Source organism: Paenibacillus sp. MAEPY2 (assembly GCF_000499205.1).
Classification (GTDB): Bacteria; Bacillota; Bacilli; order Paenibacillales; family Paenibacillaceae; genus Paenibacillus; species Paenibacillus vandeheii.
This window is the reverse complement of record NZ_AWUK01000011.1, coordinates 1-57,671: the sequence shown is the minus strand read 5'-3', so window position 1 is coordinate 57,671 and position 57,671 is coordinate 1. Positions and strand designations below refer to the sequence as shown.

Sequence of the window (57,671 nt, the reverse complement as noted above, 5' to 3'; positions counted from 1 at the left end):
AAAACAAACGGAAGTAAAGAAACCTTTTCCGTTTGTTTTCTTTTTAAGATCCAAGAATAATTAAACTGTATTAATCATTTTAAATGAGTGATATCAGGGTTCCTCCAATGGCACCTGTTACAACAGTAATCCAAGGTGGCAACTTCCAATAAACCAACATACTAAACAGGATAGCTGCAAAAGCAAAGTCAATGGGTGCCAAGATAGAACTAGTCCAAATCGGCTGATAAAAAGCAGAAATTAAAATACCAACTACTGCTGCATTTACTCCCATTAACGCACCTTTGACCTTTGGATTGCGACGTAGGCTATCCCAAAAAGGAAGTGTTCCTATAATCAATAAAAATGCAGGTAAAAATATAGCAACTGTTGCTAATAAGCCCCCAACCCACCCATTCATCACCGTACCTAGGTAGGCTGCAAAGGTAAACAAGGGTCCCGGAACCGCTTGGGCTGCCCCATATCCGGCAAGAAACTCTTCTTCACTCAACCAGCCGGTGGGTACAAATTCTTTTTCAAGCAAAGGTAAAACGACGTGCCCTCCTCCAAACACAAGGGAACCAGAACGATAGAAACTGTCAAACATTGCAATCCAGTGAACAGAAGTCACTTCTCTTAGTATTGGAAGAAGAATTAATAAACCAAAAAATAATACTAAACAACCTATTGCAAATCCACGGGTTACTGGAAAACTAACTTTCCCATCAGATTCGTCTTTCTGGTGTCTATATATTAGGAAACCAATAATTGCTGATATAAGGATAACTCCTACCTGACTATAGGCTGTTTGCCACAATAATGTAATCACTAATGCTAACAAGGCAATTGCTTTTCGTTTTAAATCAGGTGTTAGTTTTTGAGCCATTCCCAAGACGGCATGTGCAACAACGGCGACAGCAACAAGTTTCAAGCCATGTATCCAGCCTGCATCACTTATATCTAGTCCTTGGAGAATCAATGCAAAAATAGTGAGGACAAGTACAGAAGGTAATGTAAAACCAAGAAACGAAACAATACCTCCTAATACTCCAGCACGCATGACACCTATACCAATCCCTACTTGACTACTCGCAGGGCCCGGTAAGAATTGACATAAAGCGACCAAGTCAGCATAACTTTTTTCGTCCATCCACTTCCTTCTACGAATATACTCGTCATGAAAATATCCCAGATGGGCAATTGGCCCACCAAAAGATGTAAAACCTAATCTAGTCGATACCCTTAAAATTTCGAGTAATGACTTCATTAAACTTTTTTCTTTCATTATTGCTTCATCCAATTACTTTTCTCCTTCCATTCTATAGGATTGTTATTTAATCTTTAATTTTTCGTCATTCAATTTTGATTATCTAAAACAGATGGTAACACATAAAACGATGCCTAAAACCGCATTTACAGAAACTTTACAATATTACATGCGATCCAGATAAGTATTTAATGGAGGACATTACTTATGTAAAGAAACTCATCCATCCAACCTAAAATGGTGACAAGCATTAGCTGATTTTTGATTTGGGTGTTTCACGCACTTAACTGGCTAAAGCCATAACAAAAAAGCCGCTATTTTAGCGACTTGTAATGGAACTATCTTCGTGTCCCTCGACACCTCACCTTATTAGGTCCGAAGAAATATGTTTGAAAAGTTTAACTACGAACTCTAATTAAAACTTTAGTTTTTTTACCATTCTGTACAACGACATTGTCGGTTTATTCACTTCCGATGTAATTTCATACCCGAGTCTGGCATACAATTTTCCCGCCTGATGATTTTCTTTTTTAACTGTCAGAGAACTTACGTTATAGCCTTGTTTAATGGCCTGCTCTTCCGCATAACGAATGAGTTTGGAGCCGACGCCCATTCCTCTGCTTTCGGGCATTGCTGCAAGTGTTGCAATATGAAACTCCCCTTCAAATCCTTCTTTCAGAGTTATATTGGAAAATAACGCTCTTGGGTGCAATAGGTTGTAAGTAATTAAGCCTAGTTTTCTGTATGACAAGAGTTGTTTCGCCGTAGCTGAGACCAATCTCTCCATAACGGTAACAGGCAAACACGTAATCATTCCAAGCGTTTTATCTCCCATTTTTGCTTCATACGCATATTCATGACTGAATCGATTGTTCTTAGACTGCCAGAGTTTATGGAAGGTAGCACCTACGATGCTTTGATTTGTTGAACCAGCAATCGTATTTGCTATATCCCCAAGCGCCATTAGATTTAGTTTAGATCCCACAAGAGAATGTGGGGTTCCATTTACAATAGAAATATTAGTCATATAATCACTACTCCTGTCACTAAATATATAATCCTGTTATATCAGTAAATATAATTGTCGTTTATTATTTGATAGATTTTTCTATCAATTAATTATACAGTACTTCATTTTTCAGTGCATCGTCAAGCAGGAATGTCGTACCTTGCTGTTTCATTTATAAGGATCGCTTTTACTGCCAGAAGTAGAGTATAGTTGAATTGTTGAAAATATATTTCAGGAGGCTACAGCCATGTCCCAGGAGATCTGGATTAACCTGCCAGTCAAAGATGTTGAGAGGTCCACTGTCTTTTACAATGAGATTGGATTCCATGCGGTGAGCGTTGGTAACGAGAGAGCCAAGCTTGTCGTAGGCCAAACAGCGATTCTACTGTTCCCGGATGCGGCGTTTGAGAAGTTTACAGGTTCAAAAATCGCAGATACTTCCCAAAGCGCAGAAGTAATATTTTCCATTGGGGCTGAAAGCAGAGAAGAAGTAGACACTTTTATTCAAAAAGTAGAGTCTGCCGGAGGAAACATCTTTGGCAAGCCGAGTGAAATGGACGGCTGGATGTACGGCGCAGGATTTGCCGACCTGGACGGGCATCGCTGGAACCTGCTGTACATGGATGAGAGCAAAATGCCGAAACACTAATATGAAAACGCCGATGACCGGCTTATTTTTACATCCCCTGTATTCTCATATCTGTCATTCCAATCAAGATCGTTGCTTGGAAGGAAAAATTTCGTGGGTTAAAGAACTTAAGCAGTTTATTAAATCACATTCTTATAAAGGTAGGTACATCACCATAAAAAAGCCGGCTGTATGGCTACAGCCGGCTTTCTGCTAATCAGGTGCGGTTATTTTGTAAGTGTGCTCGATACTATTGTGATGGTAAGGGTATGCTTTGCGCCGTTTCGATCTGCTGTAGATCGACGCGGAACTGTTCCTGCACGTTGAAGGGATGATACAATCCCTTGGCAATCGCATATTTGCTGATCTTTTCATGCGTATCGATTGCCTGTTCCAATTGGCGTTCCAGAACACCCTTGATTTCCGGTGTGACGCATTCCGTTACGGCCATCGCCAAATTCCGGACGCCGCTCTTGGCCGTGGCCAGAAAGTCCATGGCGATCACATCATCTGTCATTTTGTTCATGCCAGTCATGTATTCCAGTACAGGATTCATTGCAGTGTCTCCATTCCTTTGGTCATTATCGAGGCCAGTTCGGCCAGCTGATCAGACGACATGGCGGCATCCTGCTGGAGAATAAGCTTCAGCTCGGGGTCCGTGACCAGCGCCTGCATCGTCTTGGACTTCGTCATGCAGACCGTCTTGAAGGCAGCAATCTCATGCACCTCCAAGGCTTCATGCATTGCATACGTTGGGTTCATCTAGAACTTCACTCCCTTGTTTAATCAAGCTCTTTACGGCTTTAAAATAACTTTAATGCAGTTATCTGTCTTCGTATCAAACATTTCATAGCCGCGTTTGGCCTCACTCAGCGGAATCACGTGCGTAATGATATCGGCCACGTTGACCTTCCCTGTTGTCACCAATTCATACATGTAGGGCATATAATGAATAACCGGTGCTTGTCCGGAGCGAATGGCTACATTGCGCTGCATGATATCGCCCAGCGGAAATCCGTTGTAACGGCCGCCGTATACGCCGGTAATTTGAATGGTTCCGCCCTTGCGAACCGCTTGGGAAGCAATAATTAGAGCGCTCATGGTTCCGCCTTGCAGCTTCAGACCGCTCGCCAGGTATTCGAGATCGCTCATCTTTCCGTCCATGCCCACCGCATCGATGACCACGTCAGCTCCACCCTTTGTAATTTCCTTCAGGTAGCTACCGACATTTTCATGATGCTCAAAATTGACGGTTTCGACGTTATTATTCTTTTTGGCATGCTGCAGCCGGTAATCTACATAATCGACAGCGATAACCCTCTTCGCCCCTTTAAACCAGCAAAACTTCTGAGCAAGCAGTCCAACCGGACCGCAGCCTAGCACGATCACCGTATCGCCCTGTTTCACGCCCGCATTATCAACGCTCCAAAAAGCGGTTGTCATCGCATCGGCGATCAAAGCAAGACTTTCATCCGGCTGCTCATTGCTTTCAGGAATTTTAAAATGCGTAAAATTGGCAAACGGAACCCGCAAGTATTCGGCCTGCCCGCCAGGAAACCCACCGGTCGTTCCCGAGTAACCGAAATATGCTCCCATATCTCCGTTATCATTAGAATTGTCGCACTGGCTCTCCAGTTGATTTTTACAGTAAAAGCATTCACCACAAGCAATATTGAACGGGATAATGACACGGTCCCCTTTTTTCAGCTTAGTGACTCCGGGTCCGACTTCCTCTACGATCCCCATCGGCTCATGCCCGATGACGTAATCCTCCTGCAGATTGGGAATCATGCCGTGAATCAGGTGTAAATCGGAGCCGCAAATGGCGGTGCTGGTCAGCTTGACGATCATGTCGTCCGGCTTTTGGATTTTCGGATCAGGGACGTCTTTGACGACAACGTTTTTGACTCCTTGGTACGTCACTGCTTTCATCATGCCTGGCTTTCCCCCTTATGCTCATCCGGCGTCCTGTCAAACATCCCTTTGCGCGACGTATCTCCCGGAAACAGGTTCATTCCGGCAATCATGGCCGTATTTTTGGCGGAAAGCTGGTCCAGCTGATATTGTTCGTTCAGCTCATATGGATGAAACCATTTTTTTCGAATCATGAGCTCAGTAATTTCCTGGTGAAGGGCAATGCCCTGTTTTAACTGCTTTTTGAGCAGTTCTCTTGCATCGGACGATACGGTTTCGGTCAGGGCAACGGCGGTGTTCCGTACCCCTTCCTTGGCTCGAAGCAGAAAATCCATGGCGAATGTCATGTCGGCCATTTCAGGCATGTTAAGCGAATTGATCGGATCTAAATAATCGCTGTTCATCAGGTCATCACCTTTAATTTAGAATGGGAGTAGGCTTGCTTTCGGGAACCGGAGCCTGGAATGGCGCTCTTTGATAGAGCGCTGTCAGCTCACTGATATCCACCGTGGATTGTTCTACGTCTTTTTGCATGAGCATCTTCAATTCCTGGTCGAAAACGACCCCCTGCATCAGCTTGGACTTTGCCGCACAGAGCGTCTTGAAATTCAGCACTTCATGGAGATCTAGCGATTCATGCGGGGCGAGTGAAATATCTTTCACGTTTGACTTGCACCTCCTTTATTGAACACGGATGTAAAATTAGGTTATCCCTCTGCATAAAGGTTGATTCGGGCTTCTCCCCCTATACCGTATATCAAAATATTCCAATTATGGACATCCAAAAAAAAAAGAAAACAATCACTAGCAGTTAATTACATCGTACTGCCCCTTTCTAATACAAAATAAAAAAACGAGGCAACCGATCCTTTTGGGTCGGCTGCCTCGTTAAAGTGCTCCCGTATTTTGAGCTAGGTTGTACGGGAGCATTCCAATTAATTGTTAAAATAGTGAGACTGTTCGAGGTCGGGGATCAGTGCAGGTTGCACAGGCAGCCACCCCAGAAGTTGTTGAGTAGCCAGGCTTGATCTTGGAATATCAAGCGCTGCAAGTGTACTGAGGAAACCGAAGTGAGTATCGGCTTCTTCAGGGGAAATACTGACTATAGGCACGTTGAGGTATTTACCAATAACACTTGCGATGTCGCGAAAAGGTACTCCTTCATCTGCCACCCCATCTAGTCGTGAACCAGCGGGTGCCTTTTCTAACGCAAGGCGGTATAGATGTGCGGCATCAAGGCGGTGCACAGCTGGCCAGCGGTTGGTTCCCTCTCCCACATAAGCTGCAAAGCCTTTTGTTCTAGCGATATCGATCAGTCTCGGCACAAATCCGGTATCACCCTCACCGTGTACCGAAGGACATAGCTCTACAATGGATGTCCGCACCTCTCGCTCCGCCAGCGATAATACTACGTTTTCTGCTGCCAATCCATTAGCGTGCGTGGTAATCACAAACGGCTTACCGGACCCTTCGAGCGCCGCACCCATCGCTTCGACAGCGTGCAGATCTGCTGTGAGTGATCCAGCGAAGTTCGAGAAGTCGTGATTGAAAGCCAGATGAATGACGCCATCCGCCGCATCCGCCCCCCTACGAAGACTGTCGAGATTGTCGATGTCACCGCGGTGGACTTCGGCACCAGCCTCTTTTAGTTTCGCAGCGCTATTGTCTGAGCGCACAAGACCGACAACCTGATGACCCGCATTAATGAGTTCACGGACGACAGCAGAACCGATATAACCTGTTGCTCCTGTTACGAAAACACGCAAGATGAAATCCCCCTTTAGCTGTTGACTATTAATGAACTATAATTACCACGCGACGGGTCCATCCTCATCTGAGAACGTTCCTGTTGGACCATCCGCTCCAATCATCGCAAGCCGGACTGCTTCACGAGCCCCTTGTACAACACTACGAGTACCGGCAAAATTATTGAGCGCAGTCGATGTAAAGCCCGGACATGCCGCATTGACCTTGATATTTGTCGATTCAAGCGCAAAAGCAAAGGCAAGTGTCACTGCATGAACAGCCGATTTTGATGCCGAATAGGCCCCAAACATCGCACGATGTGTATTTTCGGGAATGGAGTTCCAACTAAGTGAGCCACCGGTGCTACCCAGGTTGACGATGCGAGCTGTCGGAGCCTCACGCAAAAGTGGCAACATGGCCTGGGTGACAGCGATGACACCAAAAACATTAGTTTCATAAACTGCACGAATGTCTTCGAGCGAAGCAACGGTCAATAGACCGCTCGTCGCACCACCACTCGGAAAAGGGTTCTCCGGTTTACCTGCATGTGAGATACCCGCATTGTTTACAAGTACATCGAGACGACCAAATTCGTTCCGAATATGCTCTGCTGCAGCATTGATGGAGTCCTGATCTGTAACGTCGAGTTGGAGAGCGTACGCACCCGAACCGATGCTATTGGCAGCAGTTTCTCCATTCTGGAGGCTGCGTGATCCGACGAGTACGGTGTATCCGTGTTCCACGAGATCCTTGGCAATTTGAAGTCCGATACCTTTGTTTGCCCCAGTGACCAGGGCGACGAGTTTGTCATGCATAGTAATATTCTCCTTTTTAATCAAATATGGATAAGTTTTTATTTAGTTGACGTATCAACCTGAACTCAATTTAACACGTTGAAGTTGACACGTCAACCATGTTATTATGCTTCTATGGATAAAAACGAACTAAACGAAGAAGAAATGCAAATATGGCATATGTGGAAAGGTTCTTTTCAGACCATCTTCGGTCGTGTAGTCAAAGACATGTCTGATCAGACAGGACTATCAGAAGGCGATTTTGGAGTATTGGATCGATTAATCCTTTTTGGTAACGGTAACCTTCGCCAACAGGAATTAGCCGACTCTATGGACTGGGATAAGAGTCGATTATCCCATCATCTGACGCGGATGGAAAAACGAGGACTAGTGATGAGGAAACCACTAGACACAGATCGCGGAATTCAAGTCATGATCACTCCCGCTGGAAAATCGAAGTTGGATGATGCCCGACCTTACCTCTCTAAAGCAATACGCAAACATTTTTTTGAACAATTAACAGACCAGGATATTGAGTTGATTAAGAAGCTGGCGGAAAGGACAAACACAAGGTCTTAGCGTCTTTTTGAATCTCAGCTACCTTGACCACGAACCACAACTCACGGAAAAAAATCGCATCTATTAGAAAAAACTCAACGGAAAGGGCTAGGTCTTATCCCCTACCCGGTTGAGTTTTTTGCCATTTCTCGCAGCCCGTCTTCCTTCACTCGTTCAAATGTAAGCTTTTTGTAAGAATGAATTAATAAAAATTCAGGATTTGTTCTCTACAATTAAATTATATCGATTGATATGATTTAATTTTACGAGGAGGACAACAATGAGTTTAACAAGGAAGAGAAACGTATCTAGCTTCAGGAAGTCCCTGTTGGTGTTAGGGATCTTCGCATTGTTAATTGCATTAACGGGAGCAGGTACCGGTTATGCAAGCATCGAACCTGTGACTAGACAGACATTGGTACTGCAGCATGCAACAATCGTGGACGTAAGGTCGGGAAAGTTAACTAACGATCAGACGATTATCATTACGGATAATAAAATTAGTCACATTGGAAACAGCGCTCAAACGGCGATTCCCATTTACGCGCAAGTACGTGATGCAACGGGCCAATACGTCATTCCTGGTTTGTGGGATATGCACGTCCATTTGGAAGATAACTATAAAGACGCCTTCCCGCTTTTTCTGGCTAACGGAGTAACCGGAGTCAGGGAGATGGGGGCAGCTCTGAATAACGTCGATATATGGAAAAATAGCATTCGATCCGGTATGACGGCCCCACGTCTTGTTTATGCGGGTTCGACCCTGAATGGAGGTCCAGCTGACGATGCCCCTCACATGTTCTACTTGGAAACAGAGGAACAAGCACGCAAAGCCGTACGTCTCAATGCGGTCAAAGGAGCGGATCATATCAAGGTATACTCTTGGTTGCCGCGTCCTCTGTTTTTGGCGGTCATGGATGAAGCCCGGAAGTACGGCTTGCCAGTGGTTGGTCATTTGCCGGTAGAGGTACGGGCCAGCGAAGCCGTTCAATTGGGGTTTAAGAGCATAGAACATCTGCACGGTTTGTTTATTGCCACTTCGAGCATTGAAGATGATCTTTTCAAGTATGCAGACATGAGCGATTTGCTTGGTTATTCGCTGGCAGAGATCGAGGCCTCCCAGGCCTATGATTCCGTAAAGGCTAACAAGCTGTTTAACACATTCAAAGAAAAGGAAGTCTGGCCTGTACCCACCATGGTTACTTATTTGAATATGGCCAAAACCGAAATCGATCCGCGGTCCACATATGTACCGACTGCCGTGCAGGAGCAATGGGCCGAAGTGATTCGCTCCACGCCTCCCGAACAAACGGAATTAATGGCGGCCATCAATTCTACAACGCCGGATATGGTCAAAAAGCTGAATGATGCTGGCGTGCCTATGCTTGCAGGTACCGATTCTAGTTTCGAAATGACCAACTTTATATACGGCGTTTCCTTGCATGATGAACTCGAATTGCTGGTGAAAAGCGGCCTGTCCCCGCTACAAGCATTGCAGACGGCAACGCTGAATCCTGCACGATACTTGCAAAGAGAGCAGGAACTGGGTACCGTAGAAAAAGGAAAGCTCGCCGATCTTGTGCTGCTTGAAAAGAACCCTCTGGAGGACATTCGACACACAACAAGCATCTCTGCGGTTGTCTTGGACGGAAAACTGATCGAAAAGAAGACCTTGGATCAAGCAGTTAAAACATACCCCTTGATGAAGGTTGCCGATATGAAAGAACCGGAAGGATCAGGCTCATCTGACACTAAGTACATCCTTCATAATCATTAATGCAGGTCAGCGCATAGGAAAAATTTATCTAAATCCGTAACTGAGTAGGAACAAAAGCCGCAAAATAGCGACTTTAAGCGATTTAAATAAGTTGTTGTACACCAAAAGATCTCTTCACTAGTGAAGAGATCTTTTGGTATTTTACATATAGCTGTCTTCTGTAACTCAAAAATTCAATGACTCAACTGCTCAGCTATTATTCAGAAATTATCGGTTCACCTGGCTCCTCATTTGCAAGAAGCTCTGGACTCACGGAATGTCGTTCGAACTTAACTGCATCAACCCTCGTATAGATCATATCGGCAGGAAGCGTTGGCGGGTCTACCGTTGTTGGAGTCTCTCTGGTTAAACGAACATATTCGCTGCCGTCTCCTGTAAAGTCGAACGTTCCTAGATTAACCCAACCCGATGAGCCGACCGTTGCATCGATATACGTCACCTCGGTACCCGTCTTATGCTTCACCTCCACTTTGACATGATTATCGTTTGCCGTTGTATGGACGAGCTTGAAGATGGAGACCGTATATTTCCCCTCCGGAAACTGGCCTTTCCACGTTGCTGATGATCCTTGAACTGTAGTATAACGAGACTTAACCCCAATTTTGTATCCAGCTAAATTGCTTTGGTTCCAAGACCCTTCTGTCGTGTACAATCCTGTTGTATTTGTACTGTCGACGATAACCGTTAGGTCCTTGATCGGTATGCTCAACGAAGGAGTTGTTAAGGTCACTCCGTCAATCGTTACCGTGGCCCATACCTCTATGTGATCCGTTGCCTCATCGAGATTTAGAAGGGTTAACTTACCGCTGCTATCCACTTCAGCCAGATCCGTACGGTCAACGAAATACTGCACATTGGCCTGTGTCAGATCACCGATCAAACCGTTATCCAAATAGCCGGTTACGCTTAGTTGTGCGTTTTGAGTCATCTGCAGCTCGTTCCGATCGGATACGATTACCGCAGATTCCAATTGCGGTATCTTGTTGGGGTCCACCCACATGATCGCATCGGCAACGACCCTTGACTTGTTGGCCTTATTGGTTAGTTCTACGTAGCCGCTATCGCCTGCCGCAAAAGGATAGTCACCTAGATGTACCCAAGTACCATTGCCCGTTGTCTCATCAACGGTAACCGTCTCGGAGCCCCCGCTATAATAAACGGTAAATGAAGCATTCGTCGCCCAATTTTCAGTCGTAGCCGTTATTTGCGGAAGCTTGTAATACACACTGTAAGTAACACTTTCGGGCAGCTCCGGCCGCCATTTCATTTTGCTAGTCGCTGTGCCAGCTGTCGATTTGGCATATACATAGTTATCATAGTAATAGTCGTTAGCCGTCGTATCCCTTATCCAAACGCCTTCTGTCTCCGCCTCCGTATTATCCACAATGATCGATGAACCATCCGGACCATCGGGTTGGACTGGAGTTTCCGTTACCTGATCGGGCAGATAGAGTGTCCGTTTACGGGTCTGTTTCCCTTCCGATTCCACATAATACGTGAAGGTTTGGGATAAATCGTCCACCCGTATCGACCATTCCATCGGATATATCGTATCTGGGATGGTTGTATATGTAGCCCCGCCATCCAAGGAATAATGGATTGTCGCTGGTTTCGTCGTTTTGGCCTGCACATAAGCATCATAAACCGTTTCGTCAGGCTTGACGATCAGCATGCCTTTAACCGCATCGATTGGACTATGGATATCGAAGAAATAGCTTGCATCCGATGGATCAGCCGTTCTAACCTGATGCAGCGGCACATCAATATCGAGTCCCTCTACAATGATAGCGGTGATTCCCTTGCTTGAAACCGTGGCTTGAATGATTCCACCACTCATAACCGCTTGTTCTGGTGTGCCATTGTCGCGGATGATGGTTACGTTATAATCTTGTGCCGGGTTGAACCCAATGATCTGTTCATTCAATTCGATTGGAGTCTGAACTTCTTCTGACGATGCGTTGCTTAGTCCGATGTAGAATTTATCCCCGCTCTCACCCGTTATCCAGTTTAATTGAGGATGATTGGTCCGAATAATCCCATTGGGCATCCAAAGCCAAACATCCGAATTACCATAAAATTGACCTGGTTTATTCCCATAGAGGTGATATTTGAACCATAAAAAATTCGTTTCGAATACAGAAGGAAATGTGATACTCCCGTTCGATTTCAACGTTTGTTCGCTGATCAAATAGTCCATCGTTTGCCCGAGCTGCCCCGGGATATGGTGATAATAGATGGATGTAGCCCCGCTTGGGCCTTCCAACGGAAAATCGGGTTCCAGTTGGCTAACGGCAAAGCCCTTATAGTAATAACCTGGATAACTGGAATATCGACCAATAACCGCATTATGAGCAATATCCTGCAGCAGTTTATCACCTGTATAGAGCGACAATCTCAGCATGAATGGAGCTTCCTGAGCATTCATCCGATAATAGCCGGTAGTACTTCCTGCTTCAAACGTCAATCCGCTCGGTGAAACAAGCCAACGATCCGCTTGAACGCCTCCAGCTATATCTTCTGGAAGCTTGAGCCTAGGATATTGAAATTTACCACTTTCCGGCCAATGGAACGACTCCGCGTAATTATATGTCTCAGGCTGCGGAATCGTAACGTTACCTTCAGGAACTGGACGAGCAACGAACATGGTTGCATACCGTTTGGCTTCCTTATAAGCGGCATCCAAGTATTTGGGATCCTGAGTTTCCTCGTAAAGCTCCAAGATCTCCATCCATAGTTTGCTATAATAATAAATGAACTCATTTTTACTCACATTCACGGATGCAGGGGTATCAATATGTTGCACGATATAGCTATCGGCTGCATCCTTGGCAGCTTGCAAATACTGTGCATCTCCCGTCATACGGTACATCATCAGGGGCTGAATGACAGGACCTCGGTCTTTCTGGTCAGGATCACGCACGAGGTACTCTTCCTGTGCCATCGCCTCAATTCCTGCCGAAGTGCCCATCATCTGATTCACTGCGGCTACGCTTGAAACATCGAACGGCAGAGTAGCCATTTTCCATAACGAAGGCACGCCATATACATTCTTCTTCGTCGGCGACCATCCGATGCCATTTCGTGAAACGCCATACTGGACGGATGGCAATGCTCTCGTATCATAAAGCTGGTCATCACCGGTCAAATAGTAGGCTCCCAGAAGAACCGCATTCGAGCTTGTTCGAACGCTATCCTCATTTTCGATATCAATAAAGCCCTTGGCTCGGCTCCACCACCCGCTGGGTGACGGGACATAATCAACAGAATCGTCCCCTTGCGGCTCTATCTTAAGCACATCAATCATATTGAACATCGCGTCAGTAAGCGACTGCTCCGAGACATTTTCCCGGTATGCCGAATATCCGTACTCACTGCGAAGAATATCTGCGTAGGACTCATAAATTTTGCTGTGTTGAGCGATTAACCCTATATGAAATTGGTAGGTGCTCTCTGCGGTCATTTGCGAATAAGTCCCCAGTTGAGGGGCATACAGGATCGGCTGCACGCTGCCTTCGTTATTGACCAAGCTCATGCCCAGCCGTTGCTTCGTCACACCTCCCGTCGGTTCAAATTCAACCGGAAGCTCATCTGATGGTACAAAAACCCCATACGTCAATGGATTCCCCGCACCGTCATTCTTCTCAACCAGACTCATTGGAGCGCTCAACTCCCTCAAGCTTGTTGATTCCACCGTACCTACCATTTTTGCGTGCGACCTGAATCCACTTAACACTTCATTGATGCCCGAGACTACCTCTGTTGTGAAGGACTGATATCCAATCACATAATTGCCATTGCGGCGAGGCGTAAAGGCGAAGGAAACATCAGGTTTATCCCCTGCCATAGACCAGTTCACTTCAAAATCGTAATCACTGCCATGCGAAGAATCGGTCAATACCGCTGTGTGGCTGTCGGGAAAATGAATTCCGTCGAATGTAATCCAGCGTTTGTTCATCGTATCGTAGTAATTGGTTAGACTCCCCGCATTCCCATCCAATAAAACCCATTGCTCCTCAAGTCGTTCCGACACACTATTTATAGGCATCCAGTTTCCTGTGTCCGTGTTCTTGTAGAACATGTCACGAACGATGGATTTGCCCCCATCCCATGCTGCCTCATAGAAGGTCGCTTTATAGTTTTCATTTTCGATGCTTCCTTTTTCTGTGTAACTGAGATTCTCTAATGTGCGGCTGCGCAGCGGAGGCAATGGTGGTGCTTGCTGCTGGATATTTCCTTCGAACTTGACCGCATCAGCGCGGGTAATAATATTGCCCGTCGTAGGTTGAGTTCGAGTCAGCCTGACAAATTCGGTATCATCACCACTAAACTCATACTCCCCCAAATCCACCCATCCGACGGATGGACCCGACGAAGGTCTCAGATCCATAAACATGACATCCGTAATCCCGTTGTGAACAATCTCAATCTTTACATTACTATCTGCTTTATCCGCCCAATCCAGCTTATAGAACGATATTCTCGCCTTCCCTGCTTCCAAACGCGGGTTCCATGTGATGCTTCTGCCTACGGCGTCCGTATATTTGGAACTGGAATTATTGTATCCCTTCACTCCCGTACTTGTGTTCCAATAAGGAGCGGAGAAGCCGTTAGTGGTATTGCCCGAATCAACAGTAACGACATTATCAATCGTAAGGCTTCCATCATCAATGATGATCGTCTTATGTGGCTCTTTCTGCCTTATATTCCCTTCGAACTTGACCGCATCAGCGCGCGTAAGGATCGTGTTCGAGGTGCTGGTAGAGCGGGTCAATTTAACGAATTCTTCACCAACCCCGGAAAAATAGTACTCTCCCAAATCAACCCAACCCGCAGGATCGCCAAATGAGGGTCTCAGATCCATAAAGACTACATCCGTCGTTCCATTATGAACGATTTCGATTTTCACATTGCTATCTGCCTTGTCCTCCCAGTTAAGCTTGTATAATGATATTTTCGCTGTTCCTGCTTCCAAGCGTGGATTCCATGTTATCGTTCTGCCTGCTGTACTCGTATATTTGGAGTTGGAATTGTCATACCCCTTTACCCCTGTGCTTGTGGTCCAATTTGGAGCCGAATATCCATTGTTCTCGTTATCTGGATCCGGTGTCACAACATCATTGATCTTGATGCTCCCGTCATCGATGATAATGGTCTGATAAGGTAAGGTCTCCGCATAAGCGGCCCTTATTCCGATCAGGCTGGAAGGAACTACTATCGTCAACATGAAAACGATTAAAAAAAACAGCTTCCTTTTGACCATACAACTCACAGCCTCTCCTATTAATGATAACGCTTCCAAAAAAAAGATGTCCCTTTGCTCGAATGACCATAAAAAAGAAATTTACCTTATCCTTCTGTCTAATCCCGCTCTGTCTTTTTTATCTTAGCATGTCACATCACCGTGAAATTTCTTTCATTTTAACAATTTCTTATAAGATTTTAAGTAAAAAAAGAAACCTACATCCTAATTGAGCGCTCATTGCAGTCAGATAGAATATAGGTCTTCCAAGTGGACTAATCAATTATAATGGTGGCGGCTGCACCAATAGCAACTTCCCAAGCTGAATGACCGTTTGATCATACCAAGCCGGATGTTGCCGAACATGTTCCATACTTCTTTCATTGCCACTTGCCTCAAACACGGCCGCTTTATCTGTCTTCTCGTGATCAACTTCGAAACGAATTGTATGTTTCCCATTTGGTAGCTCCGGTAAGAAAACATACTGATTGCGATTATGATCGTTATATGAAGTGAATCGATCGATAAGAAAGGGTTCCTCTCCATCCACCGACACCTTCAATCTGCCGGAATCCGGCCCCCCGATATCGAATAATCCGATGTGGGTTCCCTCAAACTCCACTGTGATCGTCTCTCCGGGATCGACTGCTCGCCATAGACCGGGGAACAACCAATCGTACTCGCGCACTAAAGGAAAATCATCAGGGGTCATGTAAGACCACCCTGCGGAAAAATGAGTGAAAATATCCAGTGGCAGCATGGTTGCATACTCCCAAGGATTGGCCGGGACCAAAGGGTCCTGCGGCATGTGATGTTCGACCTTTCCCACGTGATCTCGAAGTTCTCTCATTTTCTCAATCGACCGTGTGATTGTATCTGTGTAAATCTGATGTCCATCTGGAATCGTTGGATGGATAGAATCATGTGTAAAAATAACGGCTCCGGGGATGGACACGTCTTCCCTTGAAGTAAAAATAAGCTTTCCAGCTGAAACCAATTGACTGACCGCTATACCCAGATGAATCGAAGGAATACCATAATAGTCGGCGACTTCATCTTGCATAAGAGCTCCCTTCTGGTATTCGCCTGATTGAAATGAGGTCAAATCCCGCTCCTTAACCGTATATACAAACAGGATATCCGTAAAACGGCTCCGCTTGCGGATCTGTCGGACAATTCCTTCGATTCGCGCTTTGGATTCGGGGACTCCCCCATCGTTTCCAACAAATTCAACAAATACGAGATCAGGCTGATGACTTAGTACATCTGTCTCCAAACGGGCGCAGCCGAGGTCCGATCCTGTCCCATCAATGCCTGCATTCACAGAACGGATATCTGCATGGGGATATTGCCCTCGCAGCCAATCCGCCGTCATGACCCTGTATCCTTCAGAACGCGTATTACTGCCGCCAAAATAGACGATTGTTACTGTTTCCCCATTTTCCAACTTCTGAATGACATTAGGCAGCCCTCTTCGAGGGAAAAATTCCTTCATCACGACTTCACCCGCCCTCACTTAGCGTTTTTAGGAGCAAAAAATTTTACAGCAAACACTTCATAATAAGGTGAACCATACGTTGCACAGAAATCAAACCGGATTCGGGTAACACCTTTTGCATGCACCTGATGTTTATTCAACGAAAGATAATTACCACGGATATTAATTTCACTCTCGGTTCCGTCTTCTAAGGTTAAGGTCACATCATAATCTTGAATCAACGGCTCGATCGGATCGTCGAAATGCTCCAAATTCAGCTGCGAATTGAAAACAAGATGGATTTCATCCAGATTCTTGGGGCTTGCAAAAGCAAATTCCAACCATTCCTGTCCTTCCGAACGTTCAGAAATCCAGCCGTTCGGCAGACCATAAGGTCTGGAGAAGCCATTGACGACATTCTCAGGATGATACATATTTTGAGATGGGAAAAGGTCTTTGAAGCAAATGCTTCTGTTGAATTTCTTCAGTCTGGACGGCTCTTCCGGTCTATAATAGAAGCTCACCGCTCCTGTCATTTTTTCTTCATTGCCATATACGCCAAGGCTCGCCGCACCTTCCAATACGATGTAGATTTTGTCATCAGCTGGCTTCTTGCAGCTGAGGTCCAGTGTAATCCAGTCATCGTGACCCGCTGAAATAAGCAATTGATAGTCTTTTAGCTCGCTGGTGGGAATATAGTTTTCCTTCCGCTCCCCGCCAAACAGCTTCACATGCAACGTTTCCGAATGCTCGGACCTGTTTTTAATTTTGATTCGCACGCTTTCAGCCACCGAAGTCTGAATCGGCAAGACCAAACATAACGCTTTCTCCAAGGAGATCTCTTCAGTTGGCTCAGGATTATCATAGCTGCGCTGAGACGAGGCACGAATCGTTAATCCGTCAGCAAAATAAGGATCCAGCTGCTCTTGAAGCCCTACAATCGTTTGCCCGTCTCGAAGCAGCTGCGTCTGAAGCTCACCCATATGCTCTTTGACTATGTCTGCGGGGTCTGAATCATATTTTACGCATAACGCAGCAGCCGTTCCTACCGCCTGCCCCATACAACCGCAGGTAGCCATGACCCTTGTAGATCCGAAAGCCACATGGGTAGCGCTTATATTGCGGCCAGCGAACATGAGATTGGGAACATTGCGTGAAAATAAGCTGCGGAAAGGGATATTATACAATCCCGGCACGAAATTCCACGCTGTAGCCGGCCCTTCATCGTAGATGCCTTTATTCGCATGCAGATCCATATACCAGCCTCCGACGGATACAGCATCTTCGAAATGAGTCTTTACTGTAAGATCGTTCTGAGACAGCATGTGTTCCCCTATAAACCGCCTCGACTCCCGCTTTCCCGGAATCGGGCATACATAATCCAAGATGAGATTGTCCACATCATCAAACTCACCGCTATTTTTGATATAATCCCAGATTCCATAAACCAATTTTCGCAGTTCCAATGCAATGTCTTCATTATTCTTGATAATATCCATATGTCCGCCGTATTCCAGCCACCACAATCCGCCAAGCCCATTGATTTTCCTTGGAAAAGACCGATGGTTTAAGCCTTTTCTGATACTATCGAAAAACTCCAGCTTCGTAATATCATACGCAAAGCCAGGCCTTCTGTAAGGAACGGAATAGTTTACGTCACGGGCTTGAAACAGAATCGTATCGCCCATGGTGTAATGATCCGCCACTTCTGGAGCGAGCTCCTCCTTGTATTCATGCTTCGCCTCTCTTCCCCATCGGAAGTGAGCACCTGCTTGGTATCCAACAATTCCATCACCGGAGCAATCAATATAGGTTGGGCTTTCAAAACGAAATTTTCTTTCGGAAGCCAATTGAAGGCCCTCCACCCATTTAATTCTGCCGTTCTCCATGCCCGTTTCATGTACACATGTATTCAGAAATAGAGAAATGTTAGGCTCATCATAAACCATGTCGAGCAAGACCGTATCCGAAAGCGAAAGCATAAGCTTCTTGTTGTATAACGGATTATAATGAAAGATCTTCAGCTTGAGTTCTTCTACCAATCCGCCCTCACGGGCATAATAGGATGGACTGTTTCCGAGATATGCCGACCCGTTGATATGAACTCTGACCTCGCTGCTCGCATTTCCCCCAAGCACCGGCCGATCATTAATAAGTGAAACCTGCAGACCTTGGCGTGCAGCTGCAATGGCAGCGCATATCCCTGCAATACCTCCACCTACGACGGTTACATCTGCTTTCATAAGCTCCATTTTGATAACCTCCATGATTAGATGCTTCTATCATGGTAATGGTTTTGGCCCCTTTTTTTTTACAGGATTTCGCGAAAAAATCATACATTTTTTGCATCCTTATTTGGATTCGTACCGTGTCATTTTTATCCGATATTGCTTAGGCGTATCACCCGTATATTCTTTAAACAGTTTGCAAAAGTAACCTTCATTGACGATGCCTACTTCCTCGCACAATTCCAATAAAGAATAATCCCGGACGTTTAACAACTCGAGAGCAAGATGGATTTTTTTACGGTTGATATAGCTGATCACGCCTTCGTTCATTGTTTTTTTGAATAAGCTGCTAAAATACGATGGCGCTAGATTCACTTCCTCCGCAATTGCCTCCAACGTTAAGCGTTGTTTCAGGTTTTTCTCTATAAAATGCATAGCACTCATGATCTCTGCACGATGTAATAGTTGCCCCGCGTGTACGTATTCGAATGTGAAGTCGCCAATATAGGCGAGCTGCTCCTGGAATGCCATAAATTCCATAGGGAAGTCTGCAACTTCCGTGGCCATCTTATTCCCTGATTTAAACTTCACGGTAATATCTCTGTACAAGTCTCTAATCATTGGCGCCATGATAGACTTGTGGATTTTATGGTCCGTAACAAATTGGTTCAGATCGGCAAGTGCATTCTCCAGCTCTTCCTTGGAAATCTTCCTTTTCAGCCGTATAAGAAAATCAGCCAGCTTCTGCTGAAAGTCTGCTTTTTTGTCATTATGGTATTGGAACCGATGCATCGGTGTTTTTACTACTTTCTCGGTATGATAATAGAAGTCCTCACTCACATTTTTAGCTTCTGTGTACGCCTGTTTGATCGATTCCCAGCCTCGGTGTGGACCACCAAAAGCGACAGATACCCTTTGATTCAAATATTGATGCAAGTGAGAGACGATCTGCCCTCCCAAGGATAGGCAAGCATATTCCGTTTCCATATCACTGCGGTTATTTTCCCAGGATAAAAAGCCAATAAAACGATTATCGGACAGATCCGCAGCTACCCCACTACCACCATTCATCACCGTTTCTTCGATGATATTCGTAATCGCATATTTCAAGATGTTTTGATCTGCGGCAGCGTATTCGTTTCGAAAGCTTTCATACGTATTCATTTCGACGATGAAGCAGCAATAGTTGGCTTGAAAGAAATGAAACTGCATGCGATTAGCAAAATCCGATGCCCGATGAGAAGGAATTTCGCCTCTGATGAGTTCGTTAAAAAATTGCTTACGCACTCTATATTTATTTTCAAGCACGGATACGTTTAACGATTGAAATTCCGCTTCTTTTTTCTTAAACTCATTTAAAATTCCGGCTGCCTTGTCCAAAGCTCGATTCAAATCCGCTTCCCTAAGGGGAACCTTTACAATGTACTCCAATACGTTGGCTTGAATAGCTCGCTGGGCGTATTCAAAGGATGAATAGGCGGTCAAAAGTATGTATTGGGTATGGGGGAGCTCCGCCTTGAGCTGCTCAATCATGGAGATTCCGTCCATTCGCGGCATAACGATATCGGATATGACGATGTCCGGCTTAAGTCTTAAAATCTCCTCGATCCCATTCAGCCCATTATTCGCTTTGCCCACGAGAACAAATCGCTTATCCCTATGAGAGAGTTCATTAAAAAACAATTCCAATCTTTGAATGATCAGGTCTTCATCGTCAACAATGAAACAGGTATAGTCTCTCACCATTATGTATCTCCTTTTTGCAATTCTGCCGGGAATAAAGCGCGCACACGGGTTATTTCCTTAGGTATGCTAATGATTTGCAGTCCGAATTGATCTCCGTAGTGAAGTCTTATTCGGCCATGAATATTATTTAGCCCGATTCTTTTCCTTTTTACTTCCATTTCACTAGGTTCTGAGATTAAAATATGCTTTATTTTATCAGCTGGAAATCCCTCGCCTTGATCAACAACTTCTATGATGACGATACCATCCTCCCTGTACGCATGAATCGTAATAGGCCCCTCAATTCCCCCTCCGTTATAACCATGGAAGATGCTATTCTCCACAAGCGGCTGCAGCAGCATTCGAAAAACAGGGAAATCCATTAACCCTGCTTCGATATGTTCAATCAAGTGGAAGTTTCGGTTATACCGAATGTTCTGGATCTCGATATAGTCCGCTACATTACGTAGTTCCTGACGTAAGGAAACCTTCTCTGAAGCATCGTCTATCCCGTATTCCAATAATGAAATGAGCGATCCGATCACCACATCTACTTTCTCTATTTGTCCGAGACGTATAACGTTGCTGATCGAACCCAGTGTGTTATACAGAAAATGAGGGTTAATTTGAGACTGCAGCACCTGAATTTCCAACTTCCGTTCAAGTTCATTATGAAGTTCCGCTCGCCGAATCAGTTCCACAATTTGCTGCAGCATACGATCGAACGCTCGTGAAAGATCTCCAAACTCATCGTTTCGATTAATCGTTATTGTCGTTGTGAGTAATCCTTGCTCCACTTGCTTCATTTTTGTTTTGAGTATATAGAGTGGTTTCCTTATATATTTGGCAACCAAAAAAGAAATGAGCAAACTTAAGAGAAGACCTGCAGCTAGAAGCTCAATATAATAGGTTTCCAATCTGGATAAAGCGGCTTTCAAGCGTGATTCATCATTGATTGAGATTATGGTCCAGTTGAATTTCTCCGTTGGTTTTTTCAGAAGGGAGACCGGAATGCCATCCATGGTATGCAGTTGAAGACTTGTTTCTGTCGTATCCAGTATTTGTTCCGCTGACGTTTCCCCGATCGAAAACGTATGATCTTGAATATTCAGTAGTCCTTTATTTTCAGAAAATCCGGCAATGATTTTACCTGACGCTGTGATCAGAGCCAGATTCATTTGTTCTTGTTTATTAATCTTGAACAAGGTTTCTTCAATGGCATTTAGATCCAAGTCAACCGCAATGGCCATAGGAAACGGAGCACCGTTCAGATATCGAACCATCGTAACGGTCCAGCCGGAATACTTCGATTTGTAAGGTTCACTAACAAAGGTAGTCCTTCTGTTCTTGTCAGCCGCATCAAACAAAGGTTCTCTTTCAGATAAAGGTTCATCGAATATTCGAGTAGCTGTACTTCCGCCTAGAATGGATAAATCGCTTTTGATCAAATAAATATTACTGACGTAATTACTATTGAGTTCATACAGTTCTCTTAATTGCTTTTTAATCACTTCCGTATTGTCAATATTGGCTTTCACTGATGTTTCGACTGAGAAGAGAATCGTCTGGAAGGAAGAAAAATTAACAGTGAAGTACTGGTCTACCTTGTCAAGGATTTGGTTGGTGTAAAAAATGTCATTGGTTCTAATTTCCTTTTGGACATAGCGATAAGACAATTGGCTTATCAAGATGATGCACCCTAATACAAATGCAAACACGATAAAAAATAATTTTAAAGGCAAGCTGATTCTTCTTCGCATCCATCATCTTCCTTTTAATTCTGTAGTAAACTAAGAATAGCATATACTAATAAAGAGAGGGGCTACGAATAGCCACTCTCTTCGTTTATTTATTTTACTTGATAAGGCCGGCTTCTTTAAATTGTTTGATTGCTGTTTCCTTATATTTCTGCATGTCAAACTTGGTATCCAACGTTTGGAGGAAATTGTCCCAGTTGGAAAGAGGCTCTTTGCCTGTCATAAATTTAACTAAACTTTCATTAATGAAACGTGTGCGGTCAGCATCCAAGGTATCGCTTGGGTCTGGGGTCAATAAATTTCCGGGCAACGTTGGCCCCACATATTGCTGATTGTCCTTGAAAGCTTCCGCCGTCTTAGGATTCTGGAAGCTGAAGTACTCCGCATCATCACCACGGCGTGGCATTCTATAATGATCGACCCACAGGTACTTCTCTTTCATTTCCTTCGATAACTCGGAGGTTTTATTTTTGATCTTGCCGTCCACTACATCCCAATGAATACCTTTAATTCCGTATGCAAAGTTCGGATAGGCTTCTTCGTCCGTAAAGAGATAATTCAGCATGGACAAGATTCGAATGATTTTGTCCTTATCCGCTTTCGCAGAAATAGCCCATGAATTGCCTTGGAACGATTTTCTCTCTACAATTTGATCACCGTAAGGACCTTTCATCGGAGGAATGACAATCCATTCCGGCACCTCGCCACTAATTTCTTTCATTTTCTGCTGATAATCCGGCTCCAGCCTGCGGGCATCTCTGATCATGAAGCCAACTTTACCCTTAAACATCTTTTGGTCCAACAGATCAGGCGAATTCATCGTCACCCAGTCTGGGTCTACCACTTTAGCTGCCATCATTTTGTTAATGTAAGCGAGCGCCTCTTTCATTTTGGGATCGATAAACAGGAATATCGGTTCATTATCTTTTATTTCAACGGCCGAAGGAGGATTGACGCCAAACATCCACATCAAGCTATCGAAGCCGTAGGTTTGCAGATTACCTTCTTTATTCATACCGCCGATAAATCCGTACGTATCGTTTTTGCCATTACCGTCTGGGTCTTGCTCTGTAAAGGCTTTCATAACTTCGAACAGCTCATCAGGTGTCGTTGGCACTTCCATATTCAGCTTTTTCAGCCAATCATTGCGGATGAAAAAGCTTCGGCTAATACCGTTAACATTATCATAGCCTGGAACTCCGATCGTTTTTCCTTGATAGGACATTGCCTCCCAGGAGTCGTCGCCAAATCGTTTCTGTAATTCAGGGAATTGATCCAGATACGGTGTCAAATCCGCAAGAACGCCTTGGTCATAATATTGAGCGAGATCAGCCCGGCTCTTTAAGAAGATCAAATCTGGAATATCTCCACCAGCAATGAGCGTATTCAGTTTGGTTGTTGCTTGCCCGGCTTGAGGGATCATCATATCCAAGTCGATGTTCATCTCTTTCTCCAACATCTGGCGTTGAATATCTTCATCCCGTGGAGGGATTGGAGCAGCAGCATTGAAAGTACCTTGGTTAAACATCGAAATTTTCATTTTGGTTTCAAACTGACCAGACTGCCCTGGCGAATGACTAGAAGCTGTTGATGTAACCTCTTCGTTTCCTCCACATCCTGACAGTAGCGTTCCCAGTCCTAAGATTGCCGACAGAATAGCATATGAAATCTTCTTACGCTGCATATTGACCTCTCCTTTGAATGTATATTATCACGGTTTCCCCGTAATAAGTTAGGTTGGATCACTTATTAACCTTTAACTGATCCCAAGAGCACACCTTTGGTAAAATGCTTTTGTAAAAATGGGTAAACAATCAAAATCGGAACCGTAGTCACAACAACGGTAGCCATCTGCACAGCGAACGTACTTACAGTTCCGGAATTGGCGAGCGACTCAGCGCTTTGTGTTGCGACGTTAAGCAGGATGTTGCGCAAGACGACTTGAAGCGGCATGAAGTTGGAATCATTGATATAAACAATGGCATCGAAATAACTGTTCCAATGCCCCACTGCGTAAAATAAAGAAATGGTGGAAATGACGGGCAAAGACAGTGGTAAAATGATCCGCCATAACGACTGAAGTTCACTTGCACCGTCAACTCTTGCTGATTCCTCGATTTCACCAGGCAATTGCTCGAAAAAGCCTTTAATGATCACCAGATTAAATGCACTAATGAGATTTGGAATAATCAACACCCACGGACTGTTTAGCAGCCCCAGAGAGCGAATTAGTAGATAGGTCGGAATTAACCCTCCGCTGAACATCATGGTAAACACAATAAATAGTAAAAATGGACTGCGTCCCGGCAAATATTTTTTGGATAACGGGTATGCCGCGATTACTGTAAAAAATACATTTAACGCAGTCCCTACAATCGTTCGAAACAACGTAATTTTATACGCCTGCCAGATCCCATGAGAGATGAATACTTCTTTATAGGCCAGAAAGGTAAAAGATTCTGGTATAATAACGATCCCTCTTCTTAACACTTCCGATTCTGGCGTCACTGAGACAGCAATCACATATAGAAAGGGTAGTAAGCAAAGCAGTGATAAAAAAATTAGAATAACATAAACGACGGATTGCCAGACTTTTTCCCCGATTGTCAAATTGATCATTTTGTTAACCACCTCACCAGATTTGCCCATCGAATTTTTTGGCGAGCTTATTTGCTGCCAAAACTAAACCAAATCCAATGACAGCTTTGAACAACCCTACAGCAGTAGCCAAGCCAATCTTAAGACGCTCCAACCCTTCACGATATACCCATGTATCGATAATGTCGATCTTCTCCTGGTTAAAGGTGTTGGCAAACATGAATATTTGGTCAAAGCCAGCATCCAGAATATGGCTTAATTTAAGGATCAGCATCAGAATAATGACTCCTCGAATACCGGGTAAAGTGATATGCCAGAGCTGTCTCCATTTGGAAGCTCCATCCATTCGAGCCGCTTCATATAAGCTTGGATCAATACCTGCTAATGCGGCGAGGTACAGGATCGCTCCCCATCCAATGTCCTTCCATATTTCAGATGCGATGACCAGCAGTCTTCCCCAAGCAGGCTCCGTTAGAAATGAAATGGGCTGAAAACCACTTTCCTTCAAAATCATATTAAAAAGGCCATCGCCTGGGGCTAATAATGCTACCATCAATCCATATACAATGACCCAAGACAGAAAGTGGGGTAAATACGTAATTGTTTGTACGATTTTCTTAAACCATTGGGTATGAACTTCATTGAGCAGTAAAGCAAGTAGGATGGGAGCGGAGAAACCGAACAACAGCTTATAAAGCGATATAGCAATCGTATTTTTCATGATGTCCCAGAAATAAACGCCGTTCATAAAATCCGTGAAATTTTTGAATCCCACCCACGGGCTATCCCATACTCCCAAAGCCAGGTTGTAGTTTTTAAAAGCAATCAATATTCCCGCCATAGGAATGTATTTGAATACGGCAAAGTAAATTAAGGCCGGTAATAAGAGAGCATACATCACTTTATATTTTTGGATCGTCCTTATCCATGACTTCCGCTTTTTGGAGAGGGGAATGGCGTCCGCTGTCAATTTCGCTTGCATATCATCACCTCGTCTTTGTTTGTATTTGTATATTAGCACCCCCCTATCGGATAAATTTCTGAAATTTCAAGAATTTCTTACAAGATATTAAGTAAGTGTGCCGTCCCCTATTGTGATCAGTGCCGAACAGTTGATAAATAGCCTGTCTTGGACTTGTACCGCAAAAACTAACCTTCTGGGATAGTTTAGATTCAGGTTGAAAAAAAAATTAAAAAAACAAAAAAATCATCGTTGCCTAGTTTAGTACTTAGGCAACGATGATTTTTGTTAAATATAACATCGACAGCAAGGCGTTTGATTCATTCCAGTTAGACTATTTTGTGAAATAATGACCTTGCTCCAGATCTGCGAGAAGTCCATGCTGGACAGGCTTCCAGCCGAGCAGCTCCTTCGTCCCTTCACTTGATCTTGCTAAGTCAAGCGACGCGACCATGCCTAGAAAACCGAAGATGGCTTGCGCTTCTTCAGGCGGGATGCTAACTACAGGCACATCCACATGACGACCAATAGCTGCGGCAATGTCGCTGAACGCAATGCCTTCATCATGCACGCCATCCAGTCGTGAACCTGCAGGTGCAGATTCTACAGCGAGGCGGAACAAAACTGCCGCATCCAAGCGATGAATCGCTGGCCAACGGTTAGAGCCGTCTCCAATGTAAGCCGAAGAACCTCTTTCCTGAGCGATCCGGATTAATTCCGGGACGAAGCCTTTATCTCCTTCTCCATGAACGGAAGGTGCAAGCGAGACGATCGATGCTCTCACGCCTTGTTCTATAAACGCAAGTGCCGCATCCTCCGATGTTTTACCATTCGCATGTGCTGTAATAACAAGTGGTTTACCGGAGCCGACAAGCGCCTCTCCCATTGCTTCGATGGCGCCTAGATCAGTTGCCAATGATGCGGCGAAATTAGAGAAATCGTGGTTAAATGCCAGATGAATAACGCCGTCTGAAGTGGCTGCACAGCTGCGCAGTAAATCCAGATCCTCTAAAACACCGCGAGCCACCTCGGCTCCCAAGCTTTCCAATACGTGAGCACCATTCTCTGAACGGGTCAGACCAACTACCTGATGGCCAGCACCGATGAGTTCACGAACAACGGCTGTACCAATATAACCTGCTGCACCAGTAACGAATATACGCATAATATTTGAACGCCTCCTTAAGCATTTGACGAAGATATGACTTCAGTCTAAACTATGAAGTGAACTCTAAGGCAAGCGTTTGGAGGTATGATTTCATATGAAAATTCAAGAATTAGCAGATTTGATGGGTTTAACCCCCCACACCATTCGATTTTATGAGAAGGAAGGCTTGCTTGATAGCAGGCATATTCAGCGAGAGAAGAATAATTACCGCAACTACTCAGACGAAGCCATTGATCGGTTAAAGCTGATTAAGAAATTTCAAGGCATCGGCTGCTCGTTAGCGGAGCTGAAGACAATTTTGCAGGATCATGATACGAACGCACGCACCAACCAAGAAGTAATCGAATGGATTCTTCAGAAGATCAATGAGATCGAGCGCAAGAAGGAAGAATACGATCATATGCTTGTAACGCTGAATTGGATGCTGACATACAGGAAGCTGCTGAATGAAGATCCACCAAAAGCTGAGGCTATGATGGCCGAATTACGTCTTAAAATCAACATCTAGCTGTATAATTGTGAACAAGCTCTATGGACGTAAATTCCACAAACGTACCCAGCTATAGCTTGAGGATATAGCTGGGTATAGTTTGAGGAACATAATTTGAGGAATTATACTTCTCCCCAATAAATCTCAGTTTTATAATCAAATTCAACAATACCATTTTGATTATTCCTATTAAATAAATTTTGCAGTTCTGTCATCATTGGATCGTAATTTGCATGCCCGGGTGCAGGGCTGTAGGAAGATGATAGCAACCGGCCTTTCAAACCCTCGAAATCGAACTCCTGACTCATTCTGAATCGCATTTCATGCATTGAACCTTCCTTGAAAAAAGAGAGCAGCATCGTCTGAGAAATATTTTTATGATTAACTTTTTCGTAGTCGGTTCCGTATGTATGAAGCAGTTGATTGTACTCTTCACGAAATGGAGTACCGTGTGTAAGACGAGAATTCCAGATGAGTATTACTTTCCCACCCGGCTGTAGAATTCTGCGGAACTCGATTTGTGCTGCGGAGCGATCGAACCAGTGGAATGCCTGAGCGCAGACAATAAACTCAACCGACTGATCAGGTAATCCAGTAGATTCTGCAGAACCTGCTATACTCTGAAATTTCGGATTACTTTCTAACATTTGCTCGGCGGCTTCCCGCATTGCCTGGTTTGGCTCGACTGCGATTACATCGCTTCCGCGTTCCAGAAGTAACTTTGAGATGATCCCAGTACCTGAACCGATGTCTGCTATGTTACTGTTCGCACGAAAACCGACGACGTCGTACAAATGATCAATAGCCTCTTTTGGATAGCTCGGGCGGTATTTTAAATACGAATCGACCCGGCTCGTAAACCGTTCTCTACTGTTCATCGATCGTCACGCTCCCATCAATATTTTGACAGCCGATGTACCGGCCACAGTACAAACCTCAAAATCTCGCGTCCCCAAAAAGCAAATACGGTCGTTCCGGTCCATGAGCTGCGCTTATCTTGGCTGTATTGATCGTTGATCATATAAGTCCGAGTCGAAATAGGACTCTTCAGACCGAACTCTTCCCATTTGGCCGGATCATTCGAACCTCCAAGTTTTCTAAGCATATTGGCCGACTCATGATCTATTTTAGCCGGAATTTGCTCAAATGCTTGGGTGATTTGCGTATGAAACTCGTCGATCGGGTTGCGACTGGTAATGCTCTCGAGATGGATGCTTTCGCGAATGTAAGAAACGTATGCCAGATGGTCAGCCCAGAACTCGTCGATATAAAAAAGCCGTACCCGCTGCTCCGATGGGCTCATCGATCTCTCGCCTTTCAATATTCCGAGCCGTTCTTCGTATAGGATTCGCCTCTGATCCTCCACCATATCCGAATAACCGTTCAATTCCCGCTGAATATCGAAGTTTTGACCTATGATAACGCGCTGAATATGCTCGATTTTGCTGCGGAGCGCCGGATCATCAAGAACCTCGTCCTGCTTGGGAGCGCGAAACAGTCTATGAATGCCGAAGCGAAGCATCAACTCGTCTTCCAGGCTTATATAGAATACGGAAGCTCCCGGGTCACCTTGGCGGCCAGAACGCCCGCGCAGCTGGTTATCTATCCGCATGCTTTCGTTCACATGTGTACCTATCACGTATAATCCGCCCAGTTTGGCAACCAGTTCTGCCTGAGCGGGATTACCGCCGCCGAGACGAATGTCGACGCCGCGCCCTGCCATATTCGTAGATACCGTTACGGCCCCGATTTCTCCCGCTTTGGCGATGATTTCGGCTTCTTTGGCATCGTTTTTTGCATTCAGAACCTGGCAAGGTACGCCGGCAACCGCAAGTGCCTCCGCCAGCACGTCAGACTCCTCGACGCTTGACGTACCAATAAGAATGGGGCGTCCCACCCTATGGACGGAAGAGATTTCTTGTACAAGCGCCTTATATTTGGCTTCTTTATGGGTGTAAATTCGGTGCTTGTGGTCGATCCGTATGTTTGGCTGATTCGGCGGAATTTGCACGACCTGCAGCGCATAGATATCCTCGAATTCCATTGTTGAAGCGTGCGCCGTAGCCGTCATTCCGCAAATTCCTGAATACAGGCTAATGAAGTGTTGAATGGTGATTGTACCGAGAATTCTACCACCGGCCTTCCACTGCAACCCTTCTTTCGCCACAAGCGCAGCTTGCAGCCCGTCCGGCAAATACCTGTTCTCGGCCACACGGCCGGTATGTTCTTCGATTAGCTCAATTTCACCGTCACGGACGATGTAATCGACGTCTTTTTTTAATAACGATTCCACATGCAGCGCACAATTCAATGACGTTAACAAATGACTATTATGGCTATCGTACAAATTGCCGCATCCCAGCAGCGACTCCGCTTTCGCAGCACCCGCATCATTCAAGTAAACGTTCCGCTGGAACTCGTCAAAATCGTAATGCTCTCCTGGCTGGAGCTGCCGGGCCACTTCTGCGAAAAGAACGCCGTCACTCTTGGAAGCACTCGAATCGCCACTAATGACTAGCGGCACCCGCGCTTCATCAAGAAGAAGTGAGTCCGCTTCGTCGACGACGACATAGTGGAAAGGACGGTGTACGGTATCAGCTTCATTTAATGCGATTGTGTCGCGCAAATAATCGAACCCTGCTTCTTTTGCCGTAACATAGGTTATGTCCTTGGCGTATGCTTCCCGTTTCTCGAACAGGCTCATGCCCGCTTGAACCGAGCTTACCGTTAACCCGAGGAAGCGGTAGATCGGGCCCATCCAGTCCGCATCTCGATTTGCCAAATAATCGTTAAAAGTGAGCACATGAACGCCTTCACCAGTCAACGCGTTTAGATAAGCAGGCATAACAGCAGAGAGTGTTTTTCCTTCACCGGTATGCTGTTCGATCAAATATCTCTCGTGCAAAGCGATAGCAGCCATGATTTGGACATCGTAAGGCTGTAATCCGAGTTTTCTCTTCGCAGCCTCGCAGACTAACGCATAAGCATCAACAAGCAGCTCATCCAAAGGCTTGCCTGATCTTGCTTCTTCTTGCAGCCGAAGGGATTCCGCCTGCAGCCGCTGATCGTCCCAAGCTTCCAAATTCCGTTTCCTGATAAGTTCCACTTTGTCTCGATAGTCTTTCAACAAACGCCGGGTATCGCGGTCTTTGAATTCACGTATCAACTTGACGACTACATTCATCGGAATTTGATTCCTCCTCAGTAGAAATAAGTGTAAGAAATGACTTAAATCATAAGCTCGTATTCGCCAAGTTGACCTAAAACACTGTATGAAGCATCTCATATGGCTTTTTAAACGGCATCTATTCCGTATGTCCTCATATTGACCAGTTACAAGAAAAGACTCCTTATGGAGTCTCTTCTTTGGATGTTAACACGTCAGCCAAATCATTCATTCCCGCCCTAGCTTATGAGAGACAACTGCATTACTTCTCCGATGGGAGCGGTGTAAAGAGCAGATTGACCGGCAGGTTGCTTCCTGGCGCGGCAGAGAAAAGAATCGTTACGCTCTCTCCATATGCCCCTGTGCGGTAAAGAACGCTTTGCTCACTTGAATTGCTAACAGCAACGTTACCATCAGCAATGGATACAACCTGATTGTTCACTAGAGCTACCCCTGAGTACTTCCCTCCACGAGGGTTAAATGAGATTAGTGTACGCGGAGCGACATTGTTCAACGTGATTTTGTATAATACACCGAAATTACCCGCATTGGACGCATCTGTATATGCCATTGGATCTGTTCCAACCAGATTGGGATCACTTGCGTTATCACCAAGCGGCAGGCGAGCTGGTTTGGCTCCCACTTGCTGATCATACGTTATGATACGAGTGGCATTAGGGTATGTTCCACGGTTGTGCACACCGTCACGATCAAGAACAGGTAGCATAGGTAAAGCCTCAAACGGATCTTTATTTTCTTCGACCAGGATAACGTTATAGTCGAGGGAATAATCACTATAAGCATCCGAATAGAGTGAAATCACTTGTCCTTCTTTTATTGGAGTTTTATTTAGTTCAGTCAAAATCAGTTTACTTTCTCCAGGTTGAATAACCTCTTTCTTTTTATCGGCTCCGGTCTGGATCGACTTGAACCATTTATCAATAGACAATTTTCCAGCTACAGTAGCATAAGGAGTAGGTCCTGCAAAGCCCATATTTTGTTGCTCGAATACTGCCGGATTTGGGTTGTTATTTGTTACAATAACGTACATTTTTACTCTTTTGCCTGTATTGTTGACATGATGAATCATGAAACGTGTCTGACCCGAAGACGATTCTTTATATACGATGCCTTCCGTATTCACCGTTTCCGGACTGTTGCTGCGGATCAGCAGACTTGGCTCATCCGTGTACGTATAAGGTACTTTTTCCATAGAAGTCACTTCGCCACCGTTAAAGGTAAATTTCTGTCCTACCGGCGTGAAGAGTAAATTGAAATCGGAAAAAGAATATAATGTCTCATTGGTTATAGTTATAACTTTGGAGTACGTGTTCGTCGCGCCGTGATTGTCAGTAACCGTGAGTGTCACCGTTTTGGGACCAGGTTCAAAGAAGGCCAGCGAATTGTTCTCCCATACCGTTTTTTTAATGCTGTTTTCATCATCTGTACTCTGGTCGATATACGTTATTTTTTCGCCCATTTTATATTGTTCCTTGTCAGTTGTGAACATGGCTACAGGAGGAAGATTAGGACTCAGAACTTGAATCGTAACTGTATAGGGATCACTCCATTGGCCGCTTGAATCCTGAACTTGATATGAAATCGTATATGTACCCGCTTGATCAAACGATTCCTGACGACCTGTCCAGCGTTCGTCAACGATCTTCAGTCCATTTGGAGAAACGTAAGAAGTTATATAGTCCACCTTATCGCCCGCAAAAATTTCCTTTTGGGAAACCAAAAAGCTTGCAACGGGTTTAGTATTTAGATTCAGCACAACCGTTTTAGCGGACTGATTCACTTTATAGGTGATGTTCAGAGCTTGAGTAATGGAAGTTAACGGCACCATGAACGTATTTTTTTGCTGATAAGCAGGGCCCTTCATCGTTCTGGACTCTCCATTTACGGTATAGACCGTGCTGTTGGTTTTGAATCGGAGCTCATTAGCACCACTGATGATGATGGTTTCCTTGGTCGTGTTATCGTATTTGACCCCGTATCCCACACGGTCCACGAGTGCGCGGATCGCAACATAGGATACACCGTTTTTGACAGTCATCGGCTGGCCAGCAAGATACGTTTTGCCATCCTGTTCCATTTTGTTGCTATTCATGTACAACGTCAGATTCCCGCCTGATGCTACGGTAGAATCCCCCCCGATGGATGGCTGCTCTATTTGAGCAGGCGGAGTTTGCGTTTCAACACCCTCAGTGGTTCCTTCCTGGATCGTAGATCCCGTTTTAGTTTCGTTTGTAGTTGTTTCCTCCCCGCCAATGGCGGATTTGTCCACATCTGTTTTAGGTGTTGCCTCCGTGCCTGTTGAAGTTGTGGTTTCTTTTACTTTAGTGGACAGAGTACTGCTGGATCCGTTACTGCTACCCGTTTTCACTTCTTGCTCTGCAATTGGTTGCTCTTGCTTTAGGACCTCAACCGATTCTACTTTTGCCGTATTTACTGACGCTGTGTCATCTTGCGGTGTTGATTGCGCATTCACAGAACCGACTGAAAATGCTTGAAAAACGGCTAAAGCGGTAAAAATGGACAATTTCTTCTTCAGATTCATGCTTTGTCTTTGGCTCCTTCTGCTCCCAAGTAATGTTTACCCACATAAAAAGTCATAGTATTAGACGCTAGTTTCAGGAAAAAGTTTCTATTGAATTTGTAAATTGTGGATTTAGAGCATCTATTTTTCAATGGAGATGCTTATCACATAATAATCAATGATAAAAAAACAAAACCCACCGTTTAAAGCTAAATGCCCACGGTGGGTTTTGTATTAACACCTTTCGTCTGGTACTCGATCCGTTGATATTCTTCCAATGTTCAATCATCCCTTTTTTACCGGAAAGCCAATCTCCTAAGCCGTTTGCAAAGCCCTGCTCACAAGATGTCCCAAAGACACACGGCTGCTTATCGAACCATCCAGCTACTGCTTAACCGACTTCAAGTGTCGTAATTGACCAGATAGTGATGAAGCTCTGTGTTATAGCAGCCGATACTGTGCTCAATGAGTCTGCCTTCCCCGTCGAAAGAGTTACGCAGGCGTTTGAGCACATGTGTCCCTGGTGGGATCTCCAGCAACTGACACACCTCAGGAGTTGCCTTCTCTACAAAGAAACGATCTCTGAAGTTTTCCAGCGCAATGTCGTTCTCCTCCAGTGAGTCATACAGCGACTGGATGTTTGTGACCATTTCTGCCGTACCTCCACCGGGTAATGCAGCTGCGGCCAAGAAATGTATCAGATGAATATAAGGCTGGCCATTCAAAATATAGAGCCGTTCAATTCGCTGACAATACGGGCCGTAGCGGTCATATTCCTCCGTACCGGCATCATTCGAAATTAACCGGGAATTCAGCTGTTTCTTTTCCAGCTTGTGTCCCTCTTCTACGAGCAGCTCTGTAAACCTTTTGCCCTTAGAGAGCTTCTGATGGGAGGTATTGCGCATGACAATCGTTCCAATACCGCTTTTCTTCTGCACATAACCTTCCTGGGAAAGCTCCTGAACCGCGCCGCGGACCGTCATTTTACTGACACCAAATTCCTTCTCCAGCTGCGGTTCGGAGGGGATGATGCTCCCTAAAGGATATACGCCATGCAAAATCCGGTCTTTGAGAATTTTCTGGATTTGCTGATATAAAGGACCTTGCTTGCGTTTCAAAGACACTCGTTGTTCACTACCTTTCAACATCTAAGGTATGGTCCGACAGCGCTCGGAGCACCTCGATCTCGGTAAAAAGCGCTGTATCACCTTGAGTGGTATGAGCCAGCATCGCTGCTGCCGCTGCCATATTAACCGTCTGCTGCTGCGGATATTGCTGCAATTCCCCATGAATGATGGCGCTGGCAAAGGCATCACCGGCACCGATCCGGTCATACACCGGGAAAGTCAGCTTGCGAGAAAACAGAAACGTACCCTGATGATAGATATATCCTGTCAGGGAATGCGTATGGTCAGCGTTAATCTCACGGTGGGTTCCCGCTGCCGTTCCGATTCCGAAGCGCTCAACCACTTCGGGAATCGCCTGCTTCAACTGTGTCATTCTATCATATTCTCCAGTTCCAAAGCCAAGGATAAACTGTCCGTCCTTCTCATTCATCAGCACCAGGTCCGTCAGCTCCAGCAGTTCCTCATAATGCGGGCGGGCCTTGGCATAGCTATCCGCTCCCCATAACGCAGGACGGTAATTGCAGTCAAAAACAACTTTGCCCCCGGTACTCTTCACTTCTGCAGCAAGCCGTTTCATTTGTTTACGCACACCATCATTCATAGCCAGCGTAATCCCGCATAAATGAAGAACGTCGATTCGGGAGGCAAGAGCAACCATATCGTAATTGCCTGCCTCCGCGGTATTGAAGCTGCTGCTCAGTCTATCTGTGTAAGTGACTCTGCCGGGTCGTGCTCCAAAGCCATTCTCCAGAAAGTACATGCCCAGCTGCTTGCCTCCCCGGCTAATTAGTGAGGTATCCACCCCAAGTTTACGCAAGTAAGCAATTGCCGCTTCGCCTACCGGTGTTTCCGGCAAGGTGGTAATAAGCGCACCGTTATGGCCGTACCCAGCCAGGGCTGCCGTTACATTAACCCCGCTGCCAGAAAAAGAATATTCCAGCCTGTTGCTCTGGACCAGCGTTTCATGGCCCGGGACCTGCAGCCGCATCATTACTTCACCGAAAGCCGCAATCCTATGCATACCGGTCCACCAGAGTTTTCATCGTTTCAAGCAGCCTGACCACATCCTGGACGTTCGTGCTTCCCGTCTGCTGATCAATAATAGATGAATACACATGCGGGATAACCTGGGGCACCCCGGCCTGAAGTGCAATCTCCAAAATGGGTCCGAAGTTATCCAAGTCGATTCCGCCCGTAGGCTCCAGAGCAAACCCGGTTTCCCCGCAGGCCTTGGCAACCGCGCGGTACTCCTGCTCCAATTTCAAGCCCTGCATGGGATAATATTTCAGCGCATTGCCGCCCATGTCACGAACCAGCGCAATGGCGGCTTGAACCGGAACAATAGCATACGGAGTGGTGCCTGCACTGACAGGGCCGGTCGATATATTCACATAGCCGGGTTGCCCGCATGGAGAAACCAAGCTGTTAATCCAGCTGTCTTTAGCTCCCAGATTGGCGCGGGTCGCCCCCACTGCTGGAAATACCTGATTAATATGGCTCCCCGGGTAACTTGCGGCAATCTCCGCCACAACTGCCGCCTGTCGGTTATCTCCGGCACCTAGTCCGATGGATACAGCGTCCTCGATCGTCTGACCGTATAGAGTCATCGCGGCTGCCGCTTCCTCCGCCGTAGCATAATTTTTGGAAAGCACACCTACCAAAACATATCCTTCCGCAGCCTCGTACACTTCCTTCGCGTTCTCGATACTGCCCGCCAGTACATTAAGTGCGGCTCTGTTCTTATATAGACGCTGCAGAATATTACTCATTCTTGTTTCCCCCTACGATTTCATGTATTCTGCTGACGATGACCTGAAGATCATCACCTTGAAGCGACCTTGGATCAATATCGAAATACCCCTGCTTAACCCCATAATCCCTGGTATATACGGCAATTACGCCTTCACGCAGCCGATCATTGACATGCCTCGCATCCACTCCTGCAACAGAGGAATCAATCTGGATGCGCCCACGGAAAATTGCTCTGCCCGCTTCATCCTGCACGATGCGGATTGAAACTCCCGGAAGCCCCTCAAGCGGCTGAAGAGCCTCCAGCGCCTGCCTCTCCCGTTCGCTGTTGTCGGCTTTGTCCTGGTATTCATCCAAAGCCTGAAGCAGCCCAAAGGTAGTCTCTTTGCCTACCTTCATGCTGCGGCCGATCCCGTGCAAATGTACCTTTAACCACTCGACATATTTCATTTTGCCGGCGACAATGCCTGAGGTAGGGCCTTCAATAGCTTTTGATCCGCTGTAAATCGCCAGATCCGAATACTGGACATATTTGCGCAGATCCTCTTCCGCAGCCGCATCGACGATCAGTGGCACCCCTCTGCGCGCTGCAACCTCCCACGCTTCCTCTACAGAAATCATGTTCTTCTGGACGGCGTGGTGGGATTTGACATAAAGAATGGCTGCGGTGCGTTCACCAATCGCCTGTTCAATATGCTCCTTGCGGCCTTCATTGGCATATCCAACCTCCACCACTCTGCCTCCGCCAAGGAATACCATGGTTTCGACCGGAGCTCCATACTGCACGTTATGGCCCTTCAGCATAATAATCTCATTTTTCAATACCGGCTCCTGATGCAGGCGAAGGCTGATTCGCGGATCTCCGGAAGTCACAAAGGCTGCCACCGACAGCGCAATGCCGCTGGATGCTGAGTTCACGACAACCGCCCCTTCCGAGCCAAGCAGTCGTGCAATATATTCTCCGGATTTGTCCACAAGATCCGCAATTTCCACGTACTGCTGTCCGCCCTGCTTCATCGCCTCCATGACCGAATCTGTTGGTGCGGAAACGCCAAGGATGCTCATTCTTCCACTGGCATTAATAACCCGTTTCAATCCATACCTAGCCTGTAATGAATGCCCCATTCGTAAAGACTCCTTTAGCCTCAATATAGTACTGCGCGACCCGAACATCGCCTTCCGAGTCCTTAAGCTGCTTCTCCCCTGCTTCCAGTGCAAACAAAGTCAGGTTGGCTTGCTGTCCCACCCTTATCTGTCCGAGCTCCGGCTTGCCGAGCCACTCCGCTGCGCTGCTTGTTACAGCTTGGATGACCTCTTCCAGGCTATAGCCGAGAATCAAAAATTTTGTCAGCACATTTGACATATTGTACACCGGTCCGTTCAGACGGTTGCCCCGGTAGATATCCGTGCTGATGGTATTCAGCGCAATGCCTGCCGCCTTGGCCTGTTCTGCAATCTGGAAGGAGAAACTCGCCGTTCCATGCCCCACATCCAGATGAACTCCTCGGGCAGCTGCATCCAGCAACCCTTGCAGGGGTCTTCCGTCCGCGTGGAACAGATTGTTGGACTTGCCGTTAAGGTAATGGGTGATTACATCACCCGGTTGCAGCAGCTCCAGCACCTCGGATATCGCGGGCGGAGCGGAGCCAATATGCACCATGAGCGGAAGCTTCGTTTCTTCCGACAGTGTGCGTGCCAGCTTGAGCGGCTGTATACCGCTGTCTTTGACAACACTCTGGCTGATGCGGGCTTTCAGACCGACGATGAATTCAGGATAGGTCGCTGCCGCCTCCAGAACTTTGTCCCGGTCAATCCATTCCAGCTGAGACAATTCATCTGTCCGTTCAAGCCCGATTCTTGAAATATTTAGTAAAGCAAATACTCGGGTATCAGCCTTCAGACTGGCTGTATACAAAGCTCCTATTCGATCTGCACCACAGCTTCCGGCATCCACCAGCGTCGTTACTCCCTGCTTCACTCCAATTTCGTCGATATCATCGCCATAGGGATCAAGCTCCGGCACGGCGTGCACATGCAAATCAATCCATCCGCTGGACACATATAACCCCGTACAGTCTAGCCCGCTCTCTCCTTTCGCCTGGGCTGCCGGTGTAATGGCGGTGATAATCCCATCCTGAATGGCTATATCCATTATTCGCCCATCCACAAGCTGCAAATTGCGCAGCACATTCTCTGTGCCCACTCATCCCATCTCCTTCTTCAACCCCGGTATACAGAAAAAATTCAAAAAAAATGATTAGTGCCTTGGAAGCAAACATCCCTAAATTGAATAATAAACTTGGTGAGCTGCTCCACTTTAAAGATTATAATGTTATAATGTTTATATTAGCACGGTGTAATCTAGAAGAGAACAGTGATTTATAATCCCAAGATATATCATCCGAATATTCAACTCTGGAGGGACTGTTTTATGGCAAATCCGGCACTCAAGCCATCCTTGCTCAAAAGGTTCCGGCTTAGCTGGAATCATTTCAAATCAAGGCTTCTGCTGAAATATGCATTTTCCTACATCTTAATATTTCTTATCCCTCTAACTGGTGTAACCATTTTCGTTTATGAGAACGCTGTCAAGGGCCTGCGTGTCGAAATTGAACAATCCAATGTCAATCAGCTCAATCAAGTGAAGAGCACCATCGATACCCGTATGAAAGAGCTTCAGGAAATAGCGGGGAGAATCGCCTATGACAGGCATCTGACCCCCTATATGGTTCGGCATCCCTACTACAGTCTGGAGGCGATTCAGACGTTGGCGAATTACAAAGCCAGCAGCAACATAGCAGAGGATCTTCTTCTCTATTTTCATGGCGATTCCAACATCTATTCACACCGCGGTCTGGCTAATCTTCATGTCACCTTTGATTCCTATTATCAGTTCGAACGCTGGACCTCGGAAGAATTGCGACGAGATTTGAATGAAACCCGGCAGCCCTTGGTACGTCCCGCTGAGAATGTAACGGTCAATTCCCGCAAGGATCCGATGCTCGTCATGCTCGTACCCATTAAACCGAATGACCCGTTTCCATACGGGACCGTTCTCTATTTAATGAAAGAATCCAATCTTACCGGGGTCATGGATTCGATTTTGAGTGATTTCTCAGGCAGCAGCTATATTTTTGGTCCCTCCGGAGAGGTGCTAACGGCGAACAACCATGGCGTCAGCCTTCCCCAGGACGAGCTTAAAACTTTATCCACACTTAAACCTGGTATTCATAATCTGGAGCTGAACCGGGAACCATACTCCGTCGTTTCCGTACAATCTGAAGAAAATGGCTGGACCTATGTGACAACGATGCCAAGCTTCCAGTTCTTCAGTCGTGTCGCCCATGTCCAGACCCTGATTCTGATTGTCTTCTGTATAACAGTCATTACCGGCATAGCCGCCGCAATGCTGCTGGCCAAACGGCAGTACCATCCAATTAGGGATCTAATGGAATTCGCGAAGCTGAGAGGAAGTGGCCCTGATGCTCCCAAGCTCCGCAATGAATGGGAATGGATTCGGCAGACTCTCCACGATTACAGTGCCAGAATTGATCTTCAGGAACCCTTCGTCCGCAATCAGTGCATGCTGCTGCTGCTCAAGCACGGCAAGCCGGATGATCCTGAAATAGAGCAGATGATCCTCAGCGCAGGCTTCAAGCATCCTCAGGGAAAAGGCCTCTATTTCTCGGCAATCCTATCCTGGGATGAAACTCTGCCAGGCGCCAAGTCCTGGCAGGAACGCCATCTGTTGCAGGAAATTCTGAGTAATGTATGTCTGTCCGATCCCGATGCACAGATCTTCGGTGTGGAATTCTCGGTCAAGGACCAGTTTGCCCTGATTATTTCGCTTGCCGACGATATGGATATACCGGTTCACAGCCGGATGGAGCAGGTTATTGAAGCTATTCTAGCAGTAATCCGCAAACACTCGCAGCTGTCTCTGAGTATCGGTGTTGGTATGGCCTACCGGGATCTGGCTCTCCTTAACCAATCCTTCATTGAAGCTGCTGCAGCTTTGGAGCACCGGATGATCCGGCGCAGCGGGCAGGTATCTTACTTCGAGCAGCTCGCTGAGCTGGTCCCTTCCGCTGCGCAGAGCTTCTGGATTCCGCGTAAATCCATGCTGAAGCTGGAGCAGAGTCTGAAGCAGGGCAATGAATCGGTAGCCGCCCAGATGATTGTTGATACCATTGATAAAATCAAAGACGAGCCGCTGCAGGTTCATTTGCTGCGCTGCATTTGCTTCGATTTGCTGAACGCTTTTCTGCGCACAGCCTCCGAGTTTGGCATGAACGAAGTGTTCGCCAACATGCCGGAATTGACTTCCTTTGAAACCCTCGAAGAGCTTGAGAACCGTCTGCTCTCTTTGGCTTCTGCTATTTGTGCTCAGGTCGAACAAAATACGGAGACAAGCGAGCCTTCATTAATGGATGACATTCTGGCTTACGTGGACAGGCAGTTCGCAGACTACACCCTCAGCCTGGAGCATGTGGCGCTTAAGTTTGCCATTTCGACCTCTTATTTAAGCCGTAGCTTCAAAGATAAAACCGGCAGCAATTTCTCACAATATATCTGGCAGCGGCGTGTGGATGAGGTCATACGGCTGCTACAGAGCACTAGTGCACCGCTCAAAGAAATTATTGAGCAGGTCGGTTATTTGGATGCGCCGAATTTCATTCGCAAGTTCAAAAAAGAAACCGGTCTGACGCCGGGGCAGTACCGCAAGGAACATGCCCTGAAGGTGGCTACCGCGAAAAGACCGGTTTAACTTGGCGGATCTTCCGCCCTTTCTGGAAAGCTTACATTACAGCGCCAAGCATATAAATTCTTATGCTTGAAGCTAAGCTTCATTTTGTGGTTATTTTGCTACTACGCTTCCTGGAGGATATGCTCTACCAGCTCATCCAAAGGAACCGTTGCGAGAGCAATCGCTGTATCTGTTACCCCGTAATAGATATAGAGCAGTCCGTCTTTGACCACATTCCCGGTCGGGAAGATGACATTCGGGATCTGGAACCCAAACTTCTCATAATACGTCTCTGGCTCCATAATAAAATTAGCTGTCCGGGCAATGATTTTCTCCGGCTGCTCCAAATCCAGCAGCATCGCCCCCACGCGGTAGACAATGTCCTCATCGACGCCGTGATAGAGCACCAGCCAGCCCTTGTCCGTGCGTACTGGTGGCGTAGAGCCTCCGATCTTCCGCGATTCCCAGGACAGGCTTCCGGCGGTGGCGAGCAGCTTCGGCTCTTCCCAGTTCACAAGATCCTCGGAGTAGGTTATCCACATAGCCGCATTATCCGTTCCGTAGGCTTCTCCCACATATTCCTCGGGGCGGCGCAGCAGCACGAATTTGCCGCCTATCTTCTCGGGAAACAGAATGTTGTCCCGGTCATTGATATCAAGTGGTGTCGTGTCTGCCACAAACTCCCAATCCAACAGATTATCCGACTTCAGAATAGAGGACCGGGTCAGCCAATGCCCCTCCTCTTCCCCCCACCCATCCGGATATTCGGGAATAGAGCGCAAGGGTACGCCTGCTCCTGTAGGATAATAGCTCATTGCACAGGGGCGCAGGGCATAGTTCAAATAGAATGTGCCTTCGATTTTGACAATCCGCGGGTCCTGTACACTGCCATATGGGAATCCCAGCATATCGGGCGTCACAATTGGTTCATCCCTCACATGGGTAAAGTTTACGCCGTCTTCGCTCTCAAGCAGCCCCAGGTAATTCTTACAAGGCGTCAGGGAACCTGCGGTGCGCTCAATCATATAAAATTTGCCGTTATTAATAATGACTGCAGGATTGAAAACCGTAACCTTTCGCCATTCATAGCCGCCCGGTACAACAATAGGATTATCCGGATGTCTTGTGATTTGCATATCTATCCCTCCTGCATTAGTTGGATTTCCATCGGTCATAGGCAGCCTGGTTGATTTCAGCTACACGCTCTCCGCCCATTTTCTTGACGGTCGCCACATAATTGTCCCAACCACTAAGCGGCTCGGCACCGGTGATGAACTTCGCTTCCATCTGATTCACATATGTTCTCAAATCAGAATTAAGACTGCTGATTTCGGTCTGCTCTTCCACGGTGAAGAACAAGGTCGGGAACGGAATTCGTGCGCCTTTATCGAGAAGCTTTTCCTGGGTTTCCTGCTCTACCCAGAGGTCAAAATCTGTCTTCAGCCCCTTACTAATATCATCCATGGACAGGGTTGGAGCGGGAATGCCGTAGTTGGGCGTCAGAGTTGCCCGGTAATCTTCCATTTCCTTGCCGTCTGGTACCGGTAAGTACTTCTTGACCCGGTTCTCTTTGTCAGTGTATTCCCAGAGAATACCCTCCGGCCCTTTATTGAAAAACATGGCACCTTCATAGGAGTAGAGATAATCTACCCAGCGCATAGAGGCCTCCGGGGCGGAATTGCTCTGCGTAATGGCAAAGGCGCCAGATGTAATTCCTCTGTTCTTCGCAATCGCCGGAGCAGCAACCGATTCGCTGCGGACAGGCGCAAACATCGGATCTGCCGTCGATGGCTCTCCGCCCTTGGACATGTAGGCATGCCAGTCGGAGAAAAGAGCGACCTGGTTGTTCTGAGCTTTGGCCTTCTTTTGCTCCGCCGTCTGCGAGAAGCTCTCATGATCCAGCAGGTCTTCGGACCACAGGCGGTTCATATAAGTCAAATATTCCTTATAGCCTTGTTCAAGCGGTGTATAATGCACCTTGTCTGCATCATCCACGTAAATTTCTTCTTCATAGATACCGAAGGCGCCAAGCAGCCAGGTACGGATATCGCGGAGGTTTGCAGCGGGTGTGGTCACTGAGGAAATCGGAATTTCATCGGCTTTGCCATTGCCGTTTGGATCTTCCTCTTTCACACGCTTCAGATAGGTATACAGCTCTTCTGTCGTTTCGGGAAGCTTGTCAATATTCAGCGCCTTGAGGAAGTCCCCGTTATACCACATCGGATTGCGGTACCAGTGCTGGCTAAGTTCGATTACCGGCAAGGAATAGATATGCCCGTCCGGTGCTGTAATTGATTTACGGACATCGGGATTCTCCTCCAGCAGTTTCTTAAAATTCGGAGCGTATTCTTCAATTAGATCCTCCAGGGGAATGAGGATACCCTGCTCTCCGTAATTCATCTGCTCTGCAGTCGTCAGACCAGCAGCATAGAGTATATCTGGGTAATCCCCGCTGGCCAGCACCAGATTCTTTTTGGTCTCGAAGCTGTCCTTCGGTGCATTCTTATATTCCAGGTTAATGCCGGTCTTCTCCTGCATCTGCTGGAGCACCGCCATGTTCTCCCAGTTCTGAATTCCTACATCAGGCGCCATAAGCGTCAGAGTAATGGGTTCATTGACAATCGGGAAACCTTCATTATTCACAGTGACTTCTCCAGTGCTGTTGTTCGCTGCACCTTCATTTGAATTACTGCAGCCTGCCAGCAGTGTAAGAACTAGAGCCGAAGACAGCAGAAGCTTCCATGATTTGCGTGTGTTCTGCATGAATAATTCCTCCCTTGTTATATAAACTTTCTAATCGTTTAGCCTTTAACAGAGCCAATCATAACCCCCTGTACAAAGTATCGCTGCAGGAACGGATAGACCGCAACGATGGGCAGTGTGGAGACAACTATCACTCCGTATTTAATCAGCGATGCCGTTTCTGCCTTATTATTCATAGCGGTCGCAACCTCGCCATTGATCGAAGCGCCTGTGGTTTCGGCCGACATTTCCTGAAGGACAAGGATCTGGCGCAGAACCATCTGCAGCGGATATTTGGCTTCATCATTCAAATAGATCAGGGACGGGAAGTAGCTGTTCCAATGGCTTACTCCATAGAACAGAGCCATAACGGCTACAATCGGTGCCGACAGCGGCAGAATAATGCGGATAAACAGCTTTAGATTCGTGCAACCATCAATATGCGCTGCTTCCTGCAATTCTTTTGGGATGGTCGTCTGAAAAAAGGTGCGGGCTACGACGATATTCCAAACCGAAGCGGCCACTGGCAGGATCAATGCCCACATACTGTTAATGAGGCCAAGGTTCTTGACCAGCAGATACGTCGGCACGAGTCCGCCGCTGAAGAACATCGTGAATAGAATGAGGCCCATGAACAACTGGCGCCCGACAAAATCAGATCTGCTTAGGGCATACGAGGCCGGCAAAGTAACGGCGAGATTCACCAGAGTCCCCGCCACAGTGTAAATAATCGTGTTCCAGTAGCCATTCCATATCTTCGGGTTCTCAAAAACAAGCTTGTAGCCGTCCAATGTCACATTCTTCGGAAATAGCCACATAGCTCCCGAATTGACGTCCTGGGGTGAACTGATTGAAGCGCTGAGAATATAGATGAGTGGATAGAGAACTACCACCAGTGCAAGACCCAAATAAATATAGGTGCTGATCAGAAACAGCTTGTCCCCCCTGGATTCTTTCATCGCAGTAACCAAAGTCTTCAACTCCTTTCTACCAGAGGCTATTCTCACTGGTGCGTTTCGCGATCTGGTTGACAGTAACAAGCAAAATCACGTTGACTACCGAGTTGAACAATCCCACAGCCGTTGAGAAACTATACTGGGCGTTCACGAGGCCCGCGCGATATACATAGGTGGAAATTACATCGGAAGCCTCCATATTGAGCGAATTCTGCAGCAGCAGAATCTTCTCGAAGCCAAGGCCCAGTATATTACCCATATTCAAGATTAGCATGATAGTTATGGTGGGCACGATCGTTGGCAGATTGATATGCAGCATCCGTTTAAACCGGCTTGCTCCATCCATAATGGCTGCTTCATGCAGCTGGGGATCTACACCTGACAGAGCCGCGAGATAAATAATGGTTCCCCACCCCGTGCTCTGCCAGACGCCAGATAAGACATAAACCGTTTTGAACCAAGCTGGATCAGTCAGAAACTGCGCTGGTTGAAAGCCCAGGAATTCGATGAACCTGACAATCATTCCGCTGGACGGCGACAAAAAGGTAATGATCATCCCTGCCATAACAACGACAGAAATGAAATGCGGCGCATAGGTTACCGTCTGGACTGATTTCTTGAACGGACCGTTGCGAACTTCATTGAAGGCCAGCGCCAGAATGATCGGAAGCGGAAACCCGATAGCGAGTTCATAGAAGCTGATGCTGAACGTGTTCCAGAGCAGATCCCAGAAAAAATAGGAATTGAAGAACCGTTCAAAATGGTCAAAGCCAACCCATTCGCTGCCCGTAATTCCTTTCGAAGGTACGAAATTCTTAAAAGCAATCTGAATACCGTACATCGGACCGTAATGAAAAACGAGGAAATACAATAACGCGGGAAGCATGAACAGATAGAGCTCCCAATTTTTCCAGATTCTTTTGCCAAGGGATTTGTTCTTCAATGAAGGATTTAAGGATACTGTTGCATGACTCCCCTTCATTCTCCCACTCCTCTCTATGGTAGTTTTCGTTACATAAAATAATGTATCGGCTTCGCATTTTTGCTCATCCCCTTACTGCGAACGCTTACAATTCGAAGTGTAGTGAAACAAAGTTGACACCGTAAATATGTAGGTTCTGCATTGTCATGTTAAGAGCGTGTAAAACCGCGTTACTGTAGTACTTTTCAGCTTGTCTTGATGTGAATATCTTCAGATGGAACATGGCTGCAAATATGTCAATTATGAACCTACTATCACACTTCATAAGTCACATATTGTGATCATCGGGAAGGTATGCAAACATTTGCTACGAATGCCAACCAAATGAAAATATTGTTCTGCGGAAGTACAACCTTAATCTTAACTTTACAGGAGGAGTTAGACTATGAACATGCCAGCTTCCATTACTACTTATCTTACAGAAGCCGATGAACGGCTTGCGCATCACCCGAAATTGCAGCAACTGTTCCGCAACTGCTTCCCGAATACGCTGGAGACAACAACCAAGCTGCTTGAAGACGGCACCACCTTCGTATTTACCGGGGATATCCCGGCCATGTGGCTGCGGGATTCTACGGAGCAAGTGCGCCATTATATCCCTTTTGCCAAAAATGACCCTGCGCTGCAACGGATTCTCCGCGGCTTGATTGCCCGTCAGATGTTCTATGTCAATATTGATCCATACACCAATGCCTTCAACGAAACGGCAAATGACAAACATTATCGGGCTACGGATGACTGTAATCTAAACCCGTGGATGTGGGAGCGCAAATACGAGCTGGACTCCCTCTGCTTCGTAGTACAGCTGGCTTATATGTACTGGAAGGAAGCGGAGCAGACTGATATCTTTGATACGGCCTGCTACCAGGCACTGACCTCTATCGTGAACGTTATCGAAACGGAACAGTACCACGGGGAGAAATCACCGTACCATTTCATCCGGGAGACGCTTCAGGATACGGAGACTTTGCACAATAACGGACGTGGCATGCCTGTCAATTACACCGGCATGAGCTGGTCGGGCTTCCGTCCGAGCGATGACAGCTGTGAGTTCGGCTACAATATTCCCTCCAACATGTTCGCTGTAGTGATTCTGGACTATATTCGCGAGATGGCAAGCGTAATCTATAAGGACGAAAGACTGGCGGCCCGGGCAGCGAAGCTGCGCAAGGAGATCGACTTTGGCATTCGTACCTACGGAATTGTGAATCATCCAAAATACGGCCGAATTTACGCCTACGAAACGGATGGATACGGTAATTATTCTCTGATGGACGATGCCGGCACACCAGGACTGATATCTATTCCTTATATTGGTTATGTGGGTGTGGAGGATGAAATTTATCAGAACACTCGCCGCTTTGCCCTCAGCTTCGATAACCCGTTCTATTTCGAGGGTAAACATGCCAGAGGCATCGGCAGTCCGCATACCCCTGGAGGTTATGTGTGGCATATGGCATTGTCCATGCAGGCGCTGACAGCAGATAACGATGAGGAGGTCAAAGAATTAATTGATATGCTTGTTCGGACCGATGCGGATACCGGATATATGCACGAAGGCTTTCACCCGGATGATCCCTTCGACTTTTCACGTGAATGGTTCGCCTGGTCCAACAGTCTGTTTGCTACACTGATCGGCAAAGTGATGGACAAAGGAATTGTATAAGCCCTTTTAAGCCTTACATTTTTTTAATGAAATATAGAGGAAAACCGTATCGTATTCCACCTATAAACAAACCGGCTGTGCCATCCAGTATAGAAGGAAGGCACAACCGGTTATTAGGGATTAGTGAAATTAGGGAAACTTTCGGATATCAACTTCCTCTATGGATGGTCAACACGCCAAGCGTCGAGCTGCCGTTGTATTTCCGCCCGCACCTCGTCCAGACCGACCTGCTTCAGCTCTTCGTAGAATTTGGGTAGTACCCTATCCACATCTACACTGCCTGTCATCAGGCTCGGATAGTACTTTTCCCAAACCATTTTTATGAGGTTGACCTGAATGGACATACGGGTTAAATTCGGCGTGAATCCGAGCAAGTTCGATTTGACGTATTCTGCGTTTGCTGCTCGGTACTGATCCCACTTATCCAACGGATCGGGATATGTTCCGCCGATCGTTTTGAGAATGAACCAGTTCCCTTGCGTATACTGCACACCTTCATAGCCGACTACTGACACCGGATCGTTGTAGCTGTCTCCAGAAGATTTCAGCAGCACCTGTCCGTTCTTGTCCAATGTATAATGCACACCTTCTATGCCGTAGTTAAACAGATTGCGGATCTCCGGGTCCGTGTTAAGCACATTCAAAAACTTTACGCTTTCAACGGGGTGTGCTGACTTTGCATTTATTTCCACAATCCCGCCGCGAACGGATTCCGTCGTGATCAGTGGCGGCGTCACGGGATAAGCAACAACCTTGTAGCCGCGATCTTTCAACGTAAGACAATAGTCAAAAAACAATAGGTTTCCGTATTTTTATTTCGATTTTCCATTGTGATTATCTAATGGATGTTTATTTATTTTAGTGTTAATAGTACAATTATCCGGATATACAGTAATAGAGGATTTCTATTATTATAAATTGGGGATTTACTTATGGAGGATGCTACTTAATGAACGACAAAACGGAAGACCGCAGTGATCAATCAGAGTCTTACGACTGCACGGTTCGATCCGTACGAGCTGACGCAAAGCGCAACATTCATGCTTTGCTCCGGGCTGCGATGACTGTATTCGCAACTTCAGGAGTAGACGCTCCAATTCGGGAGATTGCGGAGAAGGCTGGCGTCGGCGTCGGCACGGTATATCGCCATTTTCCACAGCGTTCGGATCTCATAGAGGCTGTCTTCCGACAGGAGATTGATGCTTGCGCAGATGCTGCTGAAGATTTAGCTGCTAAATATGAACCAGTTGAAGCATTAGAGCAATGGATGCTGCGCTATTTGGACTTCATAGCGACCAAACGCGGACTCGCGTCGGCCCTACATTCAAAGGATCCGGCATACGAGACTTTGCCAGTCTGTTTTGTAGAGGAACTAAGTCCAGCTCTTAAAATCTTGCTTGAAACGGCGACTACTGCTGGTAAAATACGTGCCGATGTCGAACCAGACGAATTGCTGTGGGCCGTCGCGAGCCTCTGTACGGCAGTAGACAACGGAGATACGGTACATGTGCAACATATCATTTCTCTGCTCGTAGATGGGTTGCGCTATCGTGCGAACCGCTAACATCTCCAAGCGCTCAAAGTTCATCTACGCAGCAAGACCATCAGAATATCGAAATGCGCTCCCTCACCGGCTGATGCCGAGAAGGGAGCGCATTTTGCATTTCTTAGAGCTTCACTTGGATTCAAGTCGACCAATTAGACTGGCACTTTCCAAAGTCTTGTGTATTGCTGACCAGCTGTCATGATCAATATCGAGTGCATGGCGAAGGTAAGCCCACGTGACTCGCTGAATCAAGGCGACTTGTTCTGGATTTTCATCTGTTGTTTCCCTGACTTCATAACCTGGGATTCCACCAAGTGAGTGTTCTGCACCGAAGAGGGTGAGCAGACTCTCGGCTCCCGGGCTTAAGAAGTAAGGATCGGCCATCCATTCTGGGCCGCGGACAGTCAACTGATACTTTTGCGGGACGTAGTCCTGGTCCCCAACGATTACAAGGCTGGGTGTAGTCATGTGTGCGAAGCTCACGTTCAGATGCGGCATATTCTCGGCTGCAAACGGTGTCAGGCTGTCTCCACCTTGCCCAGCGGTGGCAAACAGCACGCCTGCTTTGATGCGCGAGTCGGATAGGTCCTCTTCCTGCTTAGTCTCCGGGTTGAAAACTCGCAAACCCAGAAGATTGCCCGCCGTTTGGCCGCCGAAGGAGTGTCCGGCTGCGGCGATGCGGCTTCGGTCGAGGCGCCCGCTCAGGCCAGGAACAGCAGCTTCTAGAAAATCAAGCTGATCGAGGATGAGCTTCATGTCTTCAACTCTGGAACGCCAGATCCGTGGTGTGCGGGGATCGTCCTTGGGGAGATTCACTGTTCTTGAGTCGAGATGGGTGGGTTGTATGACCACAAAACCGTGTGCTGCCCAGAAATCAACCAGCGGGCCGTAACCCTCCAATGACGAGCCAGAGCCATGTGAGAAAACAATGATAGGTAAGTTTCCACCAGTCGTCGGCGCGGATACTCTCACTCTCAGATCCTCCCCACGCCAAGGGGCTGATAGCACGATCTGTTTCACTGAAACGATTGGAGAAGATGTATTATTCTTAATTTCCATAATAAATGTTCCTGCCCTTCTTTAAGAGATATAAGATTTGTGGTTACCGCCGCCTCTCATAAAGATGAGTTAAACGGAACAGTGTTCCTATTATATACGGAACGCTGTTCCGTTTGCAATATATTTTAAATTATTGCACATTTTGATCCGCTAACACTTCAATCTTATTGGTAAATTTAGCGTCACTTTCATCTTGCCCCATTAAAATCAATCATGCTCTTGTCCCGACCTTGAAACATAAAGGGCCCCCAAAATTGGGGGCCCTTCCCTTACAATGATGCTAAATCTCAACCAAAACGTAGATGGATACTTGTTTATTTTGAAACCGACATTATGATATTCTGAGTGTCACTTAAAGAAACAAACCAGTTTTGTAGAACGATATTATGGTGTGAAATGATCTGTTCTGCACTTAATAAGGAAGACTCCGCGGTACTGTGGGCATCTTCTGCTAAAATAACGTCATATCCCAAGCTAAATGCTCTTCGACATGTCGCATCAACACATATCTCAGTCTGAATTCCCGCGACAATCAGTCGATTAACGCCTAAATGATTTAAATGTGATTCAAGGTTGGTACCTTGAAATGAATCCGGAAAGTCCTTTTCAATTTTTACATCTTCTGCTAACAAGGGTAAGTCGGGGTGAAGACTCCAGCCTGAAGACGTTTTTGAGGTAATTGTCCCTAATTTCCCATTATGTTGCGTAAGTATGACTGGAATCTTACTTATGTGGGCCCAAGTAATAAGCTGCTTGATATTGGTTAATAATTTTTCACTGTTATGAATAAAGAGAGGATTCATAAAAGATCCGGTTTGCACATCTATAATCAATAAAGCTGGCTTATGGATCATAATTATCTCTCCTCTCCTCTTCTTCTTCATTAATTTCTAGAGGTTAGAATTTCCTGTAACCATTATTATATTCATCATTTTTTCCAACTTATCAGATATTAGACAAAGTTCTTGCCCTTTGTTTGGGACGAGAGCTTTTTTCTGAACAAAAAGCAAATGTTGCTTGGGACGTTACGTCACAATCTATAATGAAAAAAATGTGATAAAAGGAGCTTTCATTATGACTGAAACCAAGGCAAAGGAACCGTACAAAATACTGTTGAGAGTATCACTAACGCTAACAACATTTCTTTTTATTGGATTAGTTCTTATTTGGATAGTTAAACGGGGAGAAATGTTACCATTTATAGCTTCCTTATTTATACCAAATGAGATTAGTATTTTATCCGCAATACTCATTGGTCTTATTTCCAGTTTGTTTATAACGACTATTGTTCTATATACATTCATTAAAACAAGAACAGAACTACCCCAAACCGAGGGATCAGATATGGTTAAAAAAATAATGATTAGACCAAGTGGTATAGCTGTATCTGCAATAGGCGGTGGTTTTTTTGAAGAATTCTTTTTTAGAGGCGTGCTCATTGGTTTATTTATTGGATACTCTTTAATAGTGGATTGGCTCGTTATTTTAATAAGCACTTTTCTATTTTGGGTAATACATGTTCCCCAATATAAAGGAGCCGTCGGCATCCTCACAGGTGTGTTTGTAAATGGTTTGATTTTTGCACTACTTTTTTATTTTACCGGGTCGTTAATTCCACCCATGCTTGCCCATGGGATTTATAATACTTCTATTGGAATTATTCTGGCGAAAAAATACAAGAACTGATTTTTTTTGAAAAGAGGAATGAGATGAAATTAACAGTGAGTAAATTTGCAAAGCTGGCTGACACTACTGTTCGTACATTACGACATTATCGACAACTTGGAATATTAGTCCCCTCACAAAAAAATGAAAATGACCATTATATCTATGTAAACGAGGATTTTAAAAGGCTTCACGAAATACAATTATTACAAAGTTTAGGACTTTCCTTGAACGAAATTAAAGTCTGTTTGGAAAATCCGAAATATTCTTTCAAAGAAATAATTAGAGTTCAAGAACAATCACTTCAACAAAGAAGAGAAGCAATTGATTATTCTTTAGCATTAATTGAACGAATACAATTGTTAACCGAGCAAGATCAACTCTTAGAATCAAACTCAGAAATACTCATGCTCCTTATGAATTCCATGCGTGTTGAGAAGGCTCAAAAAAAGCTGCTTCAAAAGTATGTCTCTATGGATATTATTGATCAGGTGTTTCCAGAGGATATCTCTAAGCAAACGTACTTGGATGGACAACTATATAATTTGTTATTGCTTGTCCATCGAGCTATCGTGAACGATCTTAAACCAGATCATCCCTGCATCCAGCAGCAGCTGCGAGACATAGTTGCAAATACTCCATTAAATAATCTGATTTTCTATAACGAGGTGCATAACGAAGAATTTTATAAAAACGTAAAACCCTATGAGTCGTTAGTGCCTAAGCATACCATGGATTTTTTAAAAGAAGCATTTGAGGTATTCAATACGAAGAAGAATTCTTCTCTAAAGGATTGAACCAATCCCCTTCTTCTTCCCGATCCAGCAGATTCAGCCGATTTCCCCACCAAACAAAGCGTGTTACCATGCAAGTTTAATGAACATATGGCTTCCTGTTTTTCTTGATCCAGTATGAGTCCTTGTGCTTGTTGAATTTTTATCCATAAATGAAAAATATATGATATATTTGACAAGCAACTAAAACAGATTCGGGAAAAGAGGATGTTATATGAAAAAAGTCTTTTTATCTTGTCTTGCCATACTCATGTTTTTGATTCCATTTTCCCCTGTGACTTCCGCTGCGAGTGGAGATCGGTTGATTTATGACACAATGTATAATGTCGCTGGTGGAGGGTTAGTGTCAAACAATAACAGATTTTCGTTTCAATTTGATAACTGGGGCGATGCGCAAATCTGGGACGTCAAGACACGCACGATGATATGGAACTCCAAGACTAAAGACACGAGAATACATAAACTCCAGATTAATTATTTCAGCGGTAAGTTGGTCATATCAGATCCGCAAAACACACCTTATTGGACATCGGATAACTTGGCGTGGGCTAAGGCATGGTATGGAGCAGACAATGTGCCAGCCAATCTTAGAGGTAATGTGTTGATCATGCAAACTGACGGCAATCTGGTACTGTACAACAATGAAAATCCGGCCTTGGACTGGTATCCTGTCTGGGCTTCCAATACAGGTGGACATTAGACACCATAAACAGGCCTTGCAAGTGGATTCAAGCTCTCATCCGTTATTATTATGTAATGTGATTTTCTTAAAAAGTTGTTGCACACCAAAAGATCTCTTCACTAGTGAAGAGATCTTTTGGTATTTCCCATATAAAAACCGACGGAATCGGCAATCGATATGGCAATTTTGAGTGGCATCACTCTTTTATTTTCGATAAAGTCGTAAACTCGTTCCGGTTGATTTATTTGTGCAATATGATGTTGCCCATGCCAGACATATCTTTGTATTGCAACATCTAAGCTCATGATTCCATGAGTAGGACTTAGAACTGTAAAAGACCATAGTTTGCTGTTGTTTATGCGGCGCCAGGGTCTTTTACATATTGTTATTCGTTAGGCATTTCGTTAAAGAAAGCTACATCATCAACTGCCAACCTCACCGTCGGATGACCGGGCTTCGCCGCCTTGCCAATGGCGATTAACATAATCGGAATGTAGCGTTCTGATATGCGGAAAGCTTCCTTGAGCTTTTGTTTGTCGTAGCCGCCCATCGATACCGTGTCGTAGCCTTTAGCACGAGCGACAAGCATGAGCTGCATCGATACTAGCCCCCCGTCGGTATACACTTTTTCGTGGATAGCCTCGGGTGGCATGCTCGAATACATCCCAGTATAGCGTTCCACGAACGATTTAGCTGTTTCTGCAGGCATGTAACCCGCTTCGACAGCCATTCCATAGATTTTCTCGGCCAATGTATAACACTCCAAATCTCCGAGTACCGCAATGACTGCCGAAGCCTCGACGACTTGCTGTTGATTGAATGCGATTGGAAGCAGCTTCTGCTTCAGCTCCGGCGAATCGATAACGAGAAAACGCCATGGCTGCAGATTAGCGGCTGAAGGAGCCAACGTGGCTTGTCGCAATATGTCGGTCAATTCCTCCCGCGAAATCTTGGCTTCGGCATTATAACTACGAACCGAACGGCGTTCTCCAATAACATCAAAAAAAAGTTGGTGCCCCATTGTTACAAATGGTTGTGAAACCGGCATGTTTCTTTCCTCCCTTTTGAAAAGCAGCATTCTTTATTTTCTTTCAATACAACATAAGTAGTTTGAACAACACTTGTTGTATTTATATGGTATAATACCAACCGAATGGTACGCAATCATCAATAAACATAAACCGTTGGATAGACAACACTACTTCTATAATGTCGTTTTATTAGGGGAGATCTTAACGATGACAATTAAAAAAAATGATGCTGATCCTCGTGTGAAACGTACACGGCGACTCCTTCAGGACGCTTTTGCTTCATTAACTCAAGAAAAAGATTTTGAATCGATAACCGTTAGGGATATTGCAGAGCGTGCAACGGTTAACAGAGCGACTTTTTATGCGCACTTTGTCGATAAATTTGAGATTCTGGAAGCAAAATTAATGGAATCATTCATGACAATCATAAATCGCAGAATAAACGGTCACGAAGTATTAAATGAAGAAACCATTCAGAGTGTTTTTCTGGGTGTGTGCGATTTTCACGAGGGTTTAAGCACGATGTGCAAAAGAAGGTATACATCGCTTGGATCTGTATTCGAAATTCAAATAAAGGAAAAAATCCAATCGATTCTCCTATCCTTTATAGATAAAGACAAGATGCTATCAAGTCCAAACGCATACTTATTAATAAATACATCTTCTATCATGTTAAGTTGGGGGATGTATGGGGCCGCTTACGTTTGGAACAATGAAGGGTGTCAATTAAGTGCGGAAGCATTCGTTAAACAGACAATGCCCTTAATGATGAACGGAGCCAAAGAACTCCTCGGATAGCACCTGGGATACATTTTAAGGGACCCTTGCTTCTCCTCAAATGCTTACCCATTTACTGCAACTAACAAAAAACCAGCCCCTATTAAAAATACATAGTAGGCTGGTTTGTAACATTCCAAACGTTGCTCGGTCTGCTATGCTTCATTTGAGTCTGTCGATTACCCACGTCCGCCCTGAAAGGAAGGATATTTTGTCATGCCTCCATCAACGAACAGGGTAATACCTGTCACATAGCTGGATTCCGAAGAAGAGAGCCATACGGCAGCCGCTGCAATTTCTTCCGGCTTTCCGATATAACCGAGCGGCACCAGATCCTCAACCGATGTTCGCAGTTTGGGATTGGCGAATTTAACTGCGTTAATGGGCGTGTTAATTGCACCCGGTGCGATGCTGTTCACACGAATGCCCTTTGGCGCAAACTCCAGAGCTAGCGTCTCAGTCATCATCTTGACCCCGCCCTTGCTCGCGGCATAATGAAGGAAATGCGGCCATGGGATAACTTCATGTACACTGGAAATATTGATGATTCGGCCTTTGATATCATGCTTTAGCATGTAATTCACGGCCTCCTTTGAACCGAGGAAAGCTCCGGTTAGATTCACATCAATGACCCGTTTCCAGTCTTTCAAACTCAGCTCCTCTGACGGAACCTCGTTCTCAATGCCGGCATTGTTGATCATAATATCCAGGGAGCCAAAATGTTCATGCGCCGCCTGCACTAGCTCCTTTACGTCCTCTTCTTTGGAGACATCTCCCTTTACACCAATAGCCTGCCCACCGTACGATTTGATTTCTTCAATGAGGGGCTGTATGTTCTGATTACTACTGTAGTAATTGATCAAAACATTTGCTTTTTCCTTACCAAAACGCAGTGCCATCGCTTCTCCCAGGCCAGTAGCAGCTCCGGTAATGACAACTGTCTGTCCTTGAAGATCCGTATACATCCTGATTACCTCCTGTCTGCATTGACTGATATGTTCAAAATTACATTAACCAATTCGTTCCGCCATAAACATGATCTGACCAGTCCAGAGGAGTTGACCATGATCCCAGTATCATCATTTATATTCATATTCAGTCACTCCATTAATGCTTTGTTTCCCGAACCTACAAAACTCTCGCGCCTCATAGTAAACAACCACAAAAAAGGCCAACCATTAAACACTGGCTGACCTGTTAATACGAAAAAAGCCGCTAAAGAAGATGATTTTCAATGGGTTATATTCTCTTCCTTTGACATCAATTCACCGGATCTGTTGCCAGCGTACCGCGTACAATCGTAATTGTGATCCCAACAAGAGCCAGCGGTAATTGTACAGAAACGGTCCCTTTTAATTGAACTCTAGGGTTAGCTCGCTGTACATGGATGAGAGCAAAATGCCGAAACGCTAATATGAAATGGGGCTCTCAAAAGCCCCATTGACTAGACAGTTTCTTAACCGTTTCTTAGTGATCCAGGAATACAAGCTGAATGAAGAATAATACGGCAAAAATGTAGAATATCGGATGAACATCCTTGCCCTTTCCGCGAAGCAGCTTGAGTACCGGATAGAAAATGAAGCCTACGCCAATGCCTGTCGCAATGCTGTGCGTCAATGGAGTAAGAATGATAATCAGGAAAGCAGGAAATGTTTCTTCGAGGTCCTTCCAATTGATTTTACTGATTACACTAATCATAAAATAGCCAACAATAATCAGAGCCGGAGAAGTAATCGCCGGGATACCTGATATCACACTTACGATAGGTGTAAAGAACAAAGTAAGAGCAAGCAGAACACTTACTGTTACTGCCGTCAGTCCTGTTCTTCCCCCTGCAGCCACCCCTGTGCTGGACTCGATATAAGCCGATGTTGGGCTCGTTCCAAGCAAAGCGCCTGTGGTAGTCCCTACCGCATCAGCTAGTAGGGCGCCGCGTGAGCGCGGAAATTTACCTTCCTTCAGCAAACCTGCTTGTTCAGCAACTCCGAGCATCGTCCCCGTCGTATCAAACAGCGTGATCAACAGGAAGGTAAATATGATGGTATACAAACCATTAGAGAACACACCCGCCAAATCCAGTTGGAAAGCCGTTGTCGTGAGGCCTTGCGGCATGGATACAATCGATTCCGGCATTTGAAACAGTCCCATGATCCAGGCAAGTATCGCTGTGACCACCATTCCGATGAACAGATAACCTTTTACATTGTACGCCATAAGCACAACAGTGATAATCAATCCGATAATGGTCAGGTAAGTCATTGGCTCTGCCAAGTTACCAATCGTAATTAAATTTGATTCTGAATCAGCAATAATTCCTGAATTTTGCAGGCCTACGGTTGTAATAAACAATCCGATCCCTGCTGTTATGGCGTGTTTAAGGCTCGCAGGAATGGCATCAAGCAGCATGTAACGAAATGAGGTAAGCGATAAAATAATAAACAAGAGCCCTGCTATAAATACCGCACCTAGTGCCACCTGCCAAGACACGCCATATCCGGCAACTACACTATAGGCGAAAAAGGCATTCAAACCCATACCAGGCGCTATAACAATCGGGTAATTGGACCCTATTCCCATAATCAGCGTCGCCACAATACTCGCCAACACCGTAGCAATGAATACTCCGTTAAAGTCCATCCCCGTGCTGCTGAGTATTCCTGGGTTTACGATAACTATGTATACCATCGTGAAGAATGTCGTGATTCCTGCGATGATCTCAGTTGAAACGGTCGTGCCTCTTTCTTTTAGTTTGAACCAGTTGTCCATGATAAAGCCAGCCTCCAACTTTCAAATTATTCTCCAAAGCCAAAAACAAAAAAATCCTAATCATCGTAATAGGATTGTAATATTACCGCTCCTATATTCGTCATTAGGATTAAAAAGCTAAGATTCTAAACCAATGAAAAGATACTCATTCTGCTTTAACCTGATGCCCCTTTCGAATTTTAATAAAAACAACACTCCTTGTCAACGAATTAACGTATTGTTCACAGTTATTTACGAACTATATAGAAATGAAATGGAGTATTCATTCGTTTTTGTCTTCATTCCGATTTTTCTCAAACTGTTCTTCTATATAAATTGAACTAAAGAATATTTACACTCGCCACTCCGATGACAGAACA

Annotated in this window: 47 protein-coding genes; 11 read left to right on the top strand and 36 right to left on the bottom strand. The window is 45.6% G+C overall.

Features of this window, described 5'->3' with window-relative positions; all coding sequences use genetic code 11:
- Positions 1-79: 79 nt before the first annotated feature.
- Both P364_RS0109750 and P364_RS0109745 read right to left on the bottom strand, forming a co-directional pair.
- Entirely contained in the window at positions 80-1,246 is a 1,167-nt protein-coding gene (locus P364_RS0109750; protein ID WP_442952271.1) for a chromate transporter, read from the bottom strand.
- Between the two features lie 415 nt (positions 1,247-1,661).
- Complete coding sequence (locus P364_RS0109745; RefSeq protein ID WP_024629949.1) at positions 1,662-2,273, bottom strand: GNAT family N-acetyltransferase; 612 nt, start codon at positions 2,271-2,273, stop codon at positions 1,662-1,664.
- Positions 2,274-2,502: 229 nt separating this feature from the next.
- Here P364_RS0109745 and P364_RS0109740 point away from each other — a divergent pair, with 229 nt between their 5' ends.
- Positions 2,503-2,904, top strand: coding sequence for a VOC family protein (locus P364_RS0109740; protein WP_024629948.1), 402 nt, complete (start codon positions 2,503-2,505; stop codon positions 2,902-2,904).
- Positions 2,905-3,133: 229 nt separating this feature from the next.
- Here P364_RS0109740 and P364_RS0109735 read toward each other — a convergent pair whose 3' ends face one another.
- The 7 genes from P364_RS0109735 to P364_RS0109705 all read right to left on the bottom strand — a co-directional run bounded on the left by P364_RS0109735 (position 3,134) and on the right by P364_RS0109705 (position 7,358).
- Positions 3,134-3,439 carry a spore coat protein gene (locus P364_RS0109735; RefSeq protein ID WP_024629947.1) on the bottom strand — a complete coding sequence of 102 codons (306 nt, stop codon included), beginning with the start codon at positions 3,437-3,439 and terminating at the stop codon, positions 3,134-3,136.
- On the bottom strand, positions 3,436-3,645 hold the full coding sequence (locus tag P364_RS0109730) for a hypothetical protein (RefSeq protein ID WP_024629946.1): 210 nt from the start codon (positions 3,643-3,645) through the stop codon (positions 3,436-3,438). The genes P364_RS0109735 and P364_RS0109730 overlap by 4 nt, the downstream gene beginning before the upstream one ends.
- A 33-nt stretch (positions 3,646-3,678) precedes the next feature.
- The gene (locus P364_RS0109725; RefSeq protein ID WP_024629945.1) at positions 3,679-4,815 is read right to left on the bottom strand and encodes a zinc-dependent alcohol dehydrogenase; all 1,137 of its coding nucleotides are present in this window, start codon (positions 4,813-4,815) and stop codon (positions 3,679-3,681) included.
- On the bottom strand, positions 4,815-5,201 hold the full coding sequence (locus tag P364_RS0109720; protein ID WP_006210206.1) for a spore coat protein: 387 nt from the start codon (positions 5,199-5,201) through the stop codon (positions 4,815-4,817). Before P364_RS0109720 ends, P364_RS0109725 begins: the two co-directional genes overlap by 1 nt.
- A 13-nt stretch (positions 5,202-5,214) precedes the next feature.
- Positions 5,215-5,460 carry a hypothetical protein gene (locus P364_RS0109715; RefSeq protein WP_024629944.1) on the bottom strand — a complete coding sequence of 82 codons (246 nt, stop codon included), beginning with the start codon at positions 5,458-5,460 and terminating at the stop codon, positions 5,215-5,217.
- A 272-nt stretch (positions 5,461-5,732) separates the two neighbouring features.
- Complete coding sequence (locus P364_RS0109710) at positions 5,733-6,563, bottom strand: SDR family oxidoreductase (RefSeq protein WP_024629943.1); 831 nt, start codon at positions 6,561-6,563, stop codon at positions 5,733-5,735.
- Positions 6,564-6,605: 42 nt separating this feature from the next.
- Positions 6,606-7,358 carry an SDR family NAD(P)-dependent oxidoreductase gene (locus tag P364_RS0109705; RefSeq protein ID WP_024629942.1) on the bottom strand — a complete coding sequence of 251 codons (753 nt, stop codon included), beginning with the start codon at positions 7,356-7,358 and terminating at the stop codon, positions 6,606-6,608.
- Between the two features lie 114 nt (positions 7,359-7,472).
- Between P364_RS0109705 and P364_RS0109700 the strand changes: the two genes are divergently transcribed.
- Positions 7,473-7,916: a MarR family winged helix-turn-helix transcriptional regulator gene (locus tag P364_RS0109700; protein WP_024629941.1), complete on the top strand. Its 444-nt coding sequence runs from the start codon at positions 7,473-7,475 to the stop codon at positions 7,914-7,916.
- Positions 7,917-8,175: 259 nt separating this feature from the next.
- Positions 8,176-9,672 (top strand): amidohydrolase family protein, encoded by a 1,497-nt coding sequence (locus P364_RS0109695; RefSeq protein ID WP_024629940.1) that lies wholly within the window; start codon positions 8,176-8,178, stop codon positions 9,670-9,672.
- 196 nt (positions 9,673-9,868) lie between these two features.
- On the opposite strand, the gene P364_RS0109690 is transcribed toward P364_RS0109695, so the two are convergent.
- From P364_RS0109690 to P364_RS0109650, 9 genes are all read right to left on the bottom strand, one after another.
- On the bottom strand, positions 9,869-14,932 hold the full coding sequence (locus P364_RS0109690) for a golvesin C-terminal-like domain-containing protein (protein ID WP_024629939.1): 5,064 nt from the start codon (positions 14,930-14,932) through the stop codon (positions 9,869-9,871).
- A gap of 262 nt (positions 14,933-15,194) precedes the next feature.
- Positions 15,195-16,406 (bottom strand): GDSL-type esterase/lipase family protein, encoded by a 1,212-nt coding sequence (locus P364_RS0109685; RefSeq protein WP_024629938.1) that lies wholly within the window; start codon positions 16,404-16,406, stop codon positions 15,195-15,197.
- Between the two features lie 17 nt (positions 16,407-16,423).
- Positions 16,424-18,640: an FAD-dependent oxidoreductase gene (locus tag P364_RS0109680; protein ID WP_236642107.1), complete on the bottom strand. Its 2,217-nt coding sequence runs from the start codon at positions 18,638-18,640 to the stop codon at positions 16,424-16,426.
- A gap of 99 nt (positions 18,641-18,739) precedes the next feature.
- Positions 18,740-20,362 (bottom strand): response regulator transcription factor, encoded by a 1,623-nt coding sequence (locus P364_RS0109675; protein WP_024629936.1) that lies wholly within the window; start codon positions 20,360-20,362, stop codon positions 18,740-18,742.
- Positions 20,362-22,029, bottom strand: coding sequence for a sensor histidine kinase (locus P364_RS0109670; protein ID WP_236642108.1), 1,668 nt, complete (start codon positions 22,027-22,029; stop codon positions 20,362-20,364). The genes P364_RS0109675 and P364_RS0109670 overlap by 1 nt, the downstream gene beginning before the upstream one ends.
- Positions 22,030-22,195: 166 nt before the next feature.
- Positions 22,196-23,782, bottom strand: coding sequence for an extracellular solute-binding protein (locus P364_RS0109665; RefSeq protein WP_024629934.1), 1,587 nt, complete (start codon positions 23,780-23,782; stop codon positions 22,196-22,198).
- A 65-nt stretch (positions 23,783-23,847) separates the two neighbouring features.
- Entirely contained in the window at positions 23,848-24,717 is an 870-nt protein-coding gene (locus tag P364_RS0109660; RefSeq protein ID WP_024629933.1) for a carbohydrate ABC transporter permease, read from the bottom strand.
- 13 nt (positions 24,718-24,730) lie between these two features.
- Positions 24,731-25,678 carry an ABC transporter permease gene (locus P364_RS0109655; protein ID WP_024629932.1) on the bottom strand — a complete coding sequence of 316 codons (948 nt, stop codon included), beginning with the start codon at positions 25,676-25,678 and terminating at the stop codon, positions 24,731-24,733.
- A gap of 313 nt (positions 25,679-25,991) precedes the next feature.
- Complete coding sequence (locus tag P364_RS0109650; RefSeq protein WP_024629931.1) at positions 25,992-26,822, bottom strand: SDR family oxidoreductase; 831 nt, start codon at positions 26,820-26,822, stop codon at positions 25,992-25,994.
- A gap of 97 nt (positions 26,823-26,919) precedes the next feature.
- On the opposite strand from P364_RS0109650, the gene P364_RS0109645 reads away from it, so the two are divergent.
- Positions 26,920-27,333 carry a MerR family transcriptional regulator gene (locus P364_RS0109645; protein ID WP_024629930.1) on the top strand — a complete coding sequence of 138 codons (414 nt, stop codon included), beginning with the start codon at positions 26,920-26,922 and terminating at the stop codon, positions 27,331-27,333.
- Between the two features lie 104 nt (positions 27,334-27,437).
- Here the strand turns inward: P364_RS0109645 and P364_RS0109640 are convergent, their stop codons facing one another.
- From P364_RS0109640 to P364_RS0109605, 8 genes are all read right to left on the bottom strand, one after another.
- Positions 27,438-28,193, bottom strand: a complete 756-nt coding sequence (locus P364_RS0109640; protein ID WP_024629929.1) for a class I SAM-dependent methyltransferase — start codon at positions 28,191-28,193, stop codon at positions 27,438-27,440.
- Positions 28,194-28,210: 17 nt separating this feature from the next.
- On the bottom strand, positions 28,211-30,499 hold the full coding sequence (gene secA2 / locus P364_RS0109635; protein ID WP_024629928.1) for an accessory Sec system translocase SecA2: 2,289 nt from the start codon (positions 30,497-30,499) through the stop codon (positions 28,211-28,213).
- 244 nt (positions 30,500-30,743) lie between these two features.
- Positions 30,744-33,044 (bottom strand): stalk domain-containing protein, encoded by a 2,301-nt coding sequence (locus P364_RS0109630; RefSeq protein WP_024629927.1) that lies wholly within the window; start codon positions 33,042-33,044, stop codon positions 30,744-30,746.
- A 380-nt stretch (positions 33,045-33,424) separates the two neighbouring features.
- Positions 33,425-34,147 carry a GntR family transcriptional regulator gene (locus P364_RS0109625; RefSeq protein WP_024629926.1) on the bottom strand — a complete coding sequence of 241 codons (723 nt, stop codon included), beginning with the start codon at positions 34,145-34,147 and terminating at the stop codon, positions 33,425-33,427.
- Positions 34,148-34,157: 10 nt separating this feature from the next.
- Complete coding sequence (locus P364_RS0109620; protein WP_024629925.1) at positions 34,158-35,171, bottom strand: sugar kinase; 1,014 nt, start codon at positions 35,169-35,171, stop codon at positions 34,158-34,160.
- Positions 35,164-35,919 carry a 2-dehydro-3-deoxy-phosphogluconate aldolase gene (gene dagF, locus P364_RS0109615; protein ID WP_024629924.1) on the bottom strand — a complete coding sequence of 252 codons (756 nt, stop codon included), beginning with the start codon at positions 35,917-35,919 and terminating at the stop codon, positions 35,164-35,166. The genes P364_RS0109620 and dagF overlap by 8 nt, the downstream gene beginning before the upstream one ends.
- On the bottom strand, positions 35,912-37,024 hold the full coding sequence (locus P364_RS0109610; protein WP_024629923.1) for a DgaE family pyridoxal phosphate-dependent ammonia lyase: 1,113 nt from the start codon (positions 37,022-37,024) through the stop codon (positions 35,912-35,914). Before P364_RS0109610 ends, dagF begins: the two co-directional genes overlap by 8 nt.
- Complete coding sequence (locus tag P364_RS0109605; protein ID WP_052016584.1) at positions 37,002-38,051, bottom strand: amidohydrolase/deacetylase family metallohydrolase; 1,050 nt, start codon at positions 38,049-38,051, stop codon at positions 37,002-37,004. Before P364_RS0109605 ends, P364_RS0109610 begins: the two co-directional genes overlap by 23 nt.
- A gap of 279 nt (positions 38,052-38,330) precedes the next feature.
- On the opposite strand from P364_RS0109605, the gene P364_RS0109600 reads away from it, so the two are divergent.
- A complete protein-coding gene (locus tag P364_RS0109600) occupies positions 38,331-40,667 on the top strand; it encodes a helix-turn-helix domain-containing protein (RefSeq protein WP_024629922.1) in 2,337 nt (778 codons plus the stop codon).
- 101 nt (positions 40,668-40,768) lie between these two features.
- Here P364_RS0109600 and P364_RS0109595 read toward each other — a convergent pair whose 3' ends face one another.
- The 4 genes from P364_RS0109595 to P364_RS0109580 are packed head-to-tail and all read right to left on the bottom strand — an operon-like array spanning position 40,769 to position 45,326.
- Positions 40,769-41,782, bottom strand: a complete 1,014-nt coding sequence (locus P364_RS0109595; protein WP_024629921.1) for a glycosidase — start codon at positions 41,780-41,782, stop codon at positions 40,769-40,771.
- 16 nt (positions 41,783-41,798) lie between these two features.
- On the bottom strand, positions 41,799-43,409 hold the full coding sequence (locus tag P364_RS0109590) for an extracellular solute-binding protein (RefSeq protein WP_024629920.1): 1,611 nt from the start codon (positions 43,407-43,409) through the stop codon (positions 41,799-41,801).
- A 38-nt stretch (positions 43,410-43,447) separates the two neighbouring features.
- On the bottom strand, positions 43,448-44,359 hold the full coding sequence (locus P364_RS0109585) for a carbohydrate ABC transporter permease (RefSeq protein ID WP_024629919.1): 912 nt from the start codon (positions 44,357-44,359) through the stop codon (positions 43,448-43,450).
- A gap of 16 nt (positions 44,360-44,375) precedes the next feature.
- Positions 44,376-45,326, bottom strand: coding sequence for an ABC transporter permease (locus tag P364_RS0109580; RefSeq protein ID WP_029880874.1), 951 nt, complete (start codon positions 45,324-45,326; stop codon positions 44,376-44,378).
- Positions 45,327-45,711: 385 nt separating this feature from the next.
- Between P364_RS0109580 and P364_RS0109575 the strand changes: the two genes are divergently transcribed.
- The gene (locus P364_RS0109575) at positions 45,712-46,992 is read left to right on the top strand and encodes a glycoside hydrolase family 125 protein (protein ID WP_024629917.1); all 1,281 of its coding nucleotides are present in this window, start codon (positions 45,712-45,714) and stop codon (positions 46,990-46,992) included.
- A 158-nt stretch (positions 46,993-47,150) separates the two neighbouring features.
- Here P364_RS0109575 and P364_RS0109570 read toward each other — a convergent pair whose 3' ends face one another.
- On the bottom strand, positions 47,151-47,789 hold the full coding sequence (locus tag P364_RS0109570) for an ABC transporter substrate-binding protein (RefSeq protein WP_024629916.1): 639 nt from the start codon (positions 47,787-47,789) through the stop codon (positions 47,151-47,153).
- A 152-nt stretch (positions 47,790-47,941) separates the two neighbouring features.
- Between P364_RS0109570 and P364_RS0109565 the strand changes: the two genes are divergently transcribed.
- A complete protein-coding gene (locus P364_RS0109565) occupies positions 47,942-48,556 on the top strand; it encodes a TetR/AcrR family transcriptional regulator (protein WP_024629915.1) in 615 nt (204 codons plus the stop codon).
- A gap of 111 nt (positions 48,557-48,667) precedes the next feature.
- Here P364_RS0109565 and P364_RS0109560 read toward each other — a convergent pair whose 3' ends face one another.
- Both P364_RS0109560 and P364_RS0109555 read right to left on the bottom strand, forming a co-directional pair.
- Entirely contained in the window at positions 48,668-49,597 is a 930-nt protein-coding gene (locus tag P364_RS0109560) for an alpha/beta hydrolase family protein (RefSeq protein ID WP_024629914.1), read from the bottom strand.
- 314 nt (positions 49,598-49,911) lie between these two features.
- On the bottom strand, positions 49,912-50,451 hold the full coding sequence (locus tag P364_RS0109555) for a cysteine hydrolase family protein (RefSeq protein ID WP_024629913.1): 540 nt from the start codon (positions 50,449-50,451) through the stop codon (positions 49,912-49,914).
- 220 nt (positions 50,452-50,671) lie between these two features.
- Between P364_RS0109555 and P364_RS0109550 the strand changes: the two genes are divergently transcribed.
- The 3 genes from P364_RS0109550 to P364_RS0109540 all read left to right on the top strand — a co-directional run bounded on the left by P364_RS0109550 (position 50,672) and on the right by P364_RS0109540 (position 52,756).
- The gene (locus P364_RS0109550; protein WP_024629912.1) at positions 50,672-51,283 is read left to right on the top strand and encodes a CPBP family intramembrane glutamic endopeptidase; all 612 of its coding nucleotides are present in this window, start codon (positions 50,672-50,674) and stop codon (positions 51,281-51,283) included.
- A 23-nt stretch (positions 51,284-51,306) separates the two neighbouring features.
- Positions 51,307-52,059: a MerR family transcriptional regulator gene (locus tag P364_RS0109545; protein WP_024629911.1), complete on the top strand. Its 753-nt coding sequence runs from the start codon at positions 51,307-51,309 to the stop codon at positions 52,057-52,059.
- Positions 52,060-52,270: 211 nt separating this feature from the next.
- Positions 52,271-52,756, top strand: coding sequence for a hypothetical protein (locus P364_RS0109540; protein ID WP_024629910.1), 486 nt, complete (start codon positions 52,271-52,273; stop codon positions 52,754-52,756).
- A gap of 367 nt (positions 52,757-53,123) precedes the next feature.
- Here P364_RS0109540 and P364_RS0109535 read toward each other — a convergent pair whose 3' ends face one another.
- Positions 53,124-53,786, bottom strand: coding sequence for a nitroreductase family protein (locus P364_RS0109535; protein WP_024629909.1), 663 nt, complete (start codon positions 53,784-53,786; stop codon positions 53,124-53,126).
- A 190-nt stretch (positions 53,787-53,976) separates the two neighbouring features.
- On the opposite strand from P364_RS0109535, the gene P364_RS0109530 reads away from it, so the two are divergent.
- Positions 53,977-54,567, top strand: a complete 591-nt coding sequence (locus tag P364_RS0109530) for a TetR/AcrR family transcriptional regulator (RefSeq protein WP_024629908.1) — start codon at positions 53,977-53,979, stop codon at positions 54,565-54,567.
- Between the two features lie 158 nt (positions 54,568-54,725).
- Here the strand turns inward: P364_RS0109530 and P364_RS0109525 are convergent, their stop codons facing one another.
- Entirely contained in the window at positions 54,726-55,511 is a 786-nt protein-coding gene (locus P364_RS0109525; protein WP_024629907.1) for a glucose-1-dehydrogenase, read from the bottom strand.
- A gap of 502 nt (positions 55,512-56,013) precedes the next feature.
- Positions 56,014-57,312 carry an NCS2 family permease gene (locus tag P364_RS0109520; protein WP_024629906.1) on the bottom strand — a complete coding sequence of 433 codons (1,299 nt, stop codon included), beginning with the start codon at positions 57,310-57,312 and terminating at the stop codon, positions 56,014-56,016.
- Positions 57,313-57,671 lie beyond the last annotated feature (359 nt).

What these genes read in the sequence shown, in the direction of transcription:
- P364_RS0109575 (WP_024629917.1), top strand. Translation starts at nt 45,712, where the DNA reads ATGAACATGCCAGCTTCCATTACTACTTATCTTACAGAAGCCGATGAA.
- P364_RS0109540 (WP_024629910.1), top strand. Translation starts at nt 52,271, where the DNA reads ATGAAAAAAGTCTTTTTATCTTGTCTTGCCATACTCATGTTTTTGATT.
- P364_RS0109525 (WP_024629907.1), bottom strand. Translation starts at nt 55,511, where the DNA reads ATGTATACGGATCTTCAAGGACAGACAGTTGTCATTACCGGAGCTGCT.
- P364_RS0109595 (WP_024629921.1), bottom strand. Translation starts at nt 41,782, where the DNA reads ATGCAAATCACAAGACATCCGGATAATCCTATTGTTGTACCGGGCGGC.
- P364_RS0109620 (WP_024629925.1), bottom strand. Translation starts at nt 35,171, where the DNA reads ATGCATAGGATTGCGGCTTTCGGTGAAGTAATGATGCGGCTGCAGGTC.
- P364_RS0109675 (WP_024629936.1), bottom strand. Translation starts at nt 20,362, where the DNA reads ATGGTGAGAGACTATACCTGTTTCATTGTTGACGATGAAGACCTGATC.
- P364_RS0109680 (WP_236642107.1), bottom strand. Translation starts at nt 18,640, where the DNA reads ATGGAGCTTATGAAAGCAGATGTAACCGTCGTAGGTGGAGGTATTGCA.
- P364_RS0109550 (WP_024629912.1), top strand. Translation starts at nt 50,672, where the DNA reads ATGACTGAAACCAAGGCAAAGGAACCGTACAAAATACTGTTGAGAGTA.
- P364_RS0109750 (WP_442952271.1), bottom strand. Translation starts at nt 1,246, where the DNA reads ATGAAGTCATTACTCGAAATTTTAAGGGTATCGACTAGATTAGGTTTT.
- P364_RS0109630 (WP_024629927.1), bottom strand. Translation starts at nt 33,044, where the DNA reads ATGAATCTGAAGAAGAAATTGTCCATTTTTACCGCTTTAGCCGTTTTT.
- P364_RS0109600 (WP_024629922.1), top strand. Translation starts at nt 38,331, where the DNA reads ATGGCAAATCCGGCACTCAAGCCATCCTTGCTCAAAAGGTTCCGGCTT.
- P364_RS0109580 (WP_029880874.1), bottom strand. Translation starts at nt 45,326, where the DNA reads ATGAAGGGGAGTCATGCAACAGTATCCTTAAATCCTTCATTGAAGAAC.
- P364_RS0109685 (WP_024629938.1), bottom strand. Translation starts at nt 16,406, where the DNA reads ATGAAGGAATTTTTCCCTCGAAGAGGGCTGCCTAATGTCATTCAGAAG.
- P364_RS0109720 (WP_006210206.1), bottom strand. Translation starts at nt 5,201, where the DNA reads ATGAACAGCGATTATTTAGATCCGATCAATTCGCTTAACATGCCTGAA.
- P364_RS0109690 (WP_024629939.1), bottom strand. Translation starts at nt 14,932, where the DNA reads ATGGTCAAAAGGAAGCTGTTTTTTTTAATCGTTTTCATGTTGACGATA.
- P364_RS0109555 (WP_024629913.1), bottom strand. Translation starts at nt 50,451, where the DNA reads ATGATCCATAAGCCAGCTTTATTGATTATAGATGTGCAAACCGGATCT.
- P364_RS0109700 (WP_024629941.1), top strand. Translation starts at nt 7,473, where the DNA reads ATGGATAAAAACGAACTAAACGAAGAAGAAATGCAAATATGGCATATG.
- P364_RS0109665 (WP_024629934.1), bottom strand. Translation starts at nt 23,782, where the DNA reads ATGCAGCGTAAGAAGATTTCATATGCTATTCTGTCGGCAATCTTAGGA.
- P364_RS0109740 (WP_024629948.1), top strand. Translation starts at nt 2,503, where the DNA reads ATGTCCCAGGAGATCTGGATTAACCTGCCAGTCAAAGATGTTGAGAGG.
- P364_RS0109545 (WP_024629911.1), top strand. Translation starts at nt 51,307, where the DNA reads ATGAAATTAACAGTGAGTAAATTTGCAAAGCTGGCTGACACTACTGTT.
- secA2 (WP_024629928.1), bottom strand. Translation starts at nt 30,499, where the DNA reads ATGAATGTAGTCGTCAAGTTGATACGTGAATTCAAAGACCGCGATACC.
- P364_RS0109705 (WP_024629942.1), bottom strand. Translation starts at nt 7,358, where the DNA reads ATGCATGACAAACTCGTCGCCCTGGTCACTGGGGCAAACAAAGGTATC.
- P364_RS0109730 (WP_024629946.1), bottom strand. Translation starts at nt 3,645, where the DNA reads ATGAACCCAACGTATGCAATGCATGAAGCCTTGGAGGTGCATGAGATT.
- P364_RS0109605 (WP_052016584.1), bottom strand. Translation starts at nt 38,051, where the DNA reads ATGGATATAGCCATTCAGGATGGGATTATCACCGCCATTACACCGGCA.
- P364_RS0109640 (WP_024629929.1), bottom strand. Translation starts at nt 28,193, where the DNA reads ATGAACAGTAGAGAACGGTTTACGAGCCGGGTCGATTCGTATTTAAAA.
- P364_RS0109560 (WP_024629914.1), bottom strand. Translation starts at nt 49,597, where the DNA reads ATGGAAATTAAGAATAATACATCTTCTCCAATCGTTTCAGTGAAACAG.
- P364_RS0109650 (WP_024629931.1), bottom strand. Translation starts at nt 26,822, where the DNA reads ATGCGTATATTCGTTACTGGTGCAGCAGGTTATATTGGTACAGCCGTT.
- P364_RS0109655 (WP_024629932.1), bottom strand. Translation starts at nt 25,678, where the DNA reads ATGCAAGCGAAATTGACAGCGGACGCCATTCCCCTCTCCAAAAAGCGG.
- P364_RS0109725 (WP_024629945.1), bottom strand. Translation starts at nt 4,815, where the DNA reads ATGAAAGCAGTGACGTACCAAGGAGTCAAAAACGTTGTCGTCAAAGAC.
- P364_RS0109645 (WP_024629930.1), top strand. Translation starts at nt 26,920, where the DNA reads ATGAAAATTCAAGAATTAGCAGATTTGATGGGTTTAACCCCCCACACC.
- P364_RS0109610 (WP_024629923.1), bottom strand. Translation starts at nt 37,024, where the DNA reads ATGGGGCATTCATTACAGGCTAGGTATGGATTGAAACGGGTTATTAAT.
- P364_RS0109695 (WP_024629940.1), top strand. Translation starts at nt 8,176, where the DNA reads ATGAGTTTAACAAGGAAGAGAAACGTATCTAGCTTCAGGAAGTCCCTG.
- P364_RS0109565 (WP_024629915.1), top strand. Translation starts at nt 47,942, where the DNA reads ATGAACGACAAAACGGAAGACCGCAGTGATCAATCAGAGTCTTACGAC.
- P364_RS0109735 (WP_024629947.1), bottom strand. Translation starts at nt 3,439, where the DNA reads ATGAATCCTGTACTGGAATACATGACTGGCATGAACAAAATGACAGAT.
- P364_RS0109660 (WP_024629933.1), bottom strand. Translation starts at nt 24,717, where the DNA reads ATGATCAATTTGACAATCGGGGAAAAAGTCTGGCAATCCGTCGTTTAT.
- P364_RS0109530 (WP_024629908.1), top strand. Translation starts at nt 53,977, where the DNA reads ATGACAATTAAAAAAAATGATGCTGATCCTCGTGTGAAACGTACACGG.
- P364_RS0109745 (WP_024629949.1), bottom strand. Translation starts at nt 2,273, where the DNA reads ATGACTAATATTTCTATTGTAAATGGAACCCCACATTCTCTTGTGGGA.
- dagF (WP_024629924.1), bottom strand. Translation starts at nt 35,919, where the DNA reads ATGAGTAATATTCTGCAGCGTCTATATAAGAACAGAGCCGCACTTAAT.
- P364_RS0109590 (WP_024629920.1), bottom strand. Translation starts at nt 43,409, where the DNA reads ATGCAGAACACACGCAAATCATGGAAGCTTCTGCTGTCTTCGGCTCTA.
- P364_RS0109520 (WP_024629906.1), bottom strand. Translation starts at nt 57,312, where the DNA reads ATGGACAACTGGTTCAAACTAAAAGAAAGAGGCACGACCGTTTCAACT.
- P364_RS0109535 (WP_024629909.1), bottom strand. Translation starts at nt 53,786, where the DNA reads ATGCCGGTTTCACAACCATTTGTAACAATGGGGCACCAACTTTTTTTT.